The sequence below is a fragment of the Halobacillus sp. H74 genome (genome assembly GCF_052246715.1).
GTDB classification, from domain to species: domain Bacteria; phylum Bacillota; class Bacilli; order Bacillales; family Halobacillaceae; genus Halobacillus; species Halobacillus litoralis_A.
In genome coordinates this window covers 516,977-573,105 of the sequence record NZ_JBQQCI010000002.1, presented here as the reverse complement: position 1 = coordinate 573,105, position 56,129 = coordinate 516,977, and the positions used below count along the sequence as shown (strand labels likewise).

Sequence of the window (56,129 nt, the reverse complement as noted above, 5' to 3'; positions counted from 1 at the left end):
GGACAAACATCAAACAATGCCCAATCATGGATCACTCTCCCATTGATCGGTCAATTTCAGCCGGCTGAAGTGGCGAAAATGGCGTTGATCATTTATTTGGCTGCTATCTATACAAAAAAGAAATCCTATATCGAGGATTTCACGCGTGGGCTGTTACCTCCGATCATCATTACAATGGCGATAGTAGCCATGATTTTCAAACAACCGGATTTAGGGACTGCTGTCATCGCTCTTGCGGTATCCGGACTGATTATTATGTCCAGCGGCTTGAAGCGCACCCATTTGTTTTTCATGATCAGCTTAGCTGTGATCACTTCCTTTGTTTTGTATAACTTCGGGTTGAGTGAAGAACAATTGTCACGATTCGATGGAGCTTATCAACCGTTTCAATATGCCGATGACTCCGGATATCAGCTGATCAATTCTTACCTTGCTATACATAATGGAGGATTGATCGGGACAGGCCTCGGAGCAGGTGTGCAGAAGCTGGGTTATCTGCCTGAAGCGCATACCGACTTCATCATGGCTGTCATCGCAGAGGAACTTGGTTTCATTGGAGTGGCCGTGGTTCTAGGATTACTTGCCTTGATTGTGTTGCGTGGCTTCGTAGTCAGTATGCACAGTCATGATAACTTCGGTCGCTTACTATGCATCGGTGTTGCAGGTTTGATCGGTATTCAAGCAATCATCAACCTCGGCGGTCTGACTGGCCTGATTCCGCTGACTGGTGTCCCTTTGCCTTTCGTCAGCTTTGGTGGCACGTCACTACTCATGATGATGTTTTCGGCAGGGATATTAATCAACGTTCATGCCGTATCACGCATAAGAAAAGTGCAGCAGGAACAACAGGCTGCCTAGAAACGTCACTCCTCCGGGAAAGCCACTGAAAAACCCTTCTCACTCTAGAGGAGCTGTCAATGTTTTTTTGTTACTTCACGAATCGCTTATCGATGGGGCTTGCCGCGGGCAGGGCCTCAGCTGACTTGGTCAAGAAGATCACTTGACCAAAGGGGATCTTCGCCTCACGTTATTCCTGCAGACGTCAGCCCCGAACGCTTCTCGTGGAATCAACAGGAACCCATCTGAGAAGGGTGATTTTCTTTGATTTAAAAACAGAGAAAATCACTCTTTTTCTTGTAAACTGAAAGAAGCCGGGTGGAACGATGAAATGTCCATTCCGGCTTCTTTTTTTGATACATAACCCAAAAAGTTGCCTTCCCACGGGGGTGGCTTTTTTTCTTTTTATAGAAACCCATCATTCAATTTATGAGCAAGCGGGTTTTCCAACTTAAACAGTACTGTTCATATTTTTCTTCATCAAGTGAAACCTGAAGCTCTTTGATTCGTAAAGGAAAGGAAGAAGATTCTGACAAAAGGAGGGGAAGGATGAATTTACTTATCGCTATATTGATGATTGTCGCCCCTGCAATGTTTTTGATTTACTGGGGCCAGTCCGGTTATGATCATGGAGGGAAGAAAGATACGCCTGATGATGAATCGTAAGGGAAAGTCATTGTATAAGACGATCCTCATCGCCGCACTTATTTTTGCATTGTTATTTTCAGTGAAAACTTGGAATGACAATCGTGAGCGCAGTTTGGGAGAGTTAGTGAATTATGATGAAGAGGAGTTTGAAGGATTAGGATTTACACAAAATAGAAATCAAATTCCGGAAGGGCAAGGATTTCAATTGTGGACATCAGATGTAACGGCTGCCAAAGAGCTTGATGAATTTTTCAGTCAGTACAAGGTGAAAAAAATATCTGAAGAGCATTATAACAAGCGCTTGAATAAAGAACCCACATTCCAATACGAAATCCAGCTCAGGGATTCAAATCCTATCCTTGTTCATGGTATGGCAACGAGGGTTCATATCCTGGTCGGTCATTACTATGAAGTTACAAATGGCCCGATTGATAGAGAGTGGCTTGTTCAATTCAGTAAGAAACATGGTGAAAGTTCATGACGGAACAGACCTTGAAAAAAGTAAGAAGCTTTTTATTATACATAGTTTTTATCACCATTTCTTTAGTGGTGTCTTACTTCCTTGCATACCCAGCAGGTTATGCGCCACTTGGATATGAAGTGATTTCACAGCAAGAGAAATCTGTTAAGATACAGCCTTATAATACTTGGGGCGTTGAAAAAGAACCGATAACCTTTCAACCGGTCGAAGGAGAAGAATGGGAGATGGAAAGATTAGTCGATCTGATTGAAAAGCAGGACATGTGGTACCTTATGTTCTTTGCGAGCTGCCTAATTGCGCTTTACATGGTTGGGACAGATTTACTGAAAGGTGAAACCCTGAAGAAAGTAGCGTGGAGAAGTGTATTTCTCGTACTGTTTCCAGCGATATCACTAGTCCAGCATCTCCATGATATTCAGGAAATATTGAAAAACTCGCTTTAATAGGAGGGAGTACGCATGTCAATCAAAGGGGTGAACCACCTCACTATTTCCGTTTCAGACTTAAGCCGGTCGATCGCGTTTTATGAACAGGTCTTCACTGCCAAGCTTTTAGTGAAAGGAAAAAGCACGGCCTACTTCGATTTGAACGGGATTTGGCTGGCATTGAATGTCGAGAGGGAGATTCCACGTAACGAAATCGCATATTCTTACACGCATACGGCTTTCTCCATAGCTGAAGAAGACTATGATTCTATGTTTGAAAAATTAGAGAATTTGAATGTCAATATCTTAACAGGGCGCCCGAGGTCCGAGGACGATAAACGGTCCATCTACTTCACCGATCCTGATGGGCACAAGTTCGAATTTCATACAGGTACATTGCAGGAGCGACTGGCTTATTACAAAAAAGAAAAATCACATATGGAGTTTTTTGACTGAGCCAGTTTTTATATTCTAAAGGAGGAACACATGAATATTAGAAGAGCTGTATCAGAGGATGCCAGTCAAGTCGCCAAAGTCCACGTTGATGTTTGGAGGACCACCTATGAAAATATCATACCAAATGAATACCTGAGACAGCTCAGCTATGATAAGCGAGAGCGATTGTGGAGAAAAAATATAAGAGAGCTGGATGTTTATGTGGCTCAGAATTATCATGGGAATATCGTGGGATTTTCTACTGGCTCCCATAATTACAGGAACCGTTATAATGAATATGATGGGGAGTTGTCTTCCATTTACATACTAGAAGCTTATCAAGAGAGAGGGATAGGAAAAAAACTCTTGAAAGCTGTAGTCAGTCGTTTTAAAAGTTTAAATATTATTTCAATGATTGTCCTGGTGCTAGAAGAAAACCCGGCGAAACATTTCTATGAGTCATTCGGTGCAAAGCAGATAGACTCAGTGCAGGTTAAAGGGTACGGTGGAGAACTTACTGAACTTGTTTACGGTTGGAAGGATATACACTCGATACACATTTAATGCAGCTTCGCATTAGATCAGTTTAAAATTTTTGTCCGGGAAGGAGAGAGTTCGTATCGGTTATTGGGCTTCGATTTTTGTCGGTGGTAGTTCTATTATTGGGTGGTTAACAATTTCCTATTTTACCGGGTTAAGTGAAAAAGCAGATAACGGAGGGAAGAAATGAACCGATTCCACCACGTCATCAAAGACGAAAAACAGTTGAGATCGTTAATCGGAGAGCCAAGTAAGCTTGTTAATAATAAAGTGATCGATTATTTAGACGATAACTGTGCAAAATTTATTGCTCAAACTCCATTTCTGACTATGGCAACGTCCGATCGTCAAGGCTTTTGCGATGTTTCGCCAAGAGGGGATGAGCCAGGTTTTGTGAAAGTGCTGGATGAAAAATGTTTAATCATCCCGGAGCGACCGGGTAACAAGCGGACTGATTCCATGCATAATTTGCTTTCAAACCCTCGTCTAGGACTGATCTTTTTTATTCCTGGGCTAGGAGAGACCTTAAGAATCAACGGCAAAGCGACTCTTGTTGTGGATGACGAATTGCTTGGACAAATGACGTTTAAAGGGAAGAAGCCGTTGATCGGAATTGGAGTAGAAGTGGAGGAGTGCTTCATTCATTGTGCGAAAGCGTTCAAGCGGTCCGGTCTCTGGAACCCTGACACCTGGAAGCGAAAAGAAGATCTGCCATCAGCTGCCAGATGCTTGTCGAACATACCAACCTTCCAGATATGGATGAAGAAAATATTAAAAAGCGTCTTGATAAAAGTTATACCGAGCGTTTGTATTAATGTATAAAAAGCTTTATACAAATGAGCCACTCAGCAATGGATTTCATCCGGTGGAGTGGGGCTTTGTAAAAAGAAAATATAGGGGAGCACACCACTAATGAAATATGCAATTTCAGTAACAGATACGACCATGACTGGACATATCGAAAAAAGCGGGTTGGAGGTTTTGAAAAGACTTGATTCTTATGCGGAGTCTTTGGCTGCTATAACAGATTATGAGGAGCCGAGAGGTATAGTATTTCATGACTTGAAGTCAGCCACGGAATTATACTCTGACATTCCCTTGCCTGCATATACTTCAAGAGATCTGATACATCTCACTCCATTGGTGGATACATGGAAAGATCTATTTCGCCAATCTGCCGGTGACTCAGAAAAAGCTCATATTTATTACGATAAGCTGGATATAAACGACATCGTTGAGATTGCAGCCCATGAACTCACTCATCATGCAGAATTTTTCCATGATGATTTTGATGAAATAGACGAAACGAATATGTGGTTTGAAGAAGGCCTTTGTTTTTATTTACCTAGAAAAATCATATTTTCAGAAGAGAAGCGTGAGGCGATTATGAAGGTGGAGAGTGATCTCATTCAACAATACAAAGATGAATATGGCGAGTATTCGCTTACCAAGTTCGGACAAGCGGGTTACCGGGGAGGCGAACGTTTCGAATATTCAGCAGCTTTTTATGATTACTGGAGAAGCACTAAGGTGGTGACGACTCTTGTTGAAAAGTATTACAATGGAGATGTAAACACATTAGTAGAAGCCTATCAGAAGTGGATAAATGAGGAAAATGATATTGGCCTCCACACATTTTTCGTACGTGAGCAGGAGATGAGCCGACAAGAGGCGTATCAATTATGGTTGTTTTGATGAGCAGGGAGGATGCTGATGAGCATACCATATGATGAATGAGAAATGATTAAGCGAATTTGTCGAGAAAATATCTCCATAAGGGTGTGAGGAAGAGATAAAGTGGAAGAATTCAAAACATATTTTTGGAAGCGTTTTTGGTTTGTTTTTATCCCTTTGTACGTGATAGCAATTGTCAATGAACCTCTAATCATGGATAATCCATTTGATGAATTCGAAGATATTGGTGTTTTTTTGTTTCACTCTGCCTTTTATTTTGTTGCTTATGGTTTCCTCACCGCTATGCTTATCAATATATTATGGCGTTTTCACAAGCGGAAACATGGACGATAAAGTGTAAATTCGTTTGTGCTGTCCGCCATCTTTCTTATCATTAATGGCGAATGTCGAGGACTCCAAGCTAAAGCTGACCTTTTATTTGGACTCCAGGAAGACAAAAAACTCCCCTTGGGCCGTCCAAAGCTCAAGGGGGAGTTTTTCAATTATCATTTTTTACAAACAGCTACACCTAACGGATAGTAGACTCCTTCTCTTGGAGGTTCAATGGTGACCCCACGCTGGTAAAAAATCTCTTTGTCCGTGAAATCTTCAAATAACGAGCTGAATTCTTCCGAGGTAAGCTGGAAATAGTGAAACGGTGACCCGCTTGGATGGTTTCTTCCTTTTCCGAACGGAGTGGAAAGGACGAGCGTGCCACCAGGCTTCAACAGATCATACATTCGCTTTATGAAAAGGCGGTCGTCTCTCACGTGTTCAATCGTTTCAAAGCTGAGGATCGTATCGAATTGACCGATGTGTTGCGGCAGTTCTGAATCCATCGCATCTCCTTGCTGGAAGGTAAGCAGAGGATGATAATAATTATGGACAGCATATTGCAGCGTATCTTCACAAATGTCCACGCCAATGATTTCATCGATTTCTTCTTTTCTTTCCTTTGCAACCATCACGCTACCGTAGCCCGTCCCACATGCAATATCCAGAACTCTTCCTTTTACGTAGGGGGTTGAAAAGGTATAGCGTGCGATGTGTTCCAGCAGCATATTGTTCATCGGATCCATTTCTTTCGGAATGACACGTTCACCGTTATCTTCTAGCATAAAATCATTTCACCGCTTTGTATTATTTTTTTGCTCTAGATATTATAACACAGCGGTCATCCGTGATGCTGATCGCTGTGTTAGTTTCCAACACGGATTATAAGAACAATTCAACACTGCAGTTGAAGGGGGGAGGCGTCACTTAACAACGATGACAGGAGATTGAATATACTTGACCAGTTTATGGCTGACACTCCCAAGAATCAACGTCTGTAACTTGTTGCGGCCACGGCTTCCGATCACTACACAATCATATTCATGCTCGTTGGCATATTCAGTAATTACTTCGGCCGGATTACCATGAAGGATGATGACTTCCGCTTTAACGCCCTTTTCTTCGATCTCCTGGACGCTGCCCAAGAATTTTTCTTTGCGTTTCATCGTAGCAGTATGGGAATCGCCATATTTTAAAACGTCTTCTTTGGATGATTCACCGTCTACAGCGTATATTAAATCGATAGTGACCTGATCTTTATATGGTTCCACCATTTTGAGAGTTTGTTCAATGGCTCTTGAAGAATGATCTGAACCATCTGTAGCTAGTAAAATTTTATTGAACATTTGTAGATGTCTCCTTTAACGTTAAATCTTTATTTTAATGGCCTGATTCTTTAGAAACTCCGCCCAGGCGGTTCAACAGGCGGTTACTTTCTCCATTAAGTCCAACGAACCGGACCGGTATCTGTTGAGCATGGAATTTCGCTTCCACATGATCAAGTGCACCAATTGCGGAATCATCCCAAAGGTGTGATTCGCTTAGGTCAATGACGACTTCATCTACATCGTCTTTATAGTTGATACCTTCTTGGAATTCGGTCACTGAAGCGAAGAATAACTGCCCTTGTACATAATAAATTTTCTTTCTGCCTTCATTGGCGTATAGTCCGAGGACACGCACCTTAGAAATTTTGACAGCAAAGAAAATCATGCTCAGGACGACACCAGCAAGAACACCATAAGCAAGGTTATGAGTGAGGACCACTGTCAGGACTGTGACTACCATTACTGCTGCATCGCTTAGCGGTACTTTGTGGAGGTTCTTCAAGGAACTCCAGTCAAAGGTTCCAATCGATACCATAATCATGACCCCGGCGAGAGCAGCCATCGGAATTTGAACCACAACCCCACCTAAGACGATGATCATGAACATCAATACAATTCCAGCGACAAGTGAAGAAAGTCTTCCGTTACCTCCTGATTTCACGTTGATGACAGACTGCCCGATCATTGCACAACCGGCCATTCCGCCGAAACATCCGGTCACGACATTGGCAATTCCCTGTCCACGGCTCTCTTGATTTTTATCACTATCTGTATCTGTCATATCATCGACAATGGAAGCAGTAAGCAGTGATTCGAGCAAACCGACAATGGTAAGTGCCATTGCGTACGGGAAAATGATCATCAACGTTTCGAAATTCAAAGGAATTTCAGGTAGAGCAAATAAGGGTAGAGTTTGTGTCAATTCTCCCATATCTCCAACGTTTCGTACACCGATATTCATACTGATCACAATTACAGATACTGTGACAATCGCTACTAAAGTGGAAGGTACAGCTTTTGTAATCAATGGGAAAAGGTAAATGATAGCAAGCGTCAATCCTACCAATACATAGATGATCCATGGCTCGTTTACAAAGTGTTGTAATTGCGAAGTGAAGATAAGAATTGCCAAAGCATTGACGAACCCGACCATTACGGAACGGGGGATGAACTTCATGAATCTAGCTAACTTGAAAACTCCGAATAAAACCTGCAGGATACCGGTTAATATAGTAGTGGCTAACAAGTATTCGATGCCGTGTTCAGCGACAAGTGTAATCATGACTAAGGCCATTGCACCTGTTGCCCCTGATATCATACCAGGACGGCCACCCATAAATGCGATAACAACAGATATACAGAAGGACGCATAAAGTCCGACCATCGGATCTACCCCTGCGATGATCGAGAAAGCAATCGCTTCAGGGATGAGAGCGAGAGCTACAACGATTCCGGAGAGAATGTCCCCTCGTATATTACCAAACCAATTTTGCTTTAATGATAAAGTTGACATAAATACCCTCTTCCTTTATTTAAAATTAAAGACCACTGAGTCTCGCAGTGATCAAATGCTTTCATTTGAAAAGTCTTGGTTTATTTTCATTGTTTATATTTAATAATCTTTTATAACCGACTATAATAGATTATAAGATAAAGCAATCATTTGCAATGGTTTTTTCATAGGTAAACGTTTACATGGATGAAAGTTTTATAATTTCCAATTATGAAGGGGATTTGATGATGTACAATCGCATTTTGTTAGCTTCTGATGGCTCTGCCCACGCCGCCCGCGCAGCCGAACATGCAGTGCATTTAGCGAAATTGGAAACGGAGGCAACGGTTACAGTTCTTTATTGCATTGATGGTTCTACTTCAAAAACGGATGTTTTAAAAGAAGATGACCGGACGCTGCTACTAGAAAAAAGAAAGAACCGGATTCAATCGACAGAAAAAGTGTTAGAAGAAGCAGATGTATCCTATGAAGTGGAACTCATTAAAGGAGACCCGGGGCCAAAAATCGTGGAATATGCAAATACCAACAAATTTGAAATAGTTGTAATCGGGAGCAGGGGTCTGAACGGCTTTCAGGAAATGGTTCTTGGAAGTGTGAGTCACAAGGTGGCAAAACGGGTGAACTGCCCGGTTATGATCGTGAAATGACAAAACCGCAAGCCTCGATTAGCGGCTGTATTTCACATTTTCTCAGACTATAAAAAAAGAGAGGATGTGTATGTGCATCCCCTCTTCGTTATTCTTCAGGCAGATTTTTCAGGTGTTTCTTAATAAGTTGTGCAGTAGCGGATAAATCCAGAGGAGACGGCCGTCCGAAGGGGCCTGTCTGCTTTTGCTGGAACATCAATTTACCTTCTTCGTTGATTAAGAAATAGGCAGGCTCTCCATGAGCCCCATGGTCTTCATAAGGGGCACCAGTTTTATGTGTGAAGACACCAAAGGCATCCAGCACTGTAAAGAACTCATCTACCAATACCGGAAAAGATAAACTTTCATGCTCCGCCATCTGTTTCAATGTTTTCTGGTTTTCTGCTGCAATCGCCGCTACTCTAATATTCATTGTACGGAATGTTTCCATATGATTCCCGATATCTTTAAGGGTTTTTATGCAATACGGGCACCAGGATCCACGGAAGAAAACGATCAAATGCCAGGCAGTTATATGGTTGTTTTTCTGTTCCTCAAAAGAATAAGTTTCCTTTGAAATTGTAGGAAGCTTGAAATTCGGTGCCTGGTCGCCCAGTTGTAAATCATACATACAGCTTTACCCCTTTTGATAGTCTGAAGTTTTTACTAGGATAGACGAAAATAGCGACTTTGAAACATTGAAAACGCTTCTATTATATATAGAATGAATTAATGTCAAAATTTCATTGAGATATTCCACCTAAACGTATAAACTGTTACTATACTTGAATTAAAAGGTAGGTCGCATTTCAATGGATCAAGAACGCGAAATCATGACAATTTCCCAAGTCGCTGATTACTTGCAAATCAGTGAGGTAACAACGTATAAATTAGTACAAGAAGGGCGCATCCCGGGCTTTAAAATCGGCCGGCACTGGCGCGTAAGAAGAGATGATCTCCGTGAATATATTGCAGGTCTCCAGCATGGTGAGAATTTATAGTGTATACAAAAGATGCTGGGACAAAATAATTTTTCCGCTAGAAAACCCGAACGAATTTCGTTCGGGTTTTCTTAATGAAGCAATAAATGCATACGCCGCTCCGGCAACATACTTGAGGCAACTGAAAAACCCTTTTCAATCTAGAGGAACAGTTAAAGTTTGTTGTTGCTTCTCACGAATCGCTTGTCGGTGGATGCTTGCCGCGGGCACGGCCTCAGCCCCTCAGAAAGCAAAGACGGCTTTCCGGCGTATTCCGCTCGTACTGTTCCCCCAGGAGGAGTCTACGTATGTTGCCTACGCTCCGTTTGATCCAATCCACACGATTGTTCGTCTTTTCCTGTGGCAGTTAGTGCTTTGTCCCAGCCCCTTTGTTTATGCTGACATTATCAGGTAACACCGTTTGGATAAGTTTTGCCAGATGATCAGTTGAGCTAAAGTTGACCATCATACCAGGCGAAATAACCAAAATGAATGGCTGCAACAATAACAATTCCAAGCATACCGAACATCATTAAAGGAAACGCCCAGTCTTTCCTGTGAATTTTCATCGGCCGGTAAAATGTGCGTGCACGTTCTCCTGTGAAACCTTTAGACTCCATCGCAATGGCTGTTCGTTCGGCTTTGCGGATCGCTCCTGCCAATAAAGGAATGGCAAACCGTTGATACTGTAGCCATTTTTCCTTGAAGGATTTTGCTTGGCCGACCCCTCGAACCCTGTGGGCAGCACGGACTTGTTGAAATTCGGTTCTCATCATAGGTAAAAACCGATAGCCGGCGAGGATTCCATAGGCTAACTTTGGTGGAAGTTTCAACTGTTGGATCAGGCTCAATATAAAGTGGACCATGTTCGTTGTGAAGACGAACAATAATGATAATGTTGCAAAAGCAAGAACTCTCAATGCTAAGGATACCGCAACCCAAAGATCCTCACTAGGAAACTCCCACAAGAGTATAGTGGTCGTATGCTGCGGAGCACTGGCAGGGTTCGCGAATGCGATGGTTGTCCACAACATTCCGAGTGCGAATAGAGTAAAAGGAATGAAATAAAAAAAGTAAAACTTTTTCCTGAAGGATCCGAATAAAAAGGTAATACCAACCGTCCAGACTATATAAACGAGTGGTGTGATCGGATCGAACAAAAAGGCGAGCACAAACACAACCCCGATAATCGTCAATGCTTTGACAGAGGGATTGATCTCATGAAGAAACATAGGATCGCCTCCTTTCCTCGATCATCTCTGTCATTGTGATACGTGGAGGCTTTTCGATGGAATACTTTTCGAGATCCTGGTGCTTCCACAATATCTCTGGTGATTTATCGAAAGCGATGGTTCCTTTGTCCATCACCACAACGCGCGTAGCGAACCTGTCTACGAGGTCCATGTCGTGTGTGATCATAATGATCGTTGTCCCTTGTTTATGCTTTTCCTGCAGCAAATCCATCAAACTTTCTGTCGAGCTGGCATCCTGCCCGAACGTCGGTTCATCAAGAAAAAGCATGCGTTGGTCAGCGACAATCATAGTGGCTACACTGAGCCGCCGCTTTTGTCCCTGACTCAACAAGAAAGGGTGTTGATTTTCCAGGCCTTCTAAACGGCAGAGTTGTAGTGTGTCATGAACCACTTCTTGTAAACGACTCTCATGTACACCTTCCACTTTCAGGCCGAATGCTACCTCTTCGAAAACCGAATCAGTGATGAATTGGTGTTCAGGATTTTGAAATACATAACCGATTTCGCTGCGCAACTGTTGTTCGCTCCATTTGCTTAAAGTACGATCATGCAAAGTGATCTTTCCGCTTGAAGGTTTCGTGATGCCTGCCAGCAGTTTGGACAAGGATGTTTTCCCGGTGCCATTTGCCCCGACAATAGCAATCCATTCTTTCTTATGAATAGCCAAATCAATGCCGTTTAAAATCTTTTTCCAACCAATATTGCGTGTTGCCAGCCATTTTTCTGTTTGCTCTGCAGTCTTTTCTCCAACAACAGGAAAATCACCGCCTGAGGCCACATAGTCAGCGATCGTTAACGGAAGATCCCCACACCAGTTATGACTTAGGGCCTGTTTTGTAGCATATGGCAAAGATATACCATGTTGTTGCAGGGCAGGGGCAGAATGAAGCAACCCTTCCTGAAGAGACCCATCATAATATACACTGCCGTCCATTTGTAAAATGAAAACACGGTCAAGGATTTCAACCCAGCCTTCCAGTTGATGTTCGATTACGACCAGGGTCAAGGAAAGATGTTGTTTCAGGTATCTCAGCAAATCGATGAATTCCCGGGTCGCGATTGGGTCGAGGTTTGCTGTCGGCTCATCCAAAATGAGTACCTCAGGTTCCATCGCTAGCACACAGGCGAGTGCCAGCTTTTGTTTTTGCCCCCCAGAGAGTTGTGCGATCGTTTTTTCTTTATATTCAAACAAACCTACCCATGTTAAGACTTCCTCGACTTTTGCTCTCATAGCATTTAATGGCATAGATAAATTTTCTAATCCAAAAGCGACTTCATCTTCCACTGTGAGCATACAAAATTGTGTTTCAGGATCTTGGAAGACGACACCAATATGCTTGGAAATTTCACCTGGTTGATAATCGTTTGTTCTCTTTCCGTGTACCCATACTTCCCCACTCATCTCTCCATCAAGTTCTCTCGGGTATAGTCCATTCAAACAATGGGTGAAGGAACTTTTTCCAGAACCGCTTGGACCGAGGATCAGCATATCATCACCCTCCATTATGGAAAGCGAGACATCCTGCAGCACCGGTGTTACACAATCTTCATAAGAAAGAGTCAGGTTCTCTGTACGTAGGATTTGTTTAGTCATGCTGCTCGTTGCTTTCTGCGTTCTTTTCCTAAGGCAAAGCTTGAGAGTACTCCCGTTTTTGCCAGAGAGTCACTGAGTGCTTTTCCTAGGACGCCTGAAATTAGCGCACCACTGATGATGCGGACAATGAACATGGCCAGTACATAACCGGTACTTAATGCAGCGAAGCCTGAGAGGAAGTAACCCCATACGAAACTGAAGACGGCAGCCATCATACCGGCGAGCATCAAAGTGAATAAATCATAGCGTTTATAACGGGTCATTGCGAACGCCGATTCTGCTCCAAGACCCTGGATCATCCCAGTTACCATCAATATCGGTCCCACCGCATTACCAAGCAACACTTCGACAGTGGCAGCAATTGTTTCTGATAAAAAGGCAGCACCGGGTTTGCGGATAATATAGGCAGCGATGATGGATACAATGAACCAAATCCCGAAGATGAAATCATAGCCGATAGGTCCGAAAAAACCGACAAGAATTTTCCCCACAGGTAGAAACGCGAGGTAGACGACGGCGAATACAACAGAAAGTACGGACATGACGACAATCTCTTTAAGCTTCCAGCTATTCATCATTCAGTCTCCTTATGTGAAGGACTGTTGGCTGATACAGTGACCGTCATCACCGTATGCGAAGAACCGCTTGCTTCTGTTTCACGAAAGACATCTTCAAGCCCTGTGAAAATATCATGCGTATCCCCGTCCAGTCTTGTTGAATAATGAGCAGGGGAGACTTCAACCCCTTTTGATTTCATGGCTTCTATTTGTGCGTAAATGGTATCCATATAATCACCGCCGCCCATAGGATATAATGAAAATTTAGCCGCAATCGGCAGGCGGAGGCCCGTTACATTCGTTTCATTCAGACGTTCAGACGACTCATCCATATACACATCTCCGGATGTATCTCCAGGGCATCCGATCGAAAAAGTACCTTGAAACGCTACGTGGACACCAGTTTTCGCGATATGCAAAAGAATTGCTTTCGTTACATCAAAAACGTGTTCCATTCGCCCTCTCACAGTTGTAGTCACATCATCGGTATGCAGCCATACTTTTGATGTATCGACCTCTTTCAAACTATCCATAATGTACGTAACAAACTGATCGGACATCGGGTGCACCGAAAAGGAGCAGCCCACAATACGAGAATTTTCACATACTTGATTCATTTTTATTCCTCCTTTTTTTAAAGCACAAAAAAACTGCATCCCATGGGAATGCAGTCCAACTATCGAAAAAGGAAGAACCTTGAAGGTCTTCGGCGAGAGCCGACTGCACTTCCCCACGCTAGTATTATCTAGTTCGGGTGCCAAGGGTCGGAATTATTTCCTCTCAGCCGCGTTACGCAGCTCCCCTAGTGCTAATCAATGGTTATGCAGTTATCGTACTTTGATTTCATAGTAGCGGATGTCGCTGGATTTGTAAACGGTTTGTCTTCAAGAGTTTTATTTAGTCCCTTTCGCGGGTTCTGCTTGGGGGAAAAATCTCTGATCGTCGAAAAACTTGGGCGATGTATAGTTCTTCATTGAAATCCGCAAACAAATTTGTATGTTTCACCTGAGCACCTTGTCCACACTTAACACCTCCTGAAACATAGATTAGTAATAGTTTTATATGGAAGGAGGTGGTCATATGATAGGGCTGAAAACAGTATCGACTGGCGTATTAAGAAAAGAACCTGTCACTATATCCGCTGTCGTCAACCTTGTTAATACAGGGCTGAGTTGTGAACAAGTCGTCATTGAAGTATGGAATTGGAGTTCTTATTCAAATCCTGTACAATTGCCGGTATTAATCGGAAATAACCAGCCAGTTGACTTCCCATACTCTCTTCCCGCTGGTAACTTAGCTGTGATGTACACGAATCTTTCAGGAGTTTTATTCTACGAAGTACGTGTAACTTATGCGGAAGATACGAATATCGTTGTAAACAGTTTTGGCAGAAGTAATGCATTAGCTGCTCAAGAAGGGAACACAGTCTTGAATAATCAATTTGTGCAAATTGAGAGCGACTGCTCCTAGTAAATAAAGATAGGATGCTTCTTAAAATGGAGCATCTTTTTGATTTTGCGGATGTTTTAAAAAATTGGAGTAAAAAGTACCAGATTATTGAAACTATTTGTGGTTTTCCATCGTATTAATAATGAAAGCGATTGTACAAGACTTAGGAAAAAAGCCTGATACGGCACTGGATAAATGATTCTTTGTTTCAAAACCTAATCTCTATGGAAGGGGGACCGTTATGTATTTTCCTTCGAAAAAAGATTCCTGGTTAGCAATGATTCTATGGGGTGTTGTTCTAGTATGCCTGATAGATGGAATTTTCAACTTCCAATGGGGAGTTTACATGCTGCCGTCGCCACTTGATGGTTATTTTATGAAACTGGCAGTTCTGCTCATTATTAGCGGATCGTTATTGTGGGTCTGGTTCCGCACCGGGTACAAAATCGGGGAACAGTGGCTGATCGTCCATTTTGGTCCAATTAAGAAAAAGATTCCTTTAGAGGAAATAGGGAAAGTGTTTCCAAGCAAAGATCCATTCATTGCTCCCGCACTATCCGTAAACCGCTTGGAAATCCATTATGGCAATGGGCGTTATGTGAAAGTTTCTCCGAAAGATAAGGGGTTGTTCCTGAAACAATTAAGAGAAAAATTGACCCGCAAGGAGAGTCCTTATGATCATAGTTGAAAAGCTTATGAAAGCAGGAGGAAAGGAAATTCCTTATACTCACATCAAAAATGGTGGATCAAAAGTCTGCTTTATGCTGTCAGGAGGGTTCCTTTGATTTTTCTTCCGCTAATTCGGGTAACGAAAGAGTGGAGGTGTTCGTATGACAGAGGAAGTAGATGAACAGGAGCAAACAAAAGATGAATATGTAGACTTGAAGATGGGTAAACATGATGTATTTTTCAAAAAGAGTTATGAGATTCTCTACACCTTGAATGATTTCTTATTAGGGCTCTGGTTCCTGATCGGAAGTGTGTTTTTTTATTTTGAATCAACGAAAATGTGGGGAGTCACGCTATTTGTGCTGGGAAGTATTCAAATGCTGATCAGACCGACGATTCGTCTTGTCCATCGTTTTCATCTTCGTAAGATTTACTCCCAGGAGTATGAAAATAAACTATAACGAGATTGTGTTCTGGTAGAGATTGAACTTGGATTTTTCCAAAGCACTGCAAATTTGGCGATACAGGTGGATTTTTCAAATTTTTCCATTCGTGGTACGCTTTTCATAAAGCAACAAATAATAAAGGGTGAACCGTTTTGAGATTTTTCTTAGTTATCACTATGTTCATATTGCTCACTGGGTGCGGTGTTTCCAGCCAACCTGTCCAATCTATTGAAGGACCGGTCACCTCTGTGAAAATCGGCGGTATCGAAGTCGAGTGTTCGGCTGCAGTGAAAAGGAATGTCACAGGAGCTGCTGCTGCTACTGAAGAAGGTTATCCATGTCTTGTACTTATGCCTGAAGATATCCCGGTAAAAACGGCGGATGGTGACACTGTGAGCATGCAAGCCTTCCGTGAACAAGCAAAAGAAGAGGATATGCTTGATGTGAAGGTGGTTCTCGCCAATGAAAAAGATATTGGTGAAGATCCTGAAAGCAGGGAATTGACCGCTGCAGAAGTGGTCATTCTGGATTGAGAATTCTTTGCCTCAAAAGATTGAAACGGAAAATTCTGCTGGTCGGCTTTACTTGTGCGTGACGGCAAGTTTGATATTATATTTTGCAGAAGCGTCCCCTTGCTTTCCATCCCCGCTTTTTCATTCCAGGATACGAAGGTTGATGGATAGGTTTTGTTTCACCTTCTGATATATGCTCAACCACTGCATCAGAAATATGAAAAGGAGAGACGGTATGAAACGAGCGCTTTTCTTTTTTCTTATGATCCTTATATTCACAGCTTGTCACCCTGGGCAGGGGGAAGGTGGTCTCCTTTCTAAAAAACAAGTCCTCACCATCAATCCAGATGCTGACTACATAGAAATGAAAGATGGAGCGGTTTATACACATGGTGTCGATTGGATTGAAAAAAAGGACTATATCAAAGGGGAAAGAGTGGGGATCGTTGAAGAGGGAATGGCGAACCACCTGCCAGTAGGTGCTGAACTTTATACAACAAAAGAGCCCTCGGGCGTATTGATTGCTGAATACAGTGGCAACACCAAAAGGTATTTAGTCGCTATGGGCGAGTAGCATAAAAAGGAGAAAGTCATATGAAGCTTAAAGGCAGCCTGTTGGTATTGATCGGAGCTGCAAGTTTCGGGTTTACACCGATTTTTGTAAAAAAAGGTTTCGAATATGGATACACACTGGGGCAGTTGAATATTACACAAATGGTTATCGCCTTCGTTCTATTATGGGTGTTGTGCCTATTTAAGCGATTATCCATCAAGGACATGAATAGAAAAGATGCGCTTCAAGTAATGCTGACAGGAACATCCGTCGGTTTGACCGGCATTTTTTATTATGGAGCCATGCAGTACCTGCCAGCATCACTTGCTATCATATTATTGTTTCAATTTGTCTGGGTCGGGATGATTTATGAATGGATTTTCAGTAAAAGCAAGCCAACGAAAATCAATATGATTTCAATGGTAGTGACATTGACGGGTGTGTTCTTTGCCTCGGACGTTTTTCAGGGAGAAGTATTAGATTTGCCGGGAATGGGGATTTTACTAGGTTTCCTCTCAGCAATTACCTATGCTGGTTTCATCTTTTTCAGTGGAATCGTCGCCCCGAAAACTGACCCTGTGCTGCGCAGTTGGTTTATGGTTACGGGTTCTACCATTCTTATTCTGATCGTGTTCATGAAAGATATCCCGACAATCCAGGTGACCGACGGAAGGCTTTGGGTGGTAGGGGCCGGCATCGCTCTGGTCGGTGCGGTCATCCCCCCGTTGTTTTTTGCTGGAGGAGCCCCGCACATATCAGGGAGGCTGGCCAATGTGCTCGGTTCTGTGGAATTACCAGTCGCGATCATTTCCGCTATGGTGATTTTGTCCGAAACGGTCACACTTTTGCAATGGCTAGGTATTCTCCTGATTATTTGTGCGATATTGATTAATGAATTCGGCGGTAAATTGATGTATTCTTACCGAGAAGCTGTCGATAGAAGTGGCTGAGCTTATCTGGAAAAGGGACATCCCCACTAATGCCTATATTAGGGCGGTCATAACGATTGTTCATTGTTTATAATAGAAAATTCATTATAGAAGGAGCATGGACATGAAAACTTCTTTCAACAAAACGGATGAGTGGATGAAGAGAAACGCCCGGCCATTAGAGGCAGCCAGGTGGGAGTATCTTTTTCAAGAAGGGGAGGAAGACCGAGTACTCGATATTCTGGCTGCGTTCCAAAATGAAGATGGAGGGTTCGGTCACGGCATAGAACCTGATTTCTGGCTGCCTGCATCCTCACCGATGGCCACTTGGGCAGCGGGTCAGGTACTGAACGAAATTGGAGCCGATTCACAAGAAAAAATCGTCCAGTCTATGAAAGAATATCTACTAGAAACCTATGAACCCGAATCAGGAATGTGGCCTTCTGTCCTCCCTGAAACCAATCACTACCCTCATGCTCCTTGGTGGCACTGGAAAGAGGGTGTTCAAGATAACTGGATGTTCAACCCTGGTGCTGAACTGGCAGGATACCTCATCAAGTGGTCGATAGAGGGGAGTGAAGCGGAGAAAACAGGCTGGTCCAGTGTCGGAAAAGCTGCTGCCCGGCTGATGGAAACAGAAACCATGGATAGCCATGAAATCTGCAATTATCAACAGCTGCTTAAGCTGTTAAAGCCGGATGCTTTCACCCAATACACCTCTTATTCCTACTCAGAATTACAAGATAAAATAAATGAATTAGCTGAAAATTGTATAGAAAAAGACACCGCTAAATGGGGATCAGGTTACCAAACACTTCCTCTTGATATAATCGATCACCCTGGACACCCTTTGGCTGGGAAGTATAAGCACTTGATCGAACAAAACCTGAATTATTATGAAGGTCAATTAAATGCAGATGGAATCTGGGAAATCTCCTGGAACTGGGGCGATGCTTCCGATGCCTTCATGGTTAGTCAGCAATATTGGAAAGGTGTGCTGGCAGTCGATCGATATCAGCTTTTCCAAGCCTTCGGTTACTATTAAGGATATAAGCATTCGACTGGAATAGCTGAAAGTCGAAACGGGGTGTTTTGAATGGAAATAGTAAACGTAGAAGCAATATCGGATACAATCATCCGTGATTTTTTAGAGTTGCACTGGGGGAGCACGAAGATGGTGGTCTCCAGTGGGAGTTATGATTGCACAATACTCGATGGATTTGCGGCATTAAATGATCAAGCTCGACTTATCGGCTTAGTCACCTACATCATCGATGATGATGTAGGTGAAATCATATCCTTGGATAGTATTGTTGAAGGTGAAGGCATAGGCACAAGTCTTATTCAGTCTGTTGAAAAGACAGCAATGAATTTGCAATGTCGAAAGCTTACACTTATCACAACCAATGACAATCTGGCTGCCATTGCTTTCTATCAAAAAAGGGGATTCCGATTTTCCCGCATCTTACATAATGCAGTAGAACAAGCGAGAAAAATCAAACCAGAAATCCCTATGACTGGTAATCACGGCATTCCAATAATTGATGAAATAGAAATGACCAAAAGATTAAACCCGTAACAGGAGGGACAAATAATGAGGTATTGGGCGCAAGCGGTCTTTAATATCTGTGTTTTATTCGGAGCGGCTCTTGTCACCTGGTACGAGGGAAGTGCTATCCGAATGAATCCGTAGGAATGGAAGTATAGTGCTCATTTTTCACAAATGTTCCATGGAGAAGTCCATACGGAAACAGATATCTTAGCGAGCGATCACTTCATTTATGCAGCAAAATTCAAACCATTTTTTCCACTCATTATGGCTGGTTGTATTCTTCATTTGATTGTATTGACAGGCTTTGGATTATTGAAAAAGGAAGCAAAAAAACTTGCCTTGTACCTATCTCTTCTTGGTGTTTCCCTTTTCATTTGCAGTGGGATCGTTTTTCAATCGCCTGCCTCTGGACTGAAACTGTTTTCCGCCTTTTTTCTAATGACAGGTATAGCGTGTATCCTAATGGCATTGCTGATCAAATCTCCCATTTACCAAAATAGAATCTCTGGAAAATTCATCAGCTGATGAATTTTGTAAGATTAACAGGTTCTTTGATGGTGCTCAGTGGAATCCTCCTTCTGTTGTCAAATGCTGATGATACCTTCCATATGAATAACTTGCCCTATATGTTGATCATTCTCGGACTTATGCTTATTATTACTGTCACGATTTTGCTTCAAAAGGAAAGCAGTCTGCTCTGCCGTGTTGGGTTTCATAAATATGAACGCATGGGCTGGGGTGAGGAAATGCCAAATCTTGAAGTCGTAAAATGCCAAAGGTGTAACAAAGAGAAGAAAGTAATGAGGACTTTTTAAGCGGAACTTAAGATTGGCCGTATTATCTGAGATGTGGACCCCCCAGCCAGATGTAGGTTGTGAACAAAGAAGTTTCTGTATGGTAGAGGTGCAACCTGGATTTTAGGAGGTAGTTTGTATGATTGCAGGACAGTTAGCAGCATTATTTCTCTTTATCGGTATCCCGCTTCTTTTCCTCGTCCTTATTGCTTTTTTAGTGAGAATAAAAAAACAATTGACTAGGGTAGAAGAAGAATTGAAGGAGATGAAAAGAAAGCAAGACGACCGTCCATAATTCCTGGAAGTATTTCCACTGATTATAACTCTTGAACTATGGAAGGGACCTGAAAATATTAGGAGGTTGCTGAATCATGATTGAAAGGTTAGATACAGTCTGTTTAAAAGTCCGCGATGTCATTGAGTCCAGTAAGTGGTATGAAGAAAAGTTAGGTTTCACTGTTTCTTTTGAGGGTGAAGGTTACAGAGTGCTCAGTATTGGGGAGAGCAGCGTTCCCTTAACCATAGAGGAAGGAGAAGTGGAACCAGGCAGAAGCAAATGCTATCCGATTTTCTATTCAAAAAATATTGAAACTACATATAAGAAACTTCAATCAAAAGGTGTGCAGGTGAGCGAAATACAAAATGATGACGTGAACCACTTTTTTGACGTATACGATCAGGATGGCAACCGTATGCAAATCTGTTTCTTTTCTCAAAACGGAGAAAAATAATATGGAGCTCTAGTTATTGTTCACTCAATTTTTTTATATCCTGCTCTATTAATCCCACAACCATTTTTTGCAACAATGATATGTTTTTTTATACAATTCAATGGTCATCTAGTAAAATTCGATTAAATGGATATAAGGGAGTGGGGAGAATGAAAATCAGAGAAATGAAAACTAATGAAATTGATGACATAAAAACACTTCGGCTGGAAAGTTACAACGAATACGAAGAATTACTTTCCGAAAATCATTGGAGTGTATTGAAAAAAACGCTTCTGTCTGATTATGATTTAAAAACAAATGCGAAAACATTTGTGGTTGAACTTGATGACAACATTGTTGGGAGTGTTGTTTTATTCCCTCCTTCCATTAAAGCTTATGATTGGAATGACAGTGTTCAAAACTATCCGGAAATTCGTATGTTGTCCGTTAACCCTTCTTTTCGAGGGAGGGGGATTGCGAAGGCTCTTCTCAAACATTGCATTCAGGTCTCAAAAGAAGAAAAACATTCCCGCATTGGTCTTCATTCCGCTTCTTTCATGAATGCGCTGCCTCTTTATGAAAAGTTGGGGTTTGAGCACTTTCCAGAACTCGATTTCGAGCCCCTGAATGATGGAATAATAGTCCAGGGGTTTATCAAGGATTTGAAAACAGGCTCCTAGAGACTCCTAACAAAGAAAAACAATTAGAAAGGTTGTTGGAAGTGGAAAGAGAGCTCTATTTAATTGCACCAACTGTAGAAATAAAAGAAGAATATTTGGCTTTCTATAAGGAATGGAAGGAAAGCGGAGAAGTCATGACTCCGTGGGTGATCGAGAAAGATCCTTCTGACTTTGAAAATATGGTCCAATATTTGAGCAGCAATGCAAGAGGAGTGAATTTACCTGAAGGCTGGGTGCCTGACTCGACTTACTGGTTGACAGACGAAAACAAGAAAGTATTGGGTGCCGTGAATATCAGGCATTCGTTGACGGAACTGCTGATGAATGCGGGAGGACACATTGGATATGGGATCAGACCCTCTGAGCGTAAGAAGGGTTATGCCACTCGTTTGTTGGAACTTTCGCTTTTGAAAGCTAAGGAATTAGGAATCAAGAGAGCCCTGGTCGTATGTGATGAGAGTAATATCGGCTCTTTGAAGACCATCCTGAACAATGGCGGCCATCCAGATGAGGATTTTATTGAGGAAGATGGGAATGTAGTGAAAAGATTCTGGATAAATACTTAGCTTTACCCGGTAGGAACTTCTTATTATGGGAAGTTCCTTCTTATTTTGATGCTTAAGGGTTGCAAATTAAATGAGAATAGTGAAAGATAGATAAGTATTTATTTTTCACATGTGTTACGGAGGATATTATGGAAACTACACTTAATCGAAAAATTATTCTTATTACCTTTATGATTGGTGCGTTTTTTGCTGTTCTGAATGAGACGCTTCTCAATATCGCTTTGACAGAACTTATGGAAGTTTTTGGTCTGGATGCACCGACAGTCCAATGGATGGCGACAGGATTCATGCTTGTCATGGGAGTTTTGATGCCGATCTCTGCACTATTGATCCAATGGTTTACTACAAGGCAAATGTTCATCGGTGTCATGTCGATCTTTTTGGCAGGGACGATCATTGCGGCATCTGCTTTCAATTTTCCGATGTTACTGACAGGTCGGATGGTTCAAGCCGTTGGTACGGGATTGTTGATCCCGGTCATCATGAATGCACTGTTGCTGCTCTATCCACCTGAAGTGCGCGGGAAAATCATGGGAACGTTCGGCCTTGTCATAATGTTCGCACCAGCGATCGGCCCGACACTATCAGGCGTTATCGTAGACTTTCTAGGCTGGCGCTGGCTGTTTATTACAGTGATCCCATTCGCCGTCTTCTCGATACTTTTCGCTGTTAAATACTTACAGAATGTTGGAGAAGTGACCCGTCCGAAAGCTGATTACTTCTCCATCCTATTATCATCCATCGGTATAGGAGGAATCGTCTACGGGTTCAGTAGTGCTGGTGAGAGCGGAGAAGGCTTTGCGTCCATCCAGATCCTGACGGTCATCGGTGTCAGTCTTGTCAGTTTGATTCTTTTCGTCCTCCGCCAGTTGAAATTGGAGGAGCCTTTGCTTGATGTTCGTGTATTTACTTATAAAAGCTATGCCAGGGGCATCACCATTTTCGTCATCGTCATCATGGCGATGTTCGCTTCTGAAATAGTCATGCCGATGTACTTGCAAGGACCTCTCGGGTTTTCTGCGAAAATGGCCGGGTTATTGCTGTTACCAGGGGCTTTATTGAATGGTTTGATGTCACCTGTCATGGGGACTCTCTTCGATAAATTCGGGCCGAGGAAGCTGATCATTCCCGGATCTCTGGTCTTAGTGGGTGTGATGATTTTCTTCAGTAATATCAATCCATCAATTCCGGTATGGTCGTTCATCGTCGCGTATATTTTATTGATGCTGGCAGTTTCAGCCATTTTGATGCCTGCCCAAACGAATGCATTGAACGAGCTGCCTAAGCACTTGTATCCACATGGTACAGCGATTGCCAATACTTTGCAGCCGATCGGTGGCGCTCTTGGTGTATCGATTTTCGTAAGTATCATGAGTCAAGGGCAAAAAGGTTATTTGGGCGGCCAAACAGGTGCTATTACTGGGGAAGTCAGGAATCAGGCGATGACAGCCGGTGTCCACCATGCCTATTGGTTTGCCCTTGGCTTATGTGTCGTGATTTTTGTGATTTCTCTTTTTATCAAGAAAGCCATTGCACCAGATTACGAACCAGAAGAGAATGTATAATAGAAAACCACTTCCCGTGAAGGAAGTGGTTTTTTTCATGTTCCGATACATTGTTTGTAGCAGAGTCATCAACCGATGATCATCGGTTCTTTTGGATAATGATAACGATCTTTGGACACTTTCCCTCTGATGATAAATAGGAAAGAGAAAATTCCGATTCGACCGATGAACATCAAGGCAATGATGATTATTTTTCCTGCCCAATGTAAATCCGCTGTGATGCCCATGGATAAGCCAGTGGTCCCGAACGCAGAACATGTTTCAAATATTATTTGCATGAGAGTGAATTGCGGTTCGAAAAAATTTAATAATATGACTGCGAGTCCGGTAATGGCAATGGCCGTATTGATGACAATGAACGAACGAAAAATATCCTCAGGGTCAATCTCACGCCTGAATACCCGCACACTGCTTTTTCCACGTGCGTATGAAATCACACTGAGGAGTGTAATGGCAAACGTGGTTGTTCGAATTCCTCCTCCTACACTACTGGGAGAAGCACCAATGAACATAAGGATACAAATGACCAGCAATGTTGGTGTACTAAAGTCACTAACATCCATCGTTGCGAGTCCGCCGTTACGGGTGGTTACAGATTGGAACAGGGAGAAGAATAATGCTTCATGCCATGATTTCCCTTCAAAAAAATGATTGCGATCAAGCAAATAGATGAGCACCGTACCAACAAAAACAAGGGCACCGAAAGTGATAGATGTTAATTTAGCAAATAAGGAAAAGTTAATGAAGTTTTTTTGCTTATGGGTAAGGTAATCTTTTATTTCGATCAGGACTGGAAAGCCGATCGCCCCAAGGGTAAGTAAAAGCATATTGATGAACTGCACAAAGTAATCATCCTCAAACATCACAAGAGATGTACCGGTAATATCAAACCCGGCATTTGTTGTCGCACTTACAGAGGCGAACATCCCCTGGACGACGGATTCTCCGACAGTCGGGAAATATTGTGTGAAATAGACGCTTAATATTAAAGCACCGACAGCTTCAATAAGGATGATAATCAAAAGAATTTGTTTGATGAGTTTGACCATCCCGGCAAACGTAGAGCGGTTTTGGTCAGTTTTGATCAGCTCCCGGCTTTTCAAACCGATTTTTTTACCAAGCATCAACCATATGAACGTCCCTAATGTCATGACACCGATCCCGCCGAATTGAAGGATGAACATAAGGACAAAATAGCCGGGTGTATTGAAAGTATCTGCTGTTGAGATAACAGTCAGACCAGTTACGCTGACTGCACTGACAGCAGTAAATAGAGAGTCAATGAAGCTGATATGCATGCCTTCTTTATGTAAAAAAGGTAAACTGATCAAGATCGTTGAAATAACTACAGCGGAAAGATAGAACAATACGATCACTTGAAAGGGAGTAAGCTTATCAAAAAATTTATAGAATTTCTTTTTATACGCATAGGACATGGCTGGAGCTCCTTATTTTGACACATCGACTGAGTAATAAACCCTATATGGAGTTTATATTTTTATCATGGATTTGACAACAACATTTTACTTATTTAGTAATACTTCAGATGAATGGCTTAGGATACATTCAAGCTATTTCGAACACACACTGCTTTAAATATATCATCAAATTTCGCAATAGTACCGTATCCTTGAATGAAAAGTGAAATTTGAGATGTAGAATAAACGGAAATTTGATAACCTGTTTACAACATACCATAGGTGGAAAGTGAAGAATATGGTAACTGAAAGGAGGAGCTATGCATAAAGTATATCTTTCCATTATCGCGCTGATGTTAGTTGCTTTTTTCATGATGTTTTCATTCACTGAAGAAAAGAACCAAGAACAAAAGTTACCAAAGGAAGTAGAACAGGAGTCTTCAGAAACTGCTTCAAATAAAAATCCAGATAAACTTGTCATTGATGCAAGCGTCTTTAAAGAATATTTTTCCGATGTGAAAGCGGAAGACCCTAATTTAGAAGGTTCTGAAAGTGTAAGTATTAAAACAGACGAAATTCCTGAAGACCGACATAGGCAAGTGGCTGCTGGTTTACTTATAAAAGCGAAAAAATACATTGATGCTAATGGGGAATGGGTACGAACTCCCGGCAATAAAGAGCCTGACTTGAATTCTCCCACGAATGCTCAATTAAAGGAACTTATGCAATTGAAGGACACGGAACTGGCAACGAGCATCATCCAGAAATCTGTGCTCTTAAACGATGCCGAAGACCTGATTGAGGATGAAGAAATAAGTAAACAGCTTAAAGATGTTTCTGAAAAACTGATAGAAATTGAAATATATGAAAAAGAAACCTTCTATGACTTCAGCCTGGCATATAAAGAATACCAAGAGTGCGTCAAGCTCATTCTTGAGATGACTGCAGATATAGAATAAGATGGATGTAATAACGGACACTTTAAACGGGAGGAAATCCACCAGCCTTTCTGGGAAGTGAAACAAAGGAGCGAAGCATTTATGACTACATCAAACAAAGAATCAAGGACTTGCAGCCAGGGTCATACGTATTATAAAAGCAGTGCCTGTCCAGTTTGCCCCATTTGTGAGGATGAACAAAAGCCCGACCAAGGATTCCTTTCAAAACTTTCTGCCCCGGCAAGACGTGCTCTTGAGAATCATGATATACATTCTTTGCGGGATCTATCCACATTAAGTGAGAAAGAAGTGTTGAAGTTTCATGGGATGGGTCCAGCATCTCTTCCCATACTAAAAAAAGCCTTGGATTCAGAAGGCCTTACGTTCCGGTCAAAATAGAACCAGTTTATTCATAACCGTAGCGGTATTGTCGATTGGCGAATTATTGTATGTGCCGACAAGACAATCAATATTAGCTGATATAGTAGATGATTCAAGGCGAGGGGCTTATATGGCTTTCAATGGATTGGTTTTTCAACTCGGAAAAATGCTGGGAGCTTTGGGTCTCATTCTTGGAAATATTCTCGGTGGGTATGGCATGGGGATGTTTTATTTTGTCCTTGTGGTTGCAGGGATCTTTTTCTCAAGTGTTGCAATCAGGGGACGAAAAGCGCCGATTGCCGAATTCCGTGCAAGTAGTTGAATATAGCATCATTTCATAGCAAAAAGAAAACCAGATCACAGAAAAGCGTGATCTGGTTTTCCATTTATTTTTTAATCAATTTCACTTTGTAACTTGTTCCCGCTTCTGTACAAGTCATATAGGGCAAACGTTCATACGGGAAATACTGGACGGATGTCGGATTTAGAGTCATGAACTCAAACAAATCCTCTGATGAATACAAGTCATTCAACGGTAAATGAACTTCTCCACCATCCGTGGAAGGGACTCGCGCTGCAATGTAGCCTTCATCTTTGATGAAATGTAAAAGATCCATAAAAATCTCCTTAAAAGTGGCACAAGGATGTTGCCACTCCCTATATATTTTCCCTGGATAGTGTTTGACTAAACAAATGCACGATCTGTAAAAGGTTCTATAAAAAAGCGATCCGGCCTGATTTAGCCGGATCGCTGTTATAAAATTAATAGTAAGGAGAAATCATCAAGTAGACGATGACACCTGTCAAACTGACATATAACCATAAAGGCATCGTCCATCTGGCAATCTTGCGGTGCTTATCCACTTTCATAGCAAGTCCGCGGAACAATGTCAAGAGTGCAAGCGGCACAATCAAGGCTGCCAAGACGATATGAGTGATCAAAATGAAATAGTATACATTGGCTATGAAACCTTCGCCACCGAATGAAGTAGACTCCGCCATCGAGTGGTACGTAAGATAGGAAACAAGAAATAAGGCGGTAGAGGTGAAAGCGGCGAAAATGAAGCGTTTGTGCCACTTTATATTTTTTCTCAAAATCATGAACAAAGCAGCTGACAAGAAAACAAATGTGAACGAATTGAGGACCGCGTTCAATAATGGAAGCAGCTTGATATCAAAATCTGTGTCGCCACCGGCCTTCGGCACGAACAATAGGGCTACAACGATGACGTTGATGGCAATTGACAGCCCGACGACCCATGGGACGTAATTGAATTCCTTCTTCATAGGATCGATCCTTTCTTTTTTGAATCTTAAATCAGTATAAATAAAACGAGCAGCGAATGCTATGACAGAAAAAGGACAATATTTATGTGAAGTTGAATTCAGCTGACAGCCCCGCTTGACTCGTATGAACGAACTGGGTATCTCATGACAACTGCAACCTTTTGAGTTATGCCCCAAATAAAGAAGCCGAGTAGGACGTTTTTATCGTTCAACTCGGCTTCCTTATTTTGATGAGACATTCGGGCCTTTACCCCTGTGGGAGCTTTAGTATTCGTTTGGTATTGACGGTAAAGATCGCCGTCGGCCCTTGTTCACACAGAGTGAGGTTCTTTTATAAATCAAAGAACATCACTCTTTTCAGATGGGCCTCGTTGATTCCACGATGAGCGTTCGGTGGTGACGCCTGCGGGAACAGCGCGAGCCGAAGATCCACTTGGTCAAGTAATCTTCTTGACCAAGTTAGCTGAGGCCGTGCCCGCGGCAAGCATCCACCGACAAGCGATTCGTGAGAAGCAATAACAAACGTTAAAAGCTCCTCCAGATTGAAAAGAGGTTTTCATGTAGCCTCTACTTGAAGGCTCTTTTAAAAAAACGGTTATGACTTGATTGAGTAAACGTTATCTTCTAAATCCTGGGCTTTCACTTGCCCTTTTGTTTGCATGAACGTAAGGGAAACTTTGTTGAAGGCGTCAGGTTGATCTAAATTGACTACATGACCACTATTCGATAACACGATCAAAGTTGCCTTAGGCATGTCCGTTAGATCTTTGGTGACATCCTTTTTGAACATATGGTCATCCTCTCCCGTCAAGTAAAGTTTCGGGACGGATGCAGCGGTTGTTTCTATGTTTGTAAAGGTTTCCGGTACTGTGTGGACGATGTCATACCAGCCGAGGAAATCTTGGCGTTTCATTTGCGCAGCTTCCTGTATAAAGGCATTCCTTGAATCTTTATGATTGTCATTCGGCATCAAAATCCTGGCACATAGGGAATATAACCAAAGGTGTGGCGTTACATTCTTCAATAAGGTACCCCAGAGAAGCAACATCTTCGCGAGGAGGTTTATTCGTGTAATGGCTCCTCCCAGCACAGCTGTTGAAACACGTTGAGGTGCCACAGACAAGATTTTGTGGATGACGACAGAGCCTAATGAGATTCCCACAAAATGTGCTTTTTCTACCCCGATCTCATCAAGTACCTTCAATACTTCTTCCGTCACATCATCGAAAGAAAAACCGCCTTTATAATCAGAGACGCTTGATGATTTTTTGTGGCCGGGTAAATTCACAGCGATGAGATTGAAGGATTTCTTGAATGCTTTCATTTGAGGAAAGAAAATGTTGGCACTACCGCCGATTCCGTGGAGAAAGATTACGTATTCCTTTGCGGGATCTGACCCGATCACTTTATATTCTAACAATGGATCACCTGCTTTTTCACATGACTAGTAGATTTCCAAACGTCATTATAATGGATAGAAGAAGAAGTAGCAAAGAATAATAGGCAGATAGAAAGGTTTATTGGTTTGTTTATTAATCTCACTATCAGATTTTTTCGGCTTTTTTAGAATTCTAGAACATTATATATAATAAAAGCAGAAAAAGCTGTGACAGAAAAAGGACAAATAACCCGAAAAAATCATCCGAACAATCATTTTTCGACATGAATCCATAGAAATGGAATATATTTGAATTATTACCAGTGAAAAGGTTGATGTTGATTGAGAAGTCGGAGACGATTGTAAGTAGATTGACTTTCATAGGATAGGGGAGGCGACAATCTTGAATTTAGACGGTACCGCTGATGAATACTTGAAATACCGGCATGGCTACCCAGCAGAATTGTTAGAAAGGTTAAAGCAATACAGCATAGGTGTAGAAGGACAGCATGTATTGGACATCGGCACAGCTAATGGCCTATTTGCAAGGGATTTAGCAAAGCAAGGGTGCAGGGTGACAGGAATAGACTTATCACCGGAATTTATCGATCAAGCCAGGCAAATGAATAAGACTGAGCAATTACCGATTGATTATCTAATCGGCAACGTGGAACACCTTCCGTTTGATTATAAGACGTATAAGGTTGTGACAGCTGCCTATTGTTGGCATTGGTTCGATTCATCAAGAGTAGCCGATGAAGTTCATCGCGTCCTTGAGAAAAATGGAAGATTAGCCATTATCGACTACGATTGGATACCATATATGAGCAGCATAGCTTCACATACTCAAAACCTTATCAACGAGTTTAACCATGCCAACCAGAATAACACCGAACCGGAAAAGTACACAGCCTGGGAAAATGATCTTCTCAAATCCGGGTTTTCTGATGTTGAAACTTTTTCTATTGATGTAATGGAACCATACTCTGTTGAAAGCTGGAGGGGCAGAATTCAGGCAAGTCCAGAGATCGGCGGAGCATTGAGTATGGATGAAATTGATCTGTTCAATGTTAAGCTTGAGGGATATCTAAAAAAAGAGACGGGAGGGACCTTCGTTATTCCATACAGGGCTTTTGGAATCATTGCGACTAAATAGATTTGGCGAGATTGGATTATAAAATAATTCATATGACTGTTAACAAGTATGGGATGCGCGAGCGGTGAAGATCGTTTGAATGAAGAAGGTATTTTATCCTATTTTATCGAAATAAGAATTGTGGAGTAAGAATATGTAAATCCAGGGGGAGAGGGCTTTTGACCAGGAGTTTGAAAGAACAATTACAAGAGTTGGAAGAAAAGCATATAAATCCTGAAGTGCGAGCTTCCGGTGAAAAGTTGGGTGAAATATTGGCCGATGACTTTTGGGAAATTGGCAGTTCGGGCAGGTCTTACAATAAAAAGGAATGTCTTGAACTTGGAGTAGTTTTATCGGAAATGACCATACATAATTACGAAATCGATTCCTTAGCCCCTGATATTGTTCTGGCCTCTTACTTTATTGAAGATAATACAAGGAAGAGAAATACGCTCAGAAGCTCGATATGGAAACGGATTGAGGGAAGATGGCAATTGTATTTTCACCAAGGGACAATAACCGATTTGCATAGGGAAGATTCATGGAAAAAGTAACAACCCTCAAAGTCCTGAAAAATCTAATACTCATAAAGGTGTGTTAACTATTCAATTAATTTTAGCTTTCGTTTTTATTGTTATTTTGCTTATAGGGTTCATGGCTGAGAAATTCAAGCGGCTGGAGGAGAGAGTAAGACAACTGGAACAACAATTGAAGAAAGGAAAGCATTAGTTGGCCGCCTGCATTAATTATAGGGTAAGCTATTTCAGCTTCTTTCCTTTGTACAAATCAAAAGCAGAAATCAGTACTGAAAGGGAATTTCTCGGGAGTTATCGTAAATGCTCATTAATCGCTTCTTCCTCACCGAATGGTCGAAGTGAAACTTGTGCAGGTCAATCTTCGTCTATATAGTAATGACAAAAATTGGAGGAGTGAGTATTTGTGATCAAACGTGTCGTTTTAACATTACTTTTAGCTGGTCTATTAGCAGGATGTGGGAATCAGGAGATATCCTTCAAAGAACTTGAAGAACTACCTGAAAATTTACCTCCTGCCATGGAAGGAACCCAACTGACGATCGGCGGCAAGGGCCATTTTTCTTTAAACAATAAAGAGTATACATATGTAATCGTGCCTGCAGAGCAATCCGTTGAATTTAATTCCGTCAACTTCTCCCCAAGGAAAGACAATGGAATTGTTTTTGATTACAAGGTTGTCAAGGGGAATCAGGAAGAATCAAAGAATGATATGAATGTCGAAGTCATTGAATATGAACTTGATGATGAAACTCAGGAAAAAGTAGAGTCCTACTGGCACAATGGGGATATTTAATTGAAGGAAAAACAGCGAAAAATAGAGCCATAGAGAAAGCGGTAGGGCATCACCAATTAGACAGGCAACTGGAGCACTGCAACTTTTTGAGTGATACATCAAATAAAAGAAGCCGAGTTGGACGGTAGAATCGTCCAACTCGGCTTCTTTTATGATTTCGATGAGACATTTGGGTTCCGATTCAAAGAACACCCCTCTTTTTAGATGAGCCGCGGCAAGCATCCACCGACAAGCGATTCGTGAGAAGCAATAACAAACTACAACAGCTCCTCTAGATTGAAAAGGGTATATCAGCGACCTCCATTTAGGTGGCGCTTTTTTTATTTGTCTTGGAAATTATCCCCCCAGACTGAGAATGTTGTTTAATCCTGCCCAGGGCGTTTTCACACGCGCTTCCTAGTCAAAAGGTAAGGTCAGGTGTCTATTTGCTTAATTTTCAGAGAATGAATAATGGGATCGACCAAAGAATTTTTTCAATATAAAGCTTAATAGCAACGGTTTTGCCCTTGTCTGCCCGTAGACATAAATAACTAAATTCAACCAACGTAACTGATAATGTTTTTCAATTAATGTTGACATTGATAATCATTATCAACTACTATGACATTGAAAGACAGACCTCAACAAAAAGGAGTTTTCCATATGAGTGTATTTACAACAACGACAAATAAACAATTATTAGATCAACAGGAAAAACGCGAATCCAATGCCCGTTCATATCCAAGACGTATCCCTTTGGCAATCAAAGAAGCGATGGGAATTCACATCACGGATATGGAAGGACGGAAGTATATCGATTGTTTAGCTGGTGCAGGAACGCTTGCTCTAGGTCATAATCATCCAGTGGTCATACAAGCCATTGAAGAGGTACTTCACGATCGCCTGCCGTTACATACACTGGATCTCACAACGCACGTGAAGGAGAGTTTCGTTGATGAACTGTTCCAATCGCTGCCAGAAGGATTTAAGGACAGGGCGAAAATCCAGTTTTGCGGACCGACTGGAGGAGATGCCATCGAGGCTGCCTTAAAATTAGCAAAGACAGCAACAGGGAGACAAAGCATTCTTACCTTCCAGGGTGGCTACCATGGATCGACTCACGGAACGATGTCCATCAGCGGCAACTTGAGTCCGAAGAAAAGTGTCCAAGGATTGGTACCTGATACTCACTTTCTTCCGTATCCATATGATTATCGCTGTCCCTTTGGTAAAGGGGGAGAAGAAGGATACCAGCTGAGCAGCACCTACATCGAGCAACTGTTGGATGATCCGGAAAGCGGTATTCTTCCGCCTGCAGCTATGATCCTCGAGACTGTGCAGGGGGAAGGAGGCACCATCCCAGCCCCGATCGGATGGCTGAAAGAAATGCGCAGAATTACGGAAGAGCGGGGGATCCCGTTGATCATTGACGAAGTCCAAACTGGAATCGGAAGAACCGGTAAAATGTTCTCCTTCGAGCATGCAGATATCATTCCGGATGCCTTCGTCCTATCGAAAGCCATTGGGGGCAGTCTTCCATTGTCGGTAGTCATCTATGATCAGGATTTAGATGCATGGGAACCTGGTGCACATATCGGAACGTTCCGTGGCAACCAAATGGCGATGGCAGCAGGGACAGCGTCACTCAAGTATGTCAAAGAAAATCGTTTAGACGTCCATAGCGAAAAAATGGGTTCACATCTGCTCCAATCACTGAAGGACATTCAGCAGGACTTTCCGCAGCTGGGAGATATCAGAGGGCGTGGGTTGATGATCGGTGCAGAAATCGTGGATCCTTCTAAACAACCAACCCGGCAAGGAAGTTTCCCTGCCAATCCTGAATTAGCCAGCCGGATTCAAAAAGAATGCTTCGATCGCGGGTTGATTCTGGAAGTGGGAGGCAGACATGGGGCTGTTGTTCGCTTCCTGCCACCTTTGATCATTACAGAAGAGCAATTGAATGAGGTCATCACCATCTTCCGGGAAGCCATCCAAGCTTCCTTAGAGGGGTGAAGCAATGATTTCATCTATACAAAAAAACTCAATCGGTATCGAGGCTTCGAAATTTGACGCCTTTTTTCTCCATCAGGGGAAAGAGGGGCTGGAAGCGTTCAGAGAACAAATCGATCTCGTTACGGAAAAGCTGGAGAAAGTATTTCGTGAGGCGGATGGTCCTTATACAGGCCAACCTCCGATGGAATTGAAGCAAAGTCTAGAAGAGAAGTTGAAGATCTGGAATAATCCCCGGCCGTTGAATGATGTATTAGAGGAATGGGAGCCGACGATTTTAAAAAACAGCCTGCAAGTATCCCATACAAAAAGTATTGCCCACTTGCATTGCCCGCCGATTCTTCCAGGCATCGCAGCAGAATTGATCATAGCTGCTCTCAATCAATCGATGGACTCTTGGGATCAAAGTCCTGCTGCGACTTATGTGGAAGCAGAATTGATCCGTCAGCTTTCAAGGCTTGTCGGGCTGCCAGCCTCCTCGGATGGTGTCTTTACAAGTGGAGGGACCCAGTCCAACTATATGGGGCTTTTACTCGCAAGAGATGCATTTTGTGAAAAGCAGTGGAACCATGATGTGCAAGCATATGGCTTACCTGGTGAGATGAAGCAGATGAAGGTGCTATGTTCCGAAGAGGCTCACTTTTCTGTGAAGAAATCGATTTCCCAGCTTGGTTTGGGGGAAGAAGCGGTTATTCCGATTCCGTCGGATGAGAACCATAGGATGAATCTCCAGCATGTGAAAGAGACGTTCACACAGCTGGAAGAGGATGGCTCGCTGCCGTTTGCAGTCGTCGCGACATGCGGCACGACGGACTATGGAAGTATCGATCCCATGGAGGACTTGGCTGAATTGTGCAGAGAAAGAAATCTCTGGCTCCATATAGACGCTGCTTATGGAGGGGGACTCGTTTTCAGTCATGAATACAAACGAAAAATCGCAGGACTTCACCAGGCTGATTCCATTACCCTGGATTTTCACAAATTAGGTTTTCAGCCAATCAGTTGTGGTTTGTTTCTCCTCAAAGATCGGCAGCATTACCGTCTGCTATCCCATCATGCGGATTATTTGAATCCTGAAGAGGATGAGGAAGAAGGGATTCTCAATCTCGTCAACAAATCGGTTCAAACCACTAGAAGATTCGATGCCTTGAAGATGCTTTTGACACTGAATACAGTCGGAACGGATCTACTAGGGAAGATGGTTGACCAAACAATGGAACTCGCTGAATATGCGGCCTCAGTACTGGAAGAAAAATCAGCATTTGCAGTCGAAAATCATGAACCTGAATTAACGACGGTCGTCTTTCAGTACCGGCCGCTTCGTTCAGAGAACGTAAGTGATTGGAATCGTAAAATACAACAAATCTTATTCCAGGAAGGAAAAGCGGCGATTGCGAAAACGTCTGTAAATGGAGAGACGTATTTGAAGTTCACTATATTGAACCCGCGAACTAGTAAAGAAGACATTGATAAGGTCATCCAGGAAATCGAAAGAGCAGGGACAGAAATGTTGAATGGAGGTTATCAGAAGTGAAGAGTGTCAGAGAAATCGCTGAGGACGCGACGATGCAAAGTTTTCTCAACTGTTATTTAAGAGAAACGGAGAACTTCTCAGAAATGCCGGAGGAGCGTGGAGCACCATGGACCGAGCCGGTCTGTGATAAAACCCTCCGTATTCCGCTGGACAGGCAACAGATGGAGGTGGCAGTCCCCGTCCGATATTGGTCTTTGACAGGGCGGCACCTTTTCGCCTTCCCGATTTATTACCGGGCAAGTGAATACGGGGCATGGCAGGTGCTGGATTATGTCACAATGGCCACACTTTTAGTGAAAGAATGGCTGCTTGGACATGGCCGGAATTATTCAGAAGATGAAATGATGTTAAGAGTCATCCTGAGCTGCCAAAAAATCAAGGATGTTGTCGAACATCGTCGGGAGGATCAACAGGAGCTCACCAAAGAGGATTTTGATTTCATCGATGCGGAACAATCTCTATTGTTCGGACATTTGCTACACCCGACCCCGAAAAGCAAGCAAGGGTTGACAGCGGCTGAAGACTGGAAATATGCACCGGAATACAAAGGCAGGTTCAAGCTGCACTACTTCAGTGCTTCCCGGTCATTGGTGAACGAGGAGTCCAGCTTGCCCTTGTCTGCCTCTGACATCATTTTAGAAAATGTGAAAAGTTCTGTCGGGAAAGTTGAGATCGACGAAATAATAGCTGGAGATCATCTGCTGATTCCTGTCCACCCGCTGCAAGTGCCAAGATTGCTGGCTAAAGCCGAGGTTCAAAAGCTTTTGTCCACTGGTGCCTTAAAGGATTTGGGTGAGCTTGGACCAATCTATACAGCAACTTCCTCTTTCAGGACTTTATACAGCCCCGACTCGAGGTATATGTACAAGTTTTCAATACCGGTCAAGATTACAAATTCGCTCAGGGTGAACCAACCGAAGGAATTAGACAGGGGTGTGGAAGTGGCTCGTCTTTTAGATACGGAATTGGGCGATGACTTAAACGAAAAACATCCGAATTTCACTATCATCAAAGATCCTGCTTCTATCAACATCCCATTGGATGAGGAAGTCTCAGGGTTCGAAGTGATCATACGAGAAAACCCTTTTTACGATCATAGCAAACAGAAGAGTGTTGTCGCTGCTCTCGTTCAGGATAACGCCTACGGGGATGAATCCAGAATCCATTCTATCATCCAGGGAATAGCCAAACGGGAGGGTCGTTCAATCGAAGCGGTGAGTGTCGATTGGTTCGACCGTTATTTAACAGTCAGTCTCGACCCTGTACTTTGGTTATTTCAACAATATGGAATCGCTCTTGAAGCCCATCAGCAAAACTCGATCATCCAGTTGAAGGATGGTTATCCTGAGCATTTCTACTATCGGGACAATCAAGGCTATTACTTTTGCCAGTCTAAATCGGCGAAACTAGCTTCCCTTCTACCTGATGTCAACAAAACGAGTGACACGATTTGTACAGATGAAACAGCCGAAGAACGGTTGCGTTATTATTTCTTTTTCAACCATCTGTACGGGTTGATCAACGGTTTCGGGACGAGTCGACTCGTTTCAGAAGAAAAGCTGATGACGATATTGAGAGAACGGTTGAAATCACACCCGTCCTCTTCCTTGATTACTAGTCTATTAGAGAACGATAAACTTCCTTGTAAAGCGAATTTACTGACACGCTTATATGATATGGATGAACTAGTGGGACCGATGGAATCCCAATCGGTGTATACGAATATTGACAACCCGCTTGCTGAAAAGGTGGCATCTGCCCATGACTTATGACTTTGAACGGTTCGATCCAGATATCGAACTGAGGATCGCTTTTCGAAAAGTGACCTTCGAAGATGCAGAAATCATTCACAAATGGATGAATGAAGAGCATGTCCATCCGTACTGGAATTTGAATATCTCTTTGGAGGCATTCAAAGACCATTTAGCAAAGGCTCTCGCCGATGCCCATCAAACGCTTTACTTAGGCTTGATCGATGACAGGGTCATGAGCTATTGGGAAGCCTACTGGGTGGAAGGGGACATCATAGAAAAGTACTATTCAGCAGCGCAAACAGACCAAGGTGTCCATTTATTAATAGGGGAGAAGGCATTTCTCGGCAATGGGTACGCCCTCCCTTTACTGCGGGCGATGGTCCACTTCCAATTTCAAGACGAAGGCACGGACAAAGTCATCGCCGAACCGGATATACGAAATGAAAAAATGATCCATATTTTTCAGAAGTGTGGCTTCAAGCCGGTGCGACCGGTCAAGCTGCCCGATAAAACAGGGTTATTGATGTTTTGCGAACGAGAAACTTTCGAAAAGAGGTGGCCATATGAATGAAGACCTCCATCCTTCAACAACTATCCATCATGTCATCGGAATCGGATTGGGTCCTTTCAATTTAGGGATGGCTGCACTCATGGATTCAATCGATGATATTCACTGCTTGTTCCTGGAAAAAGAACCGGAGTTTGAGTGGCATCCCGGCATGTTGATTGAAGGGACGACATTGCAGGTTCCGTTTTTAGCTGATCTTGTCTCGATGATTGATGTGAAAAACGAGTATAGCTTTTTAAATTATTTGCAGGAACATAATCGACTCTATCATTTTTATTTTCTGGAAAAATTCCACATTCCCAGGAAAGAATACAATCACTACTGCCGCTGGGTGTGCAGGAAGCTCGATTCGTGCCGTTTCGAAAAGAATGTTCTTCAGGTAGAACCGTTGGACCATGAAGGGAAGACCATCTATCAAGTAACCGTAGAAGACATGAAGTCGGGGACACACGAACATTTCTTAACGGAAAATATCGTCATGGGGATCGGGACAGAGCCTGGCATCCCGGAACCATTCCGAGAACATCTAGGTTCGAAGGTCTTCCATACTTCTGAATACTTATCGAAACGACAAGCCGGCCTTAACGGAGAGACTGTTGCTGTGATTGGGTCAGGCCAAAGTGCCGCTGAAGTGTTTTTGGATGTCGCCAAACAACAGCAAATATCCGGAGGTTCCCTTGAGTGGTATACGAGGTCGAACGGGTTCTTTCCGATGGAGTATTCGAAGCTTGGACTTGAGTATTTCTCACCGGATTACATTGATTTTTTCTATGAACTACCCCAATGGAAAAAAGATGACCTGCTTCAGAATCAGGAACTTCTATACAAAGGGATCAGTGCAGAAACGATCGGTGAGATTTACGATCATTTGTATGAACGCTCCATTGGAGATGTCGAGCCACCGCTCCATTTGCAGGCGATGACAGAGATGACAGACCTCAGGTGGAATGGAGACACATGGACGTTGAATGGGATACAGCGGATAAGTGAAGAAGACATGGAAACAGAAGCAGATGTCGTCATTCTCGGGACAGGCTATCAGCAAAGAGTACCCGGCTTTCTTAAAGAGATGAATGATGTGATTTCCTGGGATGAATCTGGAAGGTTCCAAGTGAGAAAAGATTATGCTCTGGAAACTTCCCTTGATGGTGAAGGGGAAATTTACGTCCAAAACGGGGAAATTCATTCCCATGGTGTAGGCGCTCCCGACTTAGGGTTAGGGGCGTACCGGAATGCCGTGATCATCAATCAAATCGCTGGAAGGGAAGTGTTCCCAATTCCAGATAAACATGTCTTCCAAACATTCGGAACAGTATCGGAACATAACTCCAGTTACGCAAAAATACGCTGAGAAAAATAAATGGAAAGAAGGGGTCCCGTGTTATTCAAAAATGAAGTACAAGAAACATTTAAAGCCTCCACCTGGGAAGAGGCCAATCAAAAACTGATCGCTAAAATGCTGGCGGAATATATGTACGAAGATATGATCTTCCCGGAAATCATTTCATCTGAAAACCATCGCCACGTCTATGAACTTGTCATTTCGAGTGGGAAAAAGTATCAGTATCAAGCGGAGCCGCGCCTTTTCAACAGTTTTGATGTGAAATGGTGGACCATTGAAAAAATCGGGAACGAAACGAGAAGCGAGGCTGAAAGTGCGATTGAGCTGCTTGTCGATTTGCAGGAAATCATAGGCATGTCAGCAGAAACAACCGGACATTTGATTAAAGAGCTGAATGCAACGCTGATTGCCGATGCTCATCTTATGACCGAATCATCAAAAACATCTGATGAGCTTTTAAATACGGATTACGCTGAAATCGAAGGATTCATGAAAGGGCATCCGTGGATCACCTACAATAAAGGCAGAATCGGTTTCGGCTACGATGATTACCTTGCCTATGCGCCCGAACATCAGCAGGAAATCCGTCTTTCCTGGATCGCTGTCCATCACAAACTGGCAAGCTTTCAATCAGTGGAAGGGCTGACGTATCAAGACTTGCTGGAAAAAGAATTGAGCAAAGAAGAAAGGGAGTCATTCACAGGTGAAGTCCTAAGAGCTGGTTACGATCCGTCTGAGTATTACTTCTTACCGGTTCATGACTGGCAATGGAAGAATACGCTGATCCAGAACTTTCCGGAAGAGCTCGCTTATGGATCGATCATCCCACTGGCAGAAGGGAAGGATCAATACCTTCCGCAGCAATCGATCCGTACGTTCGTGAACAGGAGCTCGAAAGAAAAATATCACGTCAAATTACCGATGAGCATCCTCAATACGCTCGTCTATCGGGGACTGCCGGCAGACAGGACATTGATCGCACCGAAAGTCACCCAATTGATCAAAGGGATTTACGAAAAGGACGCTTTCCTGAAAGAAGATTGCCGGGTCATTCTACCAGGTGAAAATGCCAGCATCAATGTCGATCAAAAGCATTACACAGCAGTGAAAGATGCGCCCTATCAATATCTTGAAATGCTTGGGACGATTTGGAGAGAAAGTATCTATACCTATTTGGAAGAAGGTGAGCAGGCTGTCACCTTGGCCGCTCTGTTACATGAGGATCATGACGGAAAGCCGTTTATAAAAAGTGCCGTGGAAGCTTCTGGGCTGAAGACGGACGAGTGGATGCAGCAGTTTTTCAAAGTGGTCATGGATCCGCTTCTTCACTATTTGTATCAGTACGGGACCGTCTTTTCTCCCCATGGTCAAAATACGATCATCGTACTGAAAGATGCCAAACCCCATCGTCTGGCGATCAAAGATTTCGTCGATGATGTGAACGTCACAGACCAGAATTTCCCTGAGTTGGACGGTTTGACCGATGAACTTAAGTCTGTGCTTAGAACCGAACCGCCAGAAGGTTTGACGCAGTTTATATTTACAGGATTATTCATCTGCCATTTGCGTTATCTGAGTCATATTCTTGAAAACCACCAGCTCTTATCCGAAGAGACATTTTGGCGTTTGCTTGCTGAGTCGATCCACGATTATCAAGACCGCTTCCCGCAATTGGAAAAACGGTTCGAGCTCTTCGATTTCTTCAAGCCAGAGATGACCAAGCTGTGTTTGAACCGGAACCGGATGGTCGATTACGGATATGCGGATGGAGACGATCGACCACACGCATCGGAATTCGGTACAGTGACGAACGCTTTAGCTCAGTATAAAGAAGCAGCGAAAAGATAAGGGTTATCAGGTAAAGAAAGAGGGATTGTCAGTGGCTATTGTTGTACAGAAATATGGGGGCAGTTCATTAAGTACGACTGAAAAAATCCAAAACGTAACCGAACGTATAATAGAAGAAAAGGAAAAAGGGCAGCAAGTGGTCGTCGTCGTTTCCGCGATGGGGGACGCGACGAACCACCTCGTCCAATCGGCAAGAGACATCTCGCTCCACCCTGATGCAAGAGACATGGATTTACTGATTTCCACAGGCGAGCAAGTGACCAGTTCACTCATGTCCCTTGCTTTGAAGGAAAGAGGAGCGGATGCCATTTCAATGACAGGGTGGCAGGCAGGAATCCAAACGGAAGAATCCTTCGGCAATGCGGCCATCAGCTCCATCGATTTGACCCGCATCCAGCAACATTTGCAAAAAGGGAAAATCGTCGTCGTAGCAGGGTTTCAAGGATGTACATCATCAGGAGAAATATGTACGCTTGGACGAGGTGGATCCGATACGACAGCGGCAGCGCTGGCCGCAGAACTAAAGGCGATCCGCTGCGATATTTTCACTGATGTCGATGGTGTTTACACTGCAGACCCAAGGGTGATAAAAAACGCCAGGAAGCTTCCTTCCATGAACTATGAAGGGCTGCTCAACCTTGCAAAGATGGGAGCGAAAGTCATCCATCCAAGAGCAGTCCAGCATGCGAAAGAACATCGAGTCCCGCTGGTCGTCCGTTCGAGTTTCAACAAAGAAGAAGGGACGATCATTCATCATCGCCACTCTAATAGGGACACCAGCTCCGCCATCGGCCTTACATTCGAAGAGGGCCTCTCCCGAGTAAAATTATATAGCGCAGACGGTGAACCCCTCAAAAGCTCAGCCTTGCTTCAGCTTTTGAAGACGGAAGAAGTGGAAATCAAAGGGAAACAAGTAGAAACGGACGGTTCGTTCACAGTTATTTTGCGTAATGAAGACCTGTACCAGACGCTCTCATGTTTTAATAGAAACAAAGAAAAGATCGGCATCGGAAGAATGATCCATGGCACAGGTCTGGCTGCTGCCCATCTTGTTTTTACAGACGAACGATCCGCCCATCAGTTCAAGCGGCAGCTGAGGATACCACCCGCGCTAACTAATACTGATGTGTGGCCGTTTTCAAGCAGACCAGGTGTCTATAGTGTGCTGATTGATGAAAAACAAGCGGTGAGAACATGCCAAATCCTTCACGATTCATATGTAGAATCTTGCTTGGACTTAAAGGCTCACATAAATTGAAATTCTATTGGAAAAACCTTTTCACTCTTGAGTAGCTGTCAAAGTTTGTTGTTGCTTCTCACGAACCGCTTGTCGTGGATGCTTGCCGCGAGCACGGCCTTAGCTAACTTGGTCAAGAAAACCACTTGACTAAGTGGATCTTCGACTCGCGCTGTTCCCGCAGGCGTCACCACCGAACGCTCATCGTGGCATGAACATTGGCACATCTGAAAATCGCTATACCCATGCTTCTCCAGAAGAAATGCTGCGCAACCTCTCAAGTAATACGATTTACACAATAAAGGAAGGCATGAAAGTGAGATCCCAAAGAAGCTTATGGTGAAGTAAGAACTCCAGTGTTCCATAAATTATAAAAGAAGCCGAGTTGGACGATAAAATCGTCCAACTCGGCTTCTTTATTTGATGCATAACTCAAAATGTTGTAGTTCTTCAGTAGACTTGGGTAACCTCCACCTGTTTTCTTAGTTCATCTAGGTGAATAGGCAAACCAACCTATGCAAGAACCCATAGGATGCAATAAGCGAAAATTATTAATGTTAGGAGGGGATTCCAATAATAGCTGAACTACACGGCAAGTTTCTTGTCCAACGTTTTCTCGGAGCAGCATTGGAGATTTTGTTTGCGGGCGTGTTGGCGGCCATTTATACAGAGTTGAATGATACAGGCCGTGGATATCAACCGAACCCTATATTTTGGAAAACGTTCATCATGACACATCTGACGTTCTTACTCGTCATTCCACTGTTTTCAAATGGAAGAACGCTCGGGATGTTATTGACGAACCTGACTGTCACATCCAACAATGGGAAAAAGCTCAACTTTGCTCAAATCCTCGCAAGAGCCTTCTTAGGATTCGGTCCTGTCATCGTGTCAAATGGGCTATGGTATTTCATTTCTATTTTTATCAGTCTCACAGATGAGAAAGGGCGAGGATGGGGCGAACTCGTTTCCTATACGACGATCAAACAAAAAAACCCTCATTGAGTGCGGAATTTCCACCGTGCTTTTTTTATGTTAGAACTGCTTTTCTGCTTCGGAACAGTGAGAAACCGATGATAATGAAGGTCACTAAAATGAGGACCCACATCGCATCCCTGTAAACGGAAAAAGAGAGTGGATCAATAAATCTATGGTACATTTCTACAAGCAGCCAGCCGATTGGGTAAATCGGTGCCGCTTTTCCATAAGATGCATTCAAAATCTTTTTGCCTTCCTTAGTTTTTCCGGCTTTCCCAAAAGAGAATTGGAAAAAAATAAAGACAGCGAACAGGAAAAAGGGGATGAGTACGATTCCAAGCACCATCATTGGCGTTCTTCTCCTTTCGTCAACCTATCTTTAATGGATTGGTCAAAATAATCATCGACAGGATTGCTTCTTCCGAAATTCCGGAGTCCATTCCCAATAAAGTAACCAGCAAGAGCGATGCCGGCTGCCAAAATGACAAAATCCAAATGAATCTCCATCACTACTCCTCCGTTCATTGATTTGTTCCCTATTCTATACGCTTCTATATGGGTAAGGTTTCATTTTCTCCAGGGTTCGTTGTATTATAATGGAAAAAGATAGCATCGGACTTATCGGCTGGATACTTATCTGGGGACATAAAGCGAAAGTCATTTCTCCAGAATCTCTCGTCGATCAAGTGAGAGAAGAAGTTCAAGCGATGTACAAGCAAGGGGAGCGAATCAAAAGCATTCGTCTCTACCATTTGCATTTTTATTTTCCCCTATTTAGCGTTACGGTGAACCGTATCATAAGTAGATGAGGTTTTGGTGGGAAATAGGAAGCGGTTTAAAATAGTTGAAAGGTATTGTTATTGAAGAAAAAATAAGTCATTATTCGGGGTTAAAATAATGTTTCATTTTCCACATGTCCTTCCAATTTCTAAATTGAAACTATCGGCAAAACTCCACGCTAGAATAATAAAAAAATAAGAGAAAGATTTGGTCGTCGTAAAATTTCAAAAACAATGGAAATTAACGAACATTCCCCTCTAACAAGGAAGGCTAGTTAGAAGGTAAATATTGTTATAGACATTTATAAATCTGCTACCTATCATTAGATTATTAATAACTTCACTTTGATAAGGTATCACTGCTGTTATGATCATTAAGTTGTAATTTGAGTTATGTTTGAGTTAAATCTTTCATTCCCATTTTTAAATATCTTAATTACTTTCTTAATGCAGATGCATAAACATCATTTAACATTGTTATAACAAGGTTGAATAAACTCAGGAGTCCCAGAAATAGGATGTTAATATAAAGGACTTTAATGAATTCTATATATTCTGGTTTAAGCGGGAGTTTAATATAGGGACCAAATAGTGCTAGTAATCCTGTAATTAAAAACAACAAAGCTGTAAAAACAAAAGGCCCTAAAAAGTCTATCAAGGCCTGACCCGACTGGCCTTCCCCATTTTCATGATTTGCTAATCTCTTTAAATCTTCTTCACTAAATGCATTTTTTCCAGCAACAAATAAAGCTAGAGTTAACGTTAACCCTGTTGATGATACTGAAAAATAAGTTCCAATTCGAAATGACGAAAAGTCCATAAAATCAAGATAAAGAACCCCACCGAGTGTTACTAAAAGAAAAAGAACCCATACAAATATAAGATAGAAAGGCATTAGGTTTTTCTTTGATTTCCAAACCACTTTTAAAGGATTATTATAGAAATTTTCTCTCATAGGATTACTCTCCCTTCTTATGAACTTTCATCAATATGTCTTAATGTCTTAATCTTTTTATATATTTTTTCTCCTTTAGCCATTAGAGATTTTAAGTAACCCTGTTTCGCTTCATTCTCTAACATTTCTTGGACAGGCTCCTTTTTTAATGGTTTACCGTCTGCACCTATAAGCTTATACTCAGCTTCCTTTGCTTCTGCATTTTTTAAAATATTATATCTATCTAACGGTGGATTTCCGTTCGGATAAACTACAATATAGCTTATTTCATTGTATTCTCCATCCAAAGATATTGATTCATAAATGGGGTTAATATTAATTTTCCCTATATGCTTGTTTGCAGACTTACTTCCATTAACTAGGTCAACTAAAGCATATATATAGTTCTGGGCTGCTGTTTCAGATGAGCTTTCGACTAGTACATGTTCAGTATGAGGATTATAATAAGCTATTAAATTCAATGAGTTTAAAGCATTATCTTGTGGATATTTTTCTAGGTATAACTTTATTTTATGAAATTTCCTCAGATGTGTAATTCCTGTCCCTACTTTATTGTCTGATTCAATATTTGCATATATATCTACTTCTTCATCTGTAATTAATTCATAAGCTTTCATTATCCCTGGATATTTTCTTTCTAAAGCCCTTCTTTGATTCATACAGTTCTCATTTTGATTTAAAAAGTCTTGAGAATAATGAATATTATAATTTTTTTTAAACTGTAATAAAACTTGTTTATAATACTCATGTAATTTAACAGTTCTTTCTTCTAGGTCCATAAATAATTTTTGAAAGGTTTCCTCATCAATTTTTTCTGGAATCAATTCGTATAAACTTTTGTTTTCCTTTACATGTAATACATTCTCAAAAGCTAACGGTATCATTTTAAAAAGTAAATAGTTTACATCATTGCTTTTTTTATAATTTAATAAAACATCAGGTTGAATGTTCAGTTTAAAAACAATATAACTCACATCAACTCTCTCCCTTTTTAAACTTCCAGTATTGCCTAATTATAACAGTATTTTTCCTTTATCGACAAAAGTTTCCTAGCAAAATATTTAATATATAAGTCTTTATACCAAAAAGTCGTCATTTTTTTACAATGTAAAAGATATGTATTACCAATATAAGAGAGTGTTTAATTTAGCTTAATACTGATACTTAAATTTGGAGCGAAGAATCCACTTTCTTTTTAATACAGCTAAAAAACCTCATTTTAATAAATCACGGAGACCCTTACCACAAGTAAGAGTAAATAAAAAAGGGTGTTGATGTTACAATGAACAATACGACCAAACAATAGCAAGGATGACGATATGAGATACACAGCAAAATTAAAAGTAAAACCAAAATCCGTCAAAGATATAACCAACGGCTACCCGCTGATTTCCAAAGATGCCATCGAGAACAACGAGCAGAAAATCGAAGAAGGCAGTCTTGTACAATTAGTCGACAGCAGTAACAACTACATTGCCACAGGGTATTACGGCATTCAGAACAAAGGAATCGGCTGGGTGTTGAGTCGTAAAGAAAAAGAGAAGATCGATCAGACGTTTTTTGCGAAAAGAGTTCGTGAAGCCGTCGAGAAACGGGCGAAGTTTTATGCAATGGAAGATACGACTGCATTTCGTGTGTTCAACGGTGCTGGAGATGGCATCGGGGGCTTGACGATTGAATTCTTCGCTGGTTTTTATGTCGTGAACTGGTACAGTGAAGGGATTTATTCGTTCCGTGAAGAGATATACCAAGCATTGAATGACATCGCTGATCCGCGTGGCGTTTATGAGAAGCTGCGCTTTGATAAGAATGGTCAATATGTGGACCAGGATGATTATGTTTCCGGTGAAAAAGGTGAGTTCCCGCTAATCGTTTCGGAAAACGGGATGAGCTATGCCGTTGATTTGAATGATGGGGCCATGACCGGTATCTTCCTGGATCAGCGGAATGTCCGAAAATCTTTACGCGATCGCTATTCTGAAGGGAAAACTGTCTTGAACACTTTTTCTTACACAGGCGCGTTTTCTGTCGCAGCCGCTCTTGGTGGGGCGACGGAAACGACGAGTGTCGATTTAGCAAAACGCAGCTTACCTAAAACGATCGAACAATTTGCGGTGAACGGCATTGATTACGAATCGCAGGATATCAAAGTGATGAATGTATTTGATTACTTCAGGTATGCGGAACGTCATGCATTGAAATTCGATGTCGTTGTACTCGATCCCCCAAGCTTTGCCCGTACGAAGAAGAAGACATTCAGTACGTCCAAGGATTATACGAAGCTCGTCAAAGATACGCTGAAGATTACGAGTGATGGCGGGTTGATTGTTGCTTCAACCAATACTGCCAGCTTTAACATGAAGAAGTTCAAAACATTTATTGATAAAGCCTTTAAAGAGATGAAAAAGAAATACAAGATTGTGGAAGAGCATCAGTTACCAGAGGATTTCACAGTCCCGCACAACTTCCCTGAATTCAACTATTTAAAAGTCGTGTTTATTAAGGTATTGGACTAGAACAATCTGCAAAAAATACCTTTTTTAATAAAAATGTTCTTATTAGAGTGACCAAACCAGCAAGAATTCAAACCTTAGTGAAATTGCCTGCACCCACTCCATTACCACTTTAGTAGAGTGAGGGGGCAGGCAATTTTAAATCCGTTATATCCTCAGGCCATAAAAAGCGTGGGATAGTCAACATAGGTAGCGCAAATCTCGACAGGCATGCATGGAGTTGGCGCAGATATCGAACCAGGTCTCTATAAATCCTAAGGCGACATCTACTCCTGGGAACGCATCAGCAACTTAAGCGATGAGCTCGACTCAATTATATCCGATGATAATTCAGGGGGGTTCGGTTATAGAGAACCAATAATCGGCTAAAGGCTTATAGAGTTGGGAGGAATTGTGAATGGACGAAGATAGATAGGGTTCTTTTCCTATTAAGCTATTATTAGTAAGTATTGTACAACCTGTGTTGATAAAAAAGATTTTTAATTTTTTCTATGGATCCTGACTTACCCAATACGTATCCAAACAATGATGAATAGTCAATAGAAAGTATATCAATAAAATAAGGGACCTTTGTAAAGTTACCTCTTTACTAATATAGTATTCAAGAAATCTATCGAGATGTTTTTCTCTGAGACACCGGTAATTAAGGATGAAACGCCAATAATCAAAAGGAGATGAATGGTGTGCACAATTTAAAACAATCGGTTATTAAAGAAGCTGATTACCTCGAGATTGCTTATAAAAGATACTTGGCTTTCAAGGAAACTCCAGCATATGAGGAAGCATATAAATTAAAAATTTTGTCAGAGCTAAATGATTACTTACATACAAATTCGATTACTCCTGAATCAGTCGGGCACTTGGCAAGAAAGCTACAGAAAGAAAACCCCACTTCAGGTAGTTTTGTCCATTGGAGCAATACGGACGATTTGGCTAAGTTTGCAGAAGCAAATCCCGATGTAGTGTCAGAATTATGGAATCAACTCTATGATTCTTCTATTTCAATAGAAGACCGTATCTCCCAATTCAGGGCAAAGGGGAAAGCTTTTAACCCGACGATTTCATTAGGTGCTCCGTTATTCGGTTATTTGCTCGCTGCTTATGATCATACCCGCTATCCGTTATATAAAGAGGAAGTATATAAGGATCTGAAGAAAACCTATGGGATTGATACCAAATTTGGAACGGTCAGTAAAAATTATTCTGAGTATATAGCATTTGCTGAAGAGGTGCTGGTGCATCTCCAAAGAACTTACCTGGATTTAACGATGCTCGATGTCCAGGACTTTTTCTTTTGCAGCACTCAATATGACAAAATTATCGTAGAAAGCGCAGTGGAATACCTTTATGGAATGGCACAGGAACTGAACGCTTTCCGGGAAGACCCTTCTATGCTATTAGAATTTATAAAAAATATGGGACATGACTCACTAGAAGAGTTGAAGAAGGTATACCGGAACTCAGAGAAAGTGAACAAAATCAAGCTATTAGTGATAGAAAACATCCTGGATGGCAAGGACTTAACAGTCGAGGATTTAGAACAAATCAAAACGGAAGTGAAGGTGCAGTATGATACGAACATCCTTCATTCCTGGACAAACTTTACGATTTTGTTCCAATTGTTCTATCACCATAACAAAAAGAAAGTTAGGGAAGAACTGAGAAAGCTTCATGAAACAATCATTCAATTTGAAGAGTTGAAAGGGTTTGTTTTCACCAAAGGGAAAACGATGAATGACTTCAGCTGGAATCAAAATTTCGGCGGGTCAGGTACTTGGTTAGCTGTCTATGAAGAAAACTATAATTCCCATCGCTCAGCACCTCAGTTGTTCATCAGAGTCGACGAAAAAGGGATATTATATGGATTGATGTATGGTTCTGACCATGCGTATCATGGAAAGAATGATATTGACCATATGAAGGAGGTTTCTCAATTTAATTTTGAACAGTTTCGCCAGAAGATGGTAGAGGTGTCGTCTTCTCTGCAAAATATCCCCGGAAACGAAACAAGGATTAGTAAAGAAGAATGGATCGAATTACTTGAAGATAAGGAAATCTTTAAGGAAAAGGATAAAGTTTACTTATTCACATTGTTTGAATTAGGAGGCGAAGCATTTGATGATGAGTTGACGAAAGCACTTGGAGTCCACTCTACTACACTTTATACTCAGATGCTTGCTTTGGCCAAACGTATTCAGCATAAAATAGGTTTGCCGGTAACTCCTGAAAGTAGTAATGAAACTAGCTGTCTAAATTTTTTATTCGTTCGAGAAGACGATCAGGGTGGATGGAAATTGAAAGAAGAGCTGAAAGAAACTATAGCTATTCAATATGAAGAGAAAACAGTTCCAACGGAGTCTGTTGAAGTATATTCAACAGAAGATTTTCTTCAGGAAGTTTTCATGGAAGAACGAGAACACATCAATCTAACAAGCTTACTTCAATATAAGAAAAACATAATTCTGCAAGGACCACCCGGTGTCGGGAAGACCTTTGTATCGAAACGGCTTGCCTATTCCCTGATGGGAGAAAAAGATGATACAAAAGTTGAAATGGTGCAGTTCCACCAAACATACGCTTATGAAGATTTTGTAATGGGCTACCGGCCGGGCGATAATGGCTTTCAACTTGAAAACGGTATCTTTTATGAATTCTGTAAACGGGCAGAAGAAAATCCGGAAAAGGATTATTACTTCATCATTGATGAAATTAATCGTGGTAATTTATCCAAGATATTCGGTGAATTATTCATGTTGATTGAACGTGATAAGCGTGAGGAATATGTCACGATGAGTTATTCCAAGGAAAAGTTCACAGTACCAGGAAATGTTTATATGATAGGTACGATGAATACAGCAGATCGGTCTTTAGCACAGCTTGAAGTTGCTCTTCGGAGGCGATTTGCATTTTTTACGCTGGAACCTTCCTTTAATTATAAATGGCAACGTTTCATGAAGGCGAAAGGGTTATCCGATGAAATAATCGACCGTGTGTTAGTTACTGTAAATAGAATTAATGGGGAAATTCGTAATGACTTCCAGCTAGGCAGAGGGTACGAAATTGGTCACTCCTTCTTCACGACTCCGCTGCACGGAATCGAGGAGCGGGCATGGTTTGAAACCATCATGCAATTTGAAATCAAACCGTTATTGGAAGAATACTTTTTCGATCGTCCTGAAGTAGTGGACGAATTGTTAGAGGGTATTTAAGATGGAAATGAAATTAAAAGTACCAATACGCAATTTGTTTTGTCTTCTGAGCTATGCCAATAACATGCCTGAATTGATTCACAGCATGAGCGGTGTTGAGGAAGAACTAATCACTTATGACTTTCTGGCAAAGCGTTTTAACCGAGAAGCAAAACACTTATTGAGTAGAGGTCTAGTAAAAGGTTATGTAAGCAGGGGTGAAGAGACAAATCGGCTGGGGGGCCGGATGCTGATGGGAGATTCGATGTCCTATATATTGGAGAAAAAGCCACTGGTAGTCTGCGAGAAAGACGAGTATTCACGTGATATTTTACTAAATCAGATTATGAAAATTACCCTTGAAGGAATTTATGGAAACCGGCTGGTGAAGGAAGAGACGAGAAAAGAAAGTTACCTTCTTTGGGAGCAGCTTCCTGATGTCTCAATGATTCCCTTCAGAAAAGAAACATTCATCCGGTTACGTTTTAATCGTTTGAACTTTCCTTACAAGTCCATGATTCATATTGCACAACTGCTGTATGAACTGAAGTTGCTTTCCCATAAAAGTGGAGGGTGGAGTCTATTCAATGCTAAGTTAGACGACGCAGCCATGAACCGACTTTTTGAAGAATTCTTGCTTCGTTTTTATCAGATTGAACAGAGTCAGTACCGTGTTCAATCTGAGAGATTGCAATGGAAGTTGGAAGGTGACCAGGCTCTATTGCCTGGTATGAAGACGGATGTATCGATGACGAATAAGGATGGGCAGGAAAAGATCATTATCGATGCGAAGTTCTATAAGAGTATGTTCCAGCAAAATTTTGAAAAGGCCTCCTACCACAGCCATAATATGTATCAAATGTTCACCTATTTAATGCATCAGCCACAGGATATGAAACTAAGAGGGATATTGATTTATCCATACAATAGTTACTTAGTAAATGAGACTTATCAATGGGATGAAAACATCACTATGGAGATAGTCAGCATTAATCTGAATGATTCTTGGAGTGAGATTTATCACACACTAAAGCGCTTGATAGGTAGGGAATAAAGACCGAGATACCTCACGGTCGCTAACCCTTAGCGCGTTAACACTTTAACGAAGCGGGGGTAAGGCCCTGATATTGCGCATTCACTCGTGAATTGAAATTCCTCGCATGTGAACACAACATCCCGTTCTTTCCCCAATCTCAACTCTCCCAAAGCGTTGAGCATCCAAGAACAGATGTCCTTGATATCGGAATTGAGGGAAGTTGGCAACATTGAACAGGACACCGATATCATCAGATTTTGTGCCTAGATGATTATTAATCGCACGAAGGCAGTGATGTGATGGAGGTGGTGTTTAGGAAGCAAAGGAATTGCCGGGTGGGGACGGTGAGACCGCGATTCAGAAAGGAGTCCGGACTCAAGGAAAAAGTAACCAGGATTTAGAGAATCCAGCTACTTCTTACAAATCATTCCTTAAAATGTAAAACCATTTAATGTATAATCGAACTACGACTTTTGTGGGGGTGATGAATATTAACTATGATGAAAGAGATCCTGTAAGTATAAAAAAATATGGTGAAAAACTGATAGGAAGTACTTTCACTGATGTTATCAGGGAAGCGGAAATATCATATGAATTGAAACAAGAGACCGTAGAAAAAGTGAATAAACCTGGTTACAAGGGCGGGGTCGGGCATTTGATCGAGAAATACCACTTCGGGTACGAATTGAATAGTAATCAGGAAGCCGACTTTCCTGAAGCTGGTGTAGAGTTGAAAGTGACACCTTATGAAATAGGTAAGAGAGGTGGCTACTCAGCAGGAGAACGATTAGTCATTTCGATGATCAGCTATGAGAAACCCGTAGAAAAAGACTTTTATTTGTCCCATTTACACAACAAACTCAACCTCTCTCTATTAATTCATTATTTGCGTAATCGTTCACTTCCAAGGACGGCTTATCCGATAGACTATGTGACACTCTTTTCGCCCCCAGAGGAAGACATGAAAATCATTGAACAGGACTATGAAAAAATCATTTCGAAAGTAAAAGATGGCAGAGCACATGAATTGTCTGAGGGGGATACGATGTACTTGGGAGCTTGTACGAAAGGCTCCAACGCTGAAAAAAGTACAGTCCCTCAGAAATATTATGCCCAAGAATTAAAAGCCAGGAAGCGTGCGTTCTGCTTCAAACAATCTTATATGACACACGTATTGAACAAATATGTTTTAAAGAAGATAGATACATATGAATCGATTCTGAACGATACACAAGACCTCGAGGAACAGTCATTCGAAGATCTCATCGTCGATAGGATAAATGCCCATCGTGGAAAGACTGATGAAAAATTGATGAAGGAATTCGGATTGAATTCGCGTTCCAAACGTTTATGGAGCTCATTGGCATATCGTATGTTGGGTGTCAAGTCCAACAACAGTGCAGAAGAGTTCGAGAAAGCCAACATTGAAGTGAAAGCCATCCGTATAGAGGAAAATAAAAGTATGAGGGAGAGTATTTCGTTTCCCTCTATCAGTTTTAAAGAATTCGCATACCAAGAATGGGAAGAATCTGATTTCTTCAATGACTTGAGTTCAAAACGCTATCTGTTCGTGGTTTTCAAAAAGAAAGGTGACAAGTATGTGTTGAAAGGGTCGCAGCTATGGAACATAAGTAATGAAGATTTGGAATCAGCACGTGATGGTTGGATGAAAATCCAAGAAGTAGTTCGACAGGGGATCCATCTTGAAAAGAAGCATTCAAAAAATGGGAAGACATTCTCGATTGAAAACAACTTCCCGGAAAAAAGCGCTAACCGTGTAATTCACATACGTCCGCACGCCAGTAAGAGGTATTACGAATTAGGTGATGGTGAAATAATCGGAAAAGATCGTAAGTGCGGGGACGAGCTTCCCGATGGCAGAGTAATGACCAAACAATCTTTCTGGTTGAACAACACTTATATCCTTAATCAGCTGGATGATGATTTGAAAGAATAATTTCTTGACTGGAATGAATCCATTTTTTACTTCGATCAGAAGATGGTAATAGTCTACTTATCTATGATAAAATATTCTTTTGAACGACAGGATTTGATCTTTACAGACATTTCAATTATAATGTATAATTAGATAAAAAACCGAAAGGATGTTCGGTGTTATGGACGTAGTAGAACTATTCGCCGGTGTCGGCGGCTTCAGGATAGGATTGGAAAAAGCCAGTCACGAATTCAATACAGTATGGGCGAATCAGTGGGAACCATCAACGAAATCACAACCAGCGTTCGAATGCTACACGAACCGATTTCATTCAGGTGAGCATTCCAACGAGGATATAGCAGAAGTTTGGCCACAAGTACCAGAGCATGATTTACTCGTAGGTGGGTTTCCTTGCCAGGATTACTCAGTAGCACGGACTTTGTCAGGGGAGAGCGGCATCCAAGGTAAGAAGGGTGTTCTTTTCTGGCAAATCATGAATATCGTCCAATCCCGTAAACCGAAGTATTTGCTTCTGGAGAACGTCGATCGTCTCTTGAAATCCCCCTCTAAGCAGAGAGGACGTGATTTTTCTGTCATGCTCGCCAGTTTGCGGGATGAGGGATATTATGTGGAGTGGAGAGTCATCAATGCGGCGGATTACGGGTTCGCACAGAGAAGACGACGAGTCTTCATCTTCGCCTTCCACAAATCGACTTTGATAGCACAACGGATTCAGAATGAAGGGTCGGAGGATATCCTTCATTCAAAAGGGTTCTTCGTGAAGCAATTCCCTGTGAAAGAAGAACACAATCATCGCCATCCTGATCAAGCAGCGTTACTTCCGGAAGACATTGTGGAAGTGTCCGATCACTTCTCACTTCCTTACAAGAACAGCGGTATTTTGGTTGGCAGTGATATCTACAGTGCTGAACTCATTCCTGATTCGGGGGTTTCCCCGGTCACATTGGGGGAAATTCTCAAGAAAGCTGATGCGATTCAGGGCGAAGTAGACGAAAAGTATTATCTGAAGCATGACAATGAAAATAAAAAAGGTCGTTCTGATTTCAAAGAGATGAAGTACCAGAAAGGCGCTAAAAAAGAGAAAAGGACCTCTCAGACTGGACATGAGTATTATTATACGGAAGGTGGCATGGCGTTCCCGGAGAACCTGGATGCTCCTAGCCGTACTATGCTTACCAGTGAAGGGACCAAAAACCGAAGTTCCCATGTCGTAGAGGACTTGAATACCGGAAGAATCCGCTTCATCACTCCGCTCGAAGCGGAACTGCTTAATGGATTCCCACCTAACTGGACAGAAGGTTTCATGCCCGAAAGGACAAGGTATTTCTGTATGGGTAATGCCTTGGTTACCGGGATCATTGAAAAAATCGGGCATGAAATCCTCAAACTTCATAAAGAAGAAGAAGAAGAGAATCATGCTTCACAACTAGATTTATTTGAAACGGGAGTCGATCGCTGAGTGCGATCGACTTTTTTATGCTAAAGACAAAATGGGGAAATATTGTATCTATCCTTTCGGTCAATTACTCAACAAAAAAGTCGATTGTTTCTTCTGCAAGGCTATTCTTTAACAGCATCCTAAGTATGGTTATTATATGAATATGAATGTTATAGGATGAATCAAACGGGAATATGATAAGCAAGTGTATGAAAGGAGTGATATTTTGGCTGACATCATGACCTCTGAGCAGCGGAAAAGGACGATGAGTAGAATAAAAGCACGTTCTAGATTAGAAGATAAAGTGAGTAAAGCATTATGGAACAAAGGTTATCGGTTCAGGAAAAATGTAAGTAAACTCAGAGGTACGCCTGATATAGTCATCCAAAAGTACAAAGTAGTAATTTTCATTGATTCATGTTATTGGCATGCTTGTCCTGTACACGGTACTATCCCTAAATCAAATACGAAGTTCTGGAGAGATAAATTCGAGAGGAACAAGCAACGGGATCAACGCGATAACCAATTTTACAAGGAGAAGGACTGGCATATTTTGCGAGTATGGGAGCATGACTTGAAAAAAGGGGAATTTGAGGAGACGGTAGAAAGAATAGCAGATTTCATAGATAAGGCTAAAGAGAAGGAAAAGTAGGAATTGGACCCTTCTCTTTTTAGTGTGGAAAATCATAGATTATCTGTTTCCGAACGGATTTCATCCTTCTGAGTATCTTGATGCTCATTTGAAGCCATTCGTGAATTGTAGCAGAGAATCGATAGTACTATCTGAGTTATTTAAATCATTTTGAAAGGTTATATGAATTGAATCATCACCTGCATTAATATTCGGGGTAGTGGAGTAAAACAATCTCTTTATCGGTTCATAGGAGCCGATTACATAGTATTTGAACACTGAAAGGAAGTCTTGGCGTTGAAGTGGATTGCATTTAGCAGATTTAATTATTTATTAAGGGAATTCGAATACACTACTGAATGGTATATTGGTCTTTTTTCTAACTGAAGAGTGGGAGATTTATTGGATTACGTTGGAAATCTGGATTGTGATTAATTATTGGTGAAAAAATTATGTTAACCCTTTTTAAGGTGGAATTATCAGATTGTTCCCTTCGTTCACATTTGCAACTTATCCGAAGAAAATAATCTATATTTCCTCCTCCTGCTTTTTATTTTTTGATATCATTATAGATGAACACACAATAACTAGTAGTGTAAAGTCAGATTACTCATGGTAGACCAGCTAAGTCAAAAGACTTATGTTAAAGAATTGACATATATTGCTTTGTTTAACCACTACTTAGGTTTAAAGTCAAATTTATAAGGAAGATAGGTAATGGCGGGCTACATTTTTAACCTTGATAGTGAGGACTCCTTAAGAAGTATAATTGATACGGGTGTTTATAGCACCAAATTAAATGTTCCTAAAAATGGAATTTGGAATATACCAATTGAAGGCACATTTGCTGACTATTTAAGTATGAAG

64 protein-coding genes, 1 pseudogene and 1 riboswitch (2 of these 66 running past the window's edge) are annotated in these 56,129 nt (G+C 41.8%); of the genes and pseudogenes, 47 read left to right on the top strand and 18 right to left on the bottom strand.

Going from position 1 to position 56,129, the window contains the following annotated elements:
* From ACTWPX_RS06245 to ACTWPX_RS06210, 8 genes are all read left to right on the top strand, one after another.
* On the top strand, positions 1-858 hold the 3' portion of the coding sequence (locus tag ACTWPX_RS06245) for an FtsW/RodA/SpoVE family cell cycle protein (protein WP_128526645.1). It extends 282 nt beyond the left edge of the window; only the last 858 of its 1,140 coding nucleotides appear in the window; the start codon falls outside the window, past its left edge; the stop codon is at positions 856-858.
* A 631-nt stretch (positions 859-1,489) separates the two neighbouring features.
* On the top strand, positions 1,490-1,966 hold the full coding sequence (locus ACTWPX_RS06240) for a hypothetical protein (protein ID WP_443118946.1): 477 nt from the start codon (positions 1,490-1,492) through the stop codon (positions 1,964-1,966).
* A complete protein-coding gene (locus ACTWPX_RS06235) occupies positions 1,963-2,409 on the top strand; it encodes a hypothetical protein (RefSeq protein ID WP_443118945.1) in 447 nt (148 codons plus the stop codon). Before ACTWPX_RS06240 ends, ACTWPX_RS06235 begins: the two co-directional genes overlap by 4 nt.
* Before the next feature lie 15 nt (positions 2,410-2,424).
* Entirely contained in the window at positions 2,425-2,847 is a 423-nt protein-coding gene (gene fosB, locus ACTWPX_RS06230) for a metallothiol transferase FosB (RefSeq protein ID WP_443118944.1), read from the top strand.
* Positions 2,848-2,877: 30 nt separating this feature from the next.
* Positions 2,878-3,390 carry a GNAT family N-acetyltransferase gene (locus tag ACTWPX_RS06225; protein ID WP_443118943.1) on the top strand — a complete coding sequence of 171 codons (513 nt, stop codon included), beginning with the start codon at positions 2,878-2,880 and terminating at the stop codon, positions 3,388-3,390.
* A gap of 162 nt (positions 3,391-3,552) precedes the next feature.
* The gene (locus ACTWPX_RS06220; RefSeq protein ID WP_443118942.1) at positions 3,553-4,188 is read left to right on the top strand and encodes a pyridoxamine 5'-phosphate oxidase family protein; all 636 of its coding nucleotides are present in this window, start codon (positions 3,553-3,555) and stop codon (positions 4,186-4,188) included.
* Positions 4,189-4,278: 90 nt separating this feature from the next.
* The gene (locus ACTWPX_RS06215) at positions 4,279-5,061 is read left to right on the top strand and encodes a hypothetical protein (RefSeq protein ID WP_443118941.1); all 783 of its coding nucleotides are present in this window, start codon (positions 4,279-4,281) and stop codon (positions 5,059-5,061) included.
* A gap of 102 nt (positions 5,062-5,163) precedes the next feature.
* The gene (locus ACTWPX_RS06210; protein ID WP_443118940.1) at positions 5,164-5,394 is read left to right on the top strand and encodes a hypothetical protein; all 231 of its coding nucleotides are present in this window, start codon (positions 5,164-5,166) and stop codon (positions 5,392-5,394) included.
* A gap of 152 nt (positions 5,395-5,546) precedes the next feature.
* On the opposite strand, the gene ACTWPX_RS06205 is transcribed toward ACTWPX_RS06210, so the two are convergent.
* From ACTWPX_RS06205 to ACTWPX_RS06195, 3 genes are all read right to left on the bottom strand, one after another.
* Complete coding sequence (locus ACTWPX_RS06205) at positions 5,547-6,158, bottom strand: class I SAM-dependent methyltransferase (protein ID WP_443118939.1); 612 nt, start codon at positions 6,156-6,158, stop codon at positions 5,547-5,549.
* A gap of 138 nt (positions 6,159-6,296) precedes the next feature.
* Positions 6,297-6,719, bottom strand: coding sequence for a universal stress protein (locus ACTWPX_RS06200; protein WP_128526654.1), 423 nt, complete (start codon positions 6,717-6,719; stop codon positions 6,297-6,299).
* Positions 6,720-6,753: 34 nt separating this feature from the next.
* Entirely contained in the window at positions 6,754-8,214 is a 1,461-nt protein-coding gene (locus tag ACTWPX_RS06195) for a SulP family inorganic anion transporter (RefSeq protein WP_443118938.1), read from the bottom strand.
* 227 nt (positions 8,215-8,441) lie between these two features.
* Here ACTWPX_RS06195 and ACTWPX_RS06190 point away from each other — a divergent pair, with 227 nt between their 5' ends.
* Positions 8,442-8,861, top strand: coding sequence for a universal stress protein (locus ACTWPX_RS06190; protein ID WP_443118937.1), 420 nt, complete (start codon positions 8,442-8,444; stop codon positions 8,859-8,861).
* Positions 8,862-8,949: 88 nt separating this feature from the next.
* On the opposite strand, the gene ACTWPX_RS06185 is transcribed toward ACTWPX_RS06190, so the two are convergent.
* A complete protein-coding gene (locus tag ACTWPX_RS06185) occupies positions 8,950-9,471 on the bottom strand; it encodes a peroxiredoxin family protein (RefSeq protein ID WP_443118936.1) in 522 nt (173 codons plus the stop codon).
* 181 nt (positions 9,472-9,652) lie between these two features.
* Here ACTWPX_RS06185 and ACTWPX_RS06180 point away from each other — a divergent pair, with 181 nt between their 5' ends.
* Positions 9,653-9,841: a helix-turn-helix domain-containing protein gene (locus tag ACTWPX_RS06180; RefSeq protein ID WP_128526658.1), complete on the top strand. Its 189-nt coding sequence runs from the start codon at positions 9,653-9,655 to the stop codon at positions 9,839-9,841.
* Positions 9,842-10,272: 431 nt separating this feature from the next.
* Here ACTWPX_RS06180 and ACTWPX_RS06175 read toward each other — a convergent pair whose 3' ends face one another.
* From ACTWPX_RS06175 to ACTWPX_RS06160, 4 genes are read right to left on the bottom strand one after another with little or no spacing between them, the layout of a single operon-like run.
* The gene (locus tag ACTWPX_RS06175; RefSeq protein ID WP_443118935.1) at positions 10,273-11,052 is read right to left on the bottom strand and encodes an energy-coupling factor transporter transmembrane component T family protein; all 780 of its coding nucleotides are present in this window, start codon (positions 11,050-11,052) and stop codon (positions 10,273-10,275) included.
* Positions 11,039-12,667 carry an ABC transporter ATP-binding protein gene (locus tag ACTWPX_RS06170; protein ID WP_443118934.1) on the bottom strand — a complete coding sequence of 543 codons (1,629 nt, stop codon included), beginning with the start codon at positions 12,665-12,667 and terminating at the stop codon, positions 11,039-11,041. The genes ACTWPX_RS06175 and ACTWPX_RS06170 overlap by 14 nt, the downstream gene beginning before the upstream one ends.
* Entirely contained in the window at positions 12,664-13,242 is a 579-nt protein-coding gene (locus tag ACTWPX_RS06165) for an ECF transporter S component (protein WP_281975759.1), read from the bottom strand. The genes ACTWPX_RS06170 and ACTWPX_RS06165 overlap by 4 nt, the downstream gene beginning before the upstream one ends.
* Positions 13,242-13,841, bottom strand: coding sequence for a YkoF family thiamine/hydroxymethylpyrimidine-binding protein (locus ACTWPX_RS06160; RefSeq protein WP_443118933.1), 600 nt, complete (start codon positions 13,839-13,841; stop codon positions 13,242-13,244). The genes ACTWPX_RS06165 and ACTWPX_RS06160 overlap by 1 nt, the downstream gene beginning before the upstream one ends.
* Before the next feature lie 93 nt (positions 13,842-13,934).
* Positions 13,935-14,038, bottom strand: a riboswitch (TPP riboswitch).
* Between the two features lie 266 nt (positions 14,039-14,304).
* Between ACTWPX_RS06160 and ACTWPX_RS06155 the strand changes: the two genes are divergently transcribed.
* The 14 genes and pseudogenes from ACTWPX_RS06155 (at position 14,305) to ACTWPX_RS06090 (ending at position 23,649) form a co-directional block, all read left to right on the top strand.
* On the top strand, positions 14,305-14,694 hold the full coding sequence (locus ACTWPX_RS06155; protein ID WP_128526664.1) for a hypothetical protein: 390 nt from the start codon (positions 14,305-14,307) through the stop codon (positions 14,692-14,694).
* Between the two features lie 220 nt (positions 14,695-14,914).
* A complete protein-coding gene (locus ACTWPX_RS06150) occupies positions 14,915-15,361 on the top strand; it encodes a PH domain-containing protein (RefSeq protein WP_443118932.1) in 447 nt (148 codons plus the stop codon).
* Positions 15,362-15,503: 142 nt separating this feature from the next.
* Complete coding sequence (locus ACTWPX_RS06145; RefSeq protein ID WP_443118931.1) at positions 15,504-15,803, top strand: YrhK family protein; 300 nt, start codon at positions 15,504-15,506, stop codon at positions 15,801-15,803.
* A 137-nt stretch (positions 15,804-15,940) separates the two neighbouring features.
* On the top strand, positions 15,941-16,321 hold the full coding sequence (locus tag ACTWPX_RS06140; RefSeq protein WP_443118930.1) for a hypothetical protein: 381 nt from the start codon (positions 15,941-15,943) through the stop codon (positions 16,319-16,321).
* A 214-nt stretch (positions 16,322-16,535) separates the two neighbouring features.
* On the top strand, positions 16,536-16,874 hold the full coding sequence (locus tag ACTWPX_RS06135; RefSeq protein WP_443118929.1) for a hypothetical protein: 339 nt from the start codon (positions 16,536-16,538) through the stop codon (positions 16,872-16,874).
* Positions 16,875-16,894: 20 nt separating this feature from the next.
* Positions 16,895-17,803 carry an EamA family transporter gene (locus ACTWPX_RS06130; RefSeq protein ID WP_443118928.1) on the top strand — a complete coding sequence of 303 codons (909 nt, stop codon included), beginning with the start codon at positions 16,895-16,897 and terminating at the stop codon, positions 17,801-17,803.
* A gap of 103 nt (positions 17,804-17,906) precedes the next feature.
* Positions 17,907-18,827: a hypothetical protein gene (locus tag ACTWPX_RS06125; protein WP_443118927.1), complete on the top strand. Its 921-nt coding sequence runs from the start codon at positions 17,907-17,909 to the stop codon at positions 18,825-18,827.
* 51 nt (positions 18,828-18,878) lie between these two features.
* Complete coding sequence (locus tag ACTWPX_RS06120; protein WP_443118926.1) at positions 18,879-19,361, top strand: GNAT family N-acetyltransferase; 483 nt, start codon at positions 18,879-18,881, stop codon at positions 19,359-19,361.
* A 126-nt stretch (positions 19,362-19,487) separates the two neighbouring features.
* A pseudogene (locus ACTWPX_RS06115) lies at positions 19,488-19,859 on the top strand (DUF4306 domain-containing protein); the annotation flags it as partial.
* A 408-nt stretch (positions 19,860-20,267) separates the two neighbouring features.
* Positions 20,268-20,423: a hypothetical protein gene (locus ACTWPX_RS06110; protein ID WP_164908611.1), complete on the top strand. Its 156-nt coding sequence runs from the start codon at positions 20,268-20,270 to the stop codon at positions 20,421-20,423.
* Between the two features lie 76 nt (positions 20,424-20,499).
* Positions 20,500-20,859, top strand: coding sequence for a VOC family protein (locus tag ACTWPX_RS06105; RefSeq protein WP_443118925.1), 360 nt, complete (start codon positions 20,500-20,502; stop codon positions 20,857-20,859).
* A gap of 149 nt (positions 20,860-21,008) precedes the next feature.
* Positions 21,009-21,518, top strand: coding sequence for a GNAT family N-acetyltransferase (locus tag ACTWPX_RS06100; protein WP_443118924.1), 510 nt, complete (start codon positions 21,009-21,011; stop codon positions 21,516-21,518).
* A gap of 41 nt (positions 21,519-21,559) precedes the next feature.
* On the top strand, positions 21,560-22,084 hold the full coding sequence (locus ACTWPX_RS06095; protein ID WP_443118923.1) for a GNAT family N-acetyltransferase: 525 nt from the start codon (positions 21,560-21,562) through the stop codon (positions 22,082-22,084).
* Positions 22,085-22,212: 128 nt separating this feature from the next.
* A complete protein-coding gene (locus ACTWPX_RS06090; RefSeq protein ID WP_443118922.1) occupies positions 22,213-23,649 on the top strand; it encodes an MDR family MFS transporter in 1,437 nt (478 codons plus the stop codon).
* 68 nt (positions 23,650-23,717) lie between these two features.
* Here ACTWPX_RS06090 and ACTWPX_RS06085 read toward each other — a convergent pair whose 3' ends face one another.
* A complete protein-coding gene (locus tag ACTWPX_RS06085) occupies positions 23,718-25,085 on the bottom strand; it encodes a TrkH family potassium uptake protein (RefSeq protein ID WP_443118921.1) in 1,368 nt (455 codons plus the stop codon).
* A 302-nt stretch (positions 25,086-25,387) separates the two neighbouring features.
* Between ACTWPX_RS06085 and ACTWPX_RS06080 the strand changes: the two genes are divergently transcribed.
* The 3 genes from ACTWPX_RS06080 (at position 25,388) to ACTWPX_RS06070 (ending at position 26,708) form a co-directional block, all read left to right on the top strand.
* The gene (locus ACTWPX_RS06080) at positions 25,388-26,026 is read left to right on the top strand and encodes a hypothetical protein (protein WP_128526678.1); all 639 of its coding nucleotides are present in this window, start codon (positions 25,388-25,390) and stop codon (positions 26,024-26,026) included.
* An 81-nt stretch (positions 26,027-26,107) separates the two neighbouring features.
* Positions 26,108-26,404, top strand: a complete 297-nt coding sequence (locus tag ACTWPX_RS06075) for an RNA polymerase alpha subunit C-terminal domain-containing protein (RefSeq protein ID WP_443118920.1) — start codon at positions 26,108-26,110, stop codon at positions 26,402-26,404.
* Between the two features lie 52 nt (positions 26,405-26,456).
* Positions 26,457-26,708, top strand: a complete 252-nt coding sequence (locus ACTWPX_RS06070; protein ID WP_443118919.1) for a hypothetical protein — start codon at positions 26,457-26,459, stop codon at positions 26,706-26,708.
* A 64-nt stretch (positions 26,709-26,772) separates the two neighbouring features.
* On the opposite strand, the gene ACTWPX_RS06065 is transcribed toward ACTWPX_RS06070, so the two are convergent.
* The 3 genes from ACTWPX_RS06065 to ACTWPX_RS06055 all read right to left on the bottom strand — a co-directional run bounded on the left by ACTWPX_RS06065 (position 26,773) and on the right by ACTWPX_RS06055 (position 27,912).
* Complete coding sequence (locus tag ACTWPX_RS06065; RefSeq protein ID WP_443118918.1) at positions 26,773-27,003, bottom strand: hypothetical protein; 231 nt, start codon at positions 27,001-27,003, stop codon at positions 26,773-26,775.
* Between the two features lie 145 nt (positions 27,004-27,148).
* On the bottom strand, positions 27,149-27,673 hold the full coding sequence (locus tag ACTWPX_RS06060) for a DUF420 domain-containing protein (RefSeq protein WP_443118917.1): 525 nt from the start codon (positions 27,671-27,673) through the stop codon (positions 27,149-27,151).
* Positions 27,674-27,771: 98 nt separating this feature from the next.
* The gene (locus tag ACTWPX_RS06055; protein WP_443118916.1) at positions 27,772-27,912 is read right to left on the bottom strand and encodes a hypothetical protein; all 141 of its coding nucleotides are present in this window, start codon (positions 27,910-27,912) and stop codon (positions 27,772-27,774) included.
* A 154-nt stretch (positions 27,913-28,066) separates the two neighbouring features.
* Here ACTWPX_RS06055 and ACTWPX_RS06050 point away from each other — a divergent pair, with 154 nt between their 5' ends.
* Positions 28,067-28,192, top strand: a complete 126-nt coding sequence (locus tag ACTWPX_RS06050; RefSeq protein WP_443118915.1) for a hypothetical protein — start codon at positions 28,067-28,069, stop codon at positions 28,190-28,192.
* Positions 28,193-28,268: 76 nt separating this feature from the next.
* On the opposite strand, the gene ACTWPX_RS06045 is transcribed toward ACTWPX_RS06050, so the two are convergent.
* Positions 28,269-29,093, bottom strand: coding sequence for an alpha/beta fold hydrolase (locus ACTWPX_RS06045; protein ID WP_443118914.1), 825 nt, complete (start codon positions 29,091-29,093; stop codon positions 28,269-28,271).
* Between the two features lie 361 nt (positions 29,094-29,454).
* Between ACTWPX_RS06045 and ACTWPX_RS06040 the strand changes: the two genes are divergently transcribed.
* From ACTWPX_RS06040 to ACTWPX_RS05995, 10 genes are all read left to right on the top strand, one after another.
* Entirely contained in the window at positions 29,455-30,207 is a 753-nt protein-coding gene (locus ACTWPX_RS06040; RefSeq protein WP_443118913.1) for a class I SAM-dependent methyltransferase, read from the top strand.
* Between the two features lie 158 nt (positions 30,208-30,365).
* Positions 30,366-30,740, top strand: coding sequence for a nuclear transport factor 2 family protein (locus ACTWPX_RS06035; protein ID WP_443118912.1), 375 nt, complete (start codon positions 30,366-30,368; stop codon positions 30,738-30,740).
* Positions 30,741-31,125: 385 nt separating this feature from the next.
* The gene (locus ACTWPX_RS06030) at positions 31,126-31,515 is read left to right on the top strand and encodes a hypothetical protein (RefSeq protein WP_443118911.1); all 390 of its coding nucleotides are present in this window, start codon (positions 31,126-31,128) and stop codon (positions 31,513-31,515) included.
* Positions 31,516-32,157: 642 nt separating this feature from the next.
* Positions 32,158-33,507 (top strand): aspartate aminotransferase family protein, encoded by a 1,350-nt coding sequence (locus tag ACTWPX_RS06025; RefSeq protein ID WP_443118910.1) that lies wholly within the window; start codon positions 32,158-32,160, stop codon positions 33,505-33,507.
* A gap of 4 nt (positions 33,508-33,511) precedes the next feature.
* The gene (locus ACTWPX_RS06020; RefSeq protein ID WP_443118909.1) at positions 33,512-35,038 is read left to right on the top strand and encodes a pyridoxal phosphate-dependent decarboxylase family protein; all 1,527 of its coding nucleotides are present in this window, start codon (positions 33,512-33,514) and stop codon (positions 35,036-35,038) included.
* Positions 35,035-36,810 carry an IucA/IucC family protein gene (locus ACTWPX_RS06015; protein WP_443118908.1) on the top strand — a complete coding sequence of 592 codons (1,776 nt, stop codon included), beginning with the start codon at positions 35,035-35,037 and terminating at the stop codon, positions 36,808-36,810. The genes ACTWPX_RS06020 and ACTWPX_RS06015 overlap by 4 nt, the downstream gene beginning before the upstream one ends.
* Before the next feature lie 22 nt (positions 36,811-36,832).
* Entirely contained in the window at positions 36,833-37,363 is a 531-nt protein-coding gene (locus ACTWPX_RS06010) for a GNAT family N-acetyltransferase (protein WP_443119005.1), read from the top strand.
* A complete protein-coding gene (locus tag ACTWPX_RS06005; protein ID WP_443118907.1) occupies positions 37,356-38,711 on the top strand; it encodes a lysine N(6)-hydroxylase/L-ornithine N(5)-oxygenase family protein in 1,356 nt (451 codons plus the stop codon). Before ACTWPX_RS06010 ends, ACTWPX_RS06005 begins: the two co-directional genes overlap by 8 nt.
* 27 nt (positions 38,712-38,738) lie before the next feature.
* Positions 38,739-40,550, top strand: a complete 1,812-nt coding sequence (locus ACTWPX_RS06000; protein ID WP_443118906.1) for an IucA/IucC family protein — start codon at positions 38,739-38,741, stop codon at positions 40,548-40,550.
* Between the two features lie 31 nt (positions 40,551-40,581).
* Positions 40,582-41,808 carry an aspartate kinase gene (locus tag ACTWPX_RS05995; protein WP_443118905.1) on the top strand — a complete coding sequence of 409 codons (1,227 nt, stop codon included), beginning with the start codon at positions 40,582-40,584 and terminating at the stop codon, positions 41,806-41,808.
* Between the two features lie 38 nt (positions 41,809-41,846).
* Here the strand turns inward: ACTWPX_RS05995 and ACTWPX_RS05990 are convergent, their stop codons facing one another.
* Positions 41,847-41,981, bottom strand: coding sequence for a hypothetical protein (locus ACTWPX_RS05990; protein ID WP_443118904.1), 135 nt, complete (start codon positions 41,979-41,981; stop codon positions 41,847-41,849).
* A gap of 373 nt (positions 41,982-42,354) precedes the next feature.
* Between ACTWPX_RS05990 and ACTWPX_RS05985 the strand changes: the two genes are divergently transcribed.
* Complete coding sequence (locus ACTWPX_RS05985; protein WP_443119004.1) at positions 42,355-42,792, top strand: RDD family protein; 438 nt, start codon at positions 42,355-42,357, stop codon at positions 42,790-42,792.
* A 25-nt stretch (positions 42,793-42,817) separates the two neighbouring features.
* Here the strand turns inward: ACTWPX_RS05985 and ACTWPX_RS05980 are convergent, their stop codons facing one another.
* Positions 42,818-43,114: a hypothetical protein gene (locus ACTWPX_RS05980; protein ID WP_443118903.1), complete on the bottom strand. Its 297-nt coding sequence runs from the start codon at positions 43,112-43,114 to the stop codon at positions 42,818-42,820.
* Positions 43,111-43,272, bottom strand: coding sequence for a hypothetical protein (locus ACTWPX_RS05975; protein ID WP_443118902.1), 162 nt, complete (start codon positions 43,270-43,272; stop codon positions 43,111-43,113). The genes ACTWPX_RS05980 and ACTWPX_RS05975 overlap by 4 nt, the downstream gene beginning before the upstream one ends.
* Before the next feature lie 89 nt (positions 43,273-43,361).
* Between ACTWPX_RS05975 and ACTWPX_RS05970 the strand changes: the two genes are divergently transcribed.
* Positions 43,362-43,574: a hypothetical protein gene (locus ACTWPX_RS05970; protein ID WP_443118901.1), complete on the top strand. Its 213-nt coding sequence runs from the start codon at positions 43,362-43,364 to the stop codon at positions 43,572-43,574.
* Between the two features lie 406 nt (positions 43,575-43,980).
* Here ACTWPX_RS05970 and ACTWPX_RS05965 read toward each other — a convergent pair whose 3' ends face one another.
* Positions 43,981-44,499, bottom strand: a complete 519-nt coding sequence (locus ACTWPX_RS05965; protein ID WP_443118900.1) for a hypothetical protein — start codon at positions 44,497-44,499, stop codon at positions 43,981-43,983.
* Positions 44,500-44,516: 17 nt separating this feature from the next.
* The gene (locus tag ACTWPX_RS05960; protein ID WP_443118899.1) at positions 44,517-45,473 is read right to left on the bottom strand and encodes a hypothetical protein; all 957 of its coding nucleotides are present in this window, start codon (positions 45,471-45,473) and stop codon (positions 44,517-44,519) included.
* 345 nt (positions 45,474-45,818) lie between these two features.
* Here ACTWPX_RS05960 and ACTWPX_RS05955 point away from each other — a divergent pair, with 345 nt between their 5' ends.
* The 7 genes from ACTWPX_RS05955 to ACTWPX_RS05925 all read left to right on the top strand — a co-directional run.
* On the top strand, positions 45,819-47,015 hold the full coding sequence (locus tag ACTWPX_RS05955; RefSeq protein ID WP_443118898.1) for a class I SAM-dependent rRNA methyltransferase: 1,197 nt from the start codon (positions 45,819-45,821) through the stop codon (positions 47,013-47,015).
* Positions 47,016-47,695: 680 nt separating this feature from the next.
* Positions 47,696-50,221 carry an AAA family ATPase gene (locus ACTWPX_RS05950; protein WP_443118896.1) on the top strand — a complete coding sequence of 842 codons (2,526 nt, stop codon included), beginning with the start codon at positions 47,696-47,698 and terminating at the stop codon, positions 50,219-50,221.
* Position 50,222: 1 nt separating this feature from the next.
* The gene (locus ACTWPX_RS05945; protein ID WP_443118894.1) at positions 50,223-51,254 is read left to right on the top strand and encodes an McrC family protein; all 1,032 of its coding nucleotides are present in this window, start codon (positions 50,223-50,225) and stop codon (positions 51,252-51,254) included.
* Positions 51,255-51,720: 466 nt separating this feature from the next.
* On the top strand, positions 51,721-53,193 hold the full coding sequence (locus ACTWPX_RS05940) for a Sau3AI family type II restriction endonuclease (RefSeq protein WP_443118893.1): 1,473 nt from the start codon (positions 51,721-51,723) through the stop codon (positions 53,191-53,193).
* A 160-nt stretch (positions 53,194-53,353) separates the two neighbouring features.
* Positions 53,354-54,652 (top strand): DNA (cytosine-5-)-methyltransferase, encoded by a 1,299-nt coding sequence (dcm, locus tag ACTWPX_RS05935; protein WP_443118892.1) that lies wholly within the window; start codon positions 53,354-53,356, stop codon positions 54,650-54,652.
* Between the two features lie 205 nt (positions 54,653-54,857).
* A complete protein-coding gene (locus ACTWPX_RS05930; RefSeq protein WP_443118891.1) occupies positions 54,858-55,283 on the top strand; it encodes a very short patch repair endonuclease in 426 nt (141 codons plus the stop codon).
* 696 nt (positions 55,284-55,979) lie between these two features.
* On the top strand, positions 55,980-56,129 hold the start of the coding sequence (locus ACTWPX_RS05925) for a hypothetical protein (protein WP_443118890.1). Its footprint extends 516 nt past the window's final position; 150 of the gene's 666 nt are visible here — the first part of the coding sequence; its start codon is at positions 55,980-55,982; its stop codon lies beyond the right edge, outside the window.

What these genes read in the sequence shown, in the direction of transcription:
- ACTWPX_RS06240 (WP_443118946.1), top strand. Translation starts at nt 1,490, where the DNA reads ATGATGAATCGTAAGGGAAAGTCATTGTATAAGACGATCCTCATCGCC.
- ACTWPX_RS06235 (WP_443118945.1), top strand. Translation starts at nt 1,963, where the DNA reads ATGACGGAACAGACCTTGAAAAAAGTAAGAAGCTTTTTATTATACATA.
- fosB (WP_443118944.1), top strand. Translation starts at nt 2,425, where the DNA reads ATGTCAATCAAAGGGGTGAACCACCTCACTATTTCCGTTTCAGACTTA.
- ACTWPX_RS06225 (WP_443118943.1), top strand. Translation starts at nt 2,878, where the DNA reads ATGAATATTAGAAGAGCTGTATCAGAGGATGCCAGTCAAGTCGCCAAA.
- ACTWPX_RS06220 (WP_443118942.1), top strand. Translation starts at nt 3,553, where the DNA reads ATGAACCGATTCCACCACGTCATCAAAGACGAAAAACAGTTGAGATCG.
- ACTWPX_RS06215 (WP_443118941.1), top strand. Translation starts at nt 4,279, where the DNA reads ATGAAATATGCAATTTCAGTAACAGATACGACCATGACTGGACATATC.
- ACTWPX_RS06205 (WP_443118939.1), bottom strand. Translation starts at nt 6,158, where the DNA reads ATGCTAGAAGATAACGGTGAACGTGTCATTCCGAAAGAAATGGATCCG.
- ACTWPX_RS06200 (WP_128526654.1), bottom strand. Translation starts at nt 6,719, where the DNA reads ATGTTCAATAAAATTTTACTAGCTACAGATGGTTCAGATCATTCTTCA.
- ACTWPX_RS06195 (WP_443118938.1), bottom strand. Translation starts at nt 8,214, where the DNA reads ATGTCAACTTTATCATTAAAGCAAAATTGGTTTGGTAATATACGAGGG.
- ACTWPX_RS06190 (WP_443118937.1), top strand. Translation starts at nt 8,442, where the DNA reads ATGTACAATCGCATTTTGTTAGCTTCTGATGGCTCTGCCCACGCCGCC.
- ACTWPX_RS06185 (WP_443118936.1), bottom strand. Translation starts at nt 9,471, where the DNA reads ATGTATGATTTACAACTGGGCGACCAGGCACCGAATTTCAAGCTTCCT.
- ACTWPX_RS06180 (WP_128526658.1), top strand. Translation starts at nt 9,653, where the DNA reads ATGGATCAAGAACGCGAAATCATGACAATTTCCCAAGTCGCTGATTAC.
- ACTWPX_RS06175 (WP_443118935.1), bottom strand. Translation starts at nt 11,052, where the DNA reads ATGTTTCTTCATGAGATCAATCCCTCTGTCAAAGCATTGACGATTATC.
- ACTWPX_RS06170 (WP_443118934.1), bottom strand. Translation starts at nt 12,667, where the DNA reads ATGACTAAACAAATCCTACGTACAGAGAACCTGACTCTTTCTTATGAA.
- ACTWPX_RS06165 (WP_281975759.1), bottom strand. Translation starts at nt 13,242, where the DNA reads ATGAATAGCTGGAAGCTTAAAGAGATTGTCGTCATGTCCGTACTTTCT.
- ACTWPX_RS06160 (WP_443118933.1), bottom strand. Translation starts at nt 13,841, where the DNA reads ATGAATCAAGTATGTGAAAATTCTCGTATTGTGGGCTGCTCCTTTTCG.
- ACTWPX_RS06155 (WP_128526664.1), top strand. Translation starts at nt 14,305, where the DNA reads ATGATAGGGCTGAAAACAGTATCGACTGGCGTATTAAGAAAAGAACCT.
- ACTWPX_RS06150 (WP_443118932.1), top strand. Translation starts at nt 14,915, where the DNA reads ATGTATTTTCCTTCGAAAAAAGATTCCTGGTTAGCAATGATTCTATGG.
- ACTWPX_RS06145 (WP_443118931.1), top strand. Translation starts at nt 15,504, where the DNA reads ATGACAGAGGAAGTAGATGAACAGGAGCAAACAAAAGATGAATATGTA.
- ACTWPX_RS06135 (WP_443118929.1), top strand. Translation starts at nt 16,536, where the DNA reads ATGAAACGAGCGCTTTTCTTTTTTCTTATGATCCTTATATTCACAGCT.
- ACTWPX_RS06130 (WP_443118928.1), top strand. Translation starts at nt 16,895, where the DNA reads ATGAAGCTTAAAGGCAGCCTGTTGGTATTGATCGGAGCTGCAAGTTTC.
- ACTWPX_RS06125 (WP_443118927.1), top strand. Translation starts at nt 17,907, where the DNA reads ATGAAAACTTCTTTCAACAAAACGGATGAGTGGATGAAGAGAAACGCC.
- ACTWPX_RS06120 (WP_443118926.1), top strand. Translation starts at nt 18,879, where the DNA reads ATGGAAATAGTAAACGTAGAAGCAATATCGGATACAATCATCCGTGAT.
- ACTWPX_RS06110 (WP_164908611.1), top strand. Translation starts at nt 20,268, where the DNA reads ATGATTGCAGGACAGTTAGCAGCATTATTTCTCTTTATCGGTATCCCG.
- ACTWPX_RS06105 (WP_443118925.1), top strand. Translation starts at nt 20,500, where the DNA reads ATGATTGAAAGGTTAGATACAGTCTGTTTAAAAGTCCGCGATGTCATT.
- ACTWPX_RS06100 (WP_443118924.1), top strand. Translation starts at nt 21,009, where the DNA reads ATGAAAATCAGAGAAATGAAAACTAATGAAATTGATGACATAAAAACA.
- ACTWPX_RS06090 (WP_443118922.1), top strand. Translation starts at nt 22,213, where the DNA reads ATGGAAACTACACTTAATCGAAAAATTATTCTTATTACCTTTATGATT.
- ACTWPX_RS06085 (WP_443118921.1), bottom strand. Translation starts at nt 25,085, where the DNA reads ATGTCCTATGCGTATAAAAAGAAATTCTATAAATTTTTTGATAAGCTT.
- ACTWPX_RS06080 (WP_128526678.1), top strand. Translation starts at nt 25,388, where the DNA reads ATGCATAAAGTATATCTTTCCATTATCGCGCTGATGTTAGTTGCTTTT.
- ACTWPX_RS06075 (WP_443118920.1), top strand. Translation starts at nt 26,108, where the DNA reads ATGACTACATCAAACAAAGAATCAAGGACTTGCAGCCAGGGTCATACG.
- ACTWPX_RS06065 (WP_443118918.1), bottom strand. Translation starts at nt 27,003, where the DNA reads ATGGATCTTTTACATTTCATCAAAGATGAAGGCTACATTGCAGCGCGA.
- ACTWPX_RS06060 (WP_443118917.1), bottom strand. Translation starts at nt 27,673, where the DNA reads ATGAAGAAGGAATTCAATTACGTCCCATGGGTCGTCGGGCTGTCAATT.
- ACTWPX_RS06055 (WP_443118916.1), bottom strand. Translation starts at nt 27,912, where the DNA reads ATGTCTCATCAAAATAAGGAAGCCGAGTTGAACGATAAAAACGTCCTA.
- ACTWPX_RS06025 (WP_443118910.1), top strand. Translation starts at nt 32,158, where the DNA reads ATGAGTGTATTTACAACAACGACAAATAAACAATTATTAGATCAACAG.
- ACTWPX_RS06020 (WP_443118909.1), top strand. Translation starts at nt 33,512, where the DNA reads ATGATTTCATCTATACAAAAAAACTCAATCGGTATCGAGGCTTCGAAA.
- ACTWPX_RS06005 (WP_443118907.1), top strand. Translation starts at nt 37,356, where the DNA reads ATGAATGAAGACCTCCATCCTTCAACAACTATCCATCATGTCATCGGA.
- ACTWPX_RS05980 (WP_443118903.1), bottom strand. Translation starts at nt 43,114, where the DNA reads ATGATGGTGCTTGGAATCGTACTCATCCCCTTTTTCCTGTTCGCTGTC.
- ACTWPX_RS05975 (WP_443118902.1), bottom strand. Translation starts at nt 43,272, where the DNA reads ATGGAGATTCATTTGGATTTTGTCATTTTGGCAGCCGGCATCGCTCTT.
- ACTWPX_RS05970 (WP_443118901.1), top strand. Translation starts at nt 43,362, where the DNA reads ATGGAAAAAGATAGCATCGGACTTATCGGCTGGATACTTATCTGGGGA.
- ACTWPX_RS05965 (WP_443118900.1), bottom strand. Translation starts at nt 44,499, where the DNA reads ATGAGAGAAAATTTCTATAATAATCCTTTAAAAGTGGTTTGGAAATCA.
- ACTWPX_RS05955 (WP_443118898.1), top strand. Translation starts at nt 45,819, where the DNA reads ATGAGATACACAGCAAAATTAAAAGTAAAACCAAAATCCGTCAAAGAT.
- ACTWPX_RS05945 (WP_443118894.1), top strand. Translation starts at nt 50,223, where the DNA reads ATGGAAATGAAATTAAAAGTACCAATACGCAATTTGTTTTGTCTTCTG.
- ACTWPX_RS05940 (WP_443118893.1), top strand. Translation starts at nt 51,721, where the DNA reads ATGAATATTAACTATGATGAAAGAGATCCTGTAAGTATAAAAAAATAT.
- dcm (WP_443118892.1), top strand. Translation starts at nt 53,354, where the DNA reads ATGGACGTAGTAGAACTATTCGCCGGTGTCGGCGGCTTCAGGATAGGA.